The organism is Microbacterium sp. SSM24 (assembly GCF_025989145.1).
Classification (GTDB): domain Bacteria; phylum Actinomycetota; class Actinomycetes; order Actinomycetales; family Microbacteriaceae; genus Microbacterium.
Genome location: NZ_JAPDNQ010000001.1, coordinates 170,479 through 228,149 on the forward strand (window position 1 = coordinate 170,479; position 57,671 = coordinate 228,149).

Annotated in this window: 49 protein-coding genes and 1 tRNA gene (2 of these 50 only partly in view); 24 read left to right on the forward strand and 26 right to left on the reverse strand. The window is 71.9% G+C overall.

From position 1 onward, the window contains the following. The 6 genes from OL358_RS00775 to OL358_RS00800 all read right to left on the reverse strand — a co-directional run. Nucleotides 1–614, reverse strand: partial view of an ABC transporter ATP-binding protein gene (locus tag OL358_RS00775; RefSeq protein WP_264708029.1) — the 5' portion only. 388 nt of this gene lie to the left of the window's left edge; only the first 614 of its 1,002 coding nucleotides appear in the window; it begins with the start codon at nt 612–614; its stop codon lies beyond the left edge, outside the window. Continuing rightward, the gene (locus tag OL358_RS00780; protein WP_264708030.1) at nt 614–3,337 is read right to left on the reverse strand and encodes an FtsX-like permease family protein; all 2,724 of its coding nucleotides are present in this window, start codon (nt 3,335–3,337) and stop codon (nt 614–616) included. Before OL358_RS00780 ends, OL358_RS00775 begins: the two co-directional genes overlap by 1 nt. Continuing rightward, the gene (locus OL358_RS00785) at nt 3,334–6,015 is read right to left on the reverse strand and encodes an FtsX-like permease family protein (protein WP_264708031.1); all 2,682 of its coding nucleotides are present in this window, start codon (nt 6,013–6,015) and stop codon (nt 3,334–3,336) included. The genes OL358_RS00780 and OL358_RS00785 overlap by 4 nt, the downstream gene beginning before the upstream one ends. 120 nt (nt 6,016–6,135) lie before the next feature. Then, the gene (locus OL358_RS00790) at nt 6,136–6,915 is read right to left on the reverse strand and encodes an LLM class flavin-dependent oxidoreductase (RefSeq protein WP_264708032.1); all 780 of its coding nucleotides are present in this window, start codon (nt 6,913–6,915) and stop codon (nt 6,136–6,138) included. Continuing rightward, the gene (locus tag OL358_RS00795; protein WP_264708033.1) at nt 6,912–7,781 is read right to left on the reverse strand and encodes an LLM class flavin-dependent oxidoreductase; all 870 of its coding nucleotides are present in this window, start codon (nt 7,779–7,781) and stop codon (nt 6,912–6,914) included. The genes OL358_RS00790 and OL358_RS00795 overlap by 4 nt, the downstream gene beginning before the upstream one ends. A gap of 327 nt (nt 7,782–8,108) precedes the next feature. Then, a complete protein-coding gene (locus tag OL358_RS00800) occupies nt 8,109–10,679 on the reverse strand; it encodes an ATP-dependent Clp protease ATP-binding subunit (protein WP_264708034.1) in 2,571 nt (856 codons plus the stop codon). A gap of 216 nt (nt 10,680–10,895) precedes the next feature. On the opposite strand from OL358_RS00800, the gene OL358_RS00805 reads away from it, so the two are divergent. The 4 genes from OL358_RS00805 to OL358_RS00820 are packed head-to-tail and all read left to right on the forward strand — an operon-like array spanning nt 10,896 to nt 17,234. Next, on the forward strand, nt 10,896–11,732 hold the full coding sequence (locus tag OL358_RS00805; RefSeq protein WP_264708035.1) for a class I SAM-dependent methyltransferase: 837 nt from the start codon (nt 10,896–10,898) through the stop codon (nt 11,730–11,732). Between the two features lie 32 nt (nt 11,733–11,764). Next, on the forward strand, nt 11,765–11,962 hold the full coding sequence (locus OL358_RS00810; protein WP_264708036.1) for a hypothetical protein: 198 nt from the start codon (nt 11,765–11,767) through the stop codon (nt 11,960–11,962). A gap of 14 nt (nt 11,963–11,976) precedes the next feature. Continuing rightward, a complete protein-coding gene (locus tag OL358_RS00815; protein ID WP_264708037.1) occupies nt 11,977–14,262 on the forward strand; it encodes an ATP-binding protein in 2,286 nt (761 codons plus the stop codon). Nucleotides 14,263–14,321: 59 nt separating this feature from the next. Beyond that, nucleotides 14,322–17,234, forward strand: coding sequence for an aminotransferase (locus OL358_RS00820; RefSeq protein ID WP_264708038.1), 2,913 nt, complete (start codon nt 14,322–14,324; stop codon nt 17,232–17,234). A 21-nt stretch (nt 17,235–17,255) separates the two neighbouring features. Here the strand turns inward: OL358_RS00820 and OL358_RS00825 are convergent, their stop codons facing one another. Beyond that, nucleotides 17,256–17,720 carry a DUF3817 domain-containing protein gene (locus OL358_RS00825; protein ID WP_264708039.1) on the reverse strand — a complete coding sequence of 155 codons (465 nt, stop codon included), beginning with the start codon at nt 17,718–17,720 and terminating at the stop codon, nt 17,256–17,258. Between the two features lie 47 nt (nt 17,721–17,767). Here OL358_RS00825 and OL358_RS00830 point away from each other — a divergent pair, with 47 nt between their 5' ends. Next, nucleotides 17,768–18,877, forward strand: coding sequence for a class I SAM-dependent methyltransferase (locus OL358_RS00830; protein ID WP_264708040.1), 1,110 nt, complete (start codon nt 17,768–17,770; stop codon nt 18,875–18,877). A 17-nt stretch (nt 18,878–18,894) separates the two neighbouring features. On the opposite strand, the gene OL358_RS00835 is transcribed toward OL358_RS00830, so the two are convergent. Together OL358_RS00835 and OL358_RS00840 are read right to left on the reverse strand one after the other, a co-directional pair. Further along, nucleotides 18,895–19,524: a hypothetical protein gene (locus tag OL358_RS00835; RefSeq protein WP_264708041.1), complete on the reverse strand. Its 630-nt coding sequence runs from the start codon at nt 19,522–19,524 to the stop codon at nt 18,895–18,897. Between the two features lie 133 nt (nt 19,525–19,657). Further along, nucleotides 19,658–20,038: a hypothetical protein gene (locus OL358_RS00840; protein ID WP_264710202.1), complete on the reverse strand. Its 381-nt coding sequence runs from the start codon at nt 20,036–20,038 to the stop codon at nt 19,658–19,660. Between the two features lie 66 nt (nt 20,039–20,104). Here OL358_RS00840 and OL358_RS00845 point away from each other — a divergent pair, with 66 nt between their 5' ends. After that, nucleotides 20,105–20,830, forward strand: coding sequence for a potassium channel family protein (locus OL358_RS00845; RefSeq protein ID WP_264708042.1), 726 nt, complete (start codon nt 20,105–20,107; stop codon nt 20,828–20,830). 63 nt (nt 20,831–20,893) lie between these two features. Here OL358_RS00845 and nrdF read toward each other — a convergent pair whose 3' ends face one another. Genes nrdF through nrdH form a run of 4 tightly spaced genes read right to left on the reverse strand, consistent with a single transcriptional unit; the run spans nt 20,894 to nt 24,776 of the window. Next, on the reverse strand, nt 20,894–21,868 hold the full coding sequence (nrdF, locus tag OL358_RS00850) for a class 1b ribonucleoside-diphosphate reductase subunit beta (protein ID WP_264708043.1): 975 nt from the start codon (nt 21,866–21,868) through the stop codon (nt 20,894–20,896). 42 nt (nt 21,869–21,910) lie between these two features. After that, on the reverse strand, nt 21,911–24,067 hold the full coding sequence (gene nrdE / locus OL358_RS00855) for a class 1b ribonucleoside-diphosphate reductase subunit alpha (protein WP_264708044.1): 2,157 nt from the start codon (nt 24,065–24,067) through the stop codon (nt 21,911–21,913). Further along, nucleotides 24,049–24,483: a class Ib ribonucleoside-diphosphate reductase assembly flavoprotein NrdI gene (nrdI, locus tag OL358_RS00860; RefSeq protein ID WP_264708045.1), complete on the reverse strand. Its 435-nt coding sequence runs from the start codon at nt 24,481–24,483 to the stop codon at nt 24,049–24,051. Before nrdI ends, nrdE begins: the two co-directional genes overlap by 19 nt. A gap of 59 nt (nt 24,484–24,542) precedes the next feature. Beyond that, entirely contained in the window at nt 24,543–24,776 is a 234-nt protein-coding gene (gene nrdH, locus OL358_RS00865; protein ID WP_056118519.1) for a glutaredoxin-like protein NrdH, read from the reverse strand. Nucleotides 24,777–25,176: 400 nt separating this feature from the next. Here nrdH and OL358_RS00870 point away from each other — a divergent pair, with 400 nt between their 5' ends. Together OL358_RS00870 and OL358_RS00875 are read left to right on the forward strand one after the other, a co-directional pair. Further along, entirely contained in the window at nt 25,177–26,382 is a 1,206-nt protein-coding gene (locus OL358_RS00870; RefSeq protein ID WP_264708046.1) for an MFS transporter, read from the forward strand. Nucleotides 26,383–26,449: 67 nt separating this feature from the next. Continuing rightward, the gene (locus tag OL358_RS00875; RefSeq protein WP_264708047.1) at nt 26,450–27,340 is read left to right on the forward strand and encodes an intradiol ring-cleavage dioxygenase; all 891 of its coding nucleotides are present in this window, start codon (nt 26,450–26,452) and stop codon (nt 27,338–27,340) included. Nucleotides 27,341–27,492: 152 nt separating this feature from the next. Here OL358_RS00875 and OL358_RS00880 read toward each other — a convergent pair whose 3' ends face one another. After that, nucleotides 27,493–27,897, reverse strand: a complete 405-nt coding sequence (locus OL358_RS00880) for a pilus assembly protein CpaE (RefSeq protein WP_264708048.1) — start codon at nt 27,895–27,897, stop codon at nt 27,493–27,495. Between the two features lie 89 nt (nt 27,898–27,986). On the opposite strand from OL358_RS00880, the gene OL358_RS00885 reads away from it, so the two are divergent. The 6 genes from OL358_RS00885 (at nt 27,987) to OL358_RS00910 (ending at nt 33,135) form a co-directional block, all read left to right on the forward strand. Beyond that, on the forward strand, nt 27,987–28,745 hold the full coding sequence (locus tag OL358_RS00885; RefSeq protein ID WP_413631325.1) for an alpha/beta fold hydrolase: 759 nt from the start codon (nt 27,987–27,989) through the stop codon (nt 28,743–28,745). Continuing rightward, complete coding sequence (locus OL358_RS00890; RefSeq protein WP_264708049.1) at nt 28,742–29,914, forward strand: acyl-CoA dehydrogenase family protein; 1,173 nt, start codon at nt 28,742–28,744, stop codon at nt 29,912–29,914. Before OL358_RS00885 ends, OL358_RS00890 begins: the two co-directional genes overlap by 4 nt. A 57-nt stretch (nt 29,915–29,971) precedes the next feature. After that, complete coding sequence (locus tag OL358_RS00895) at nt 29,972–31,243, forward strand: DUF445 domain-containing protein (protein ID WP_264708050.1); 1,272 nt, start codon at nt 29,972–29,974, stop codon at nt 31,241–31,243. Nucleotides 31,244–31,317: 74 nt separating this feature from the next. Next, nucleotides 31,318–31,659, forward strand: a complete 342-nt coding sequence (locus OL358_RS00900) for a gamma-glutamylcyclotransferase family protein (protein ID WP_264708051.1) — start codon at nt 31,318–31,320, stop codon at nt 31,657–31,659. A gap of 115 nt (nt 31,660–31,774) precedes the next feature. Beyond that, nucleotides 31,775–32,668: an agmatinase family protein gene (locus OL358_RS00905; protein WP_264708052.1), complete on the forward strand. Its 894-nt coding sequence runs from the start codon at nt 31,775–31,777 to the stop codon at nt 32,666–32,668. Then, nucleotides 32,665–33,135, forward strand: coding sequence for a SixA phosphatase family protein (locus OL358_RS00910; RefSeq protein WP_264708053.1), 471 nt, complete (start codon nt 32,665–32,667; stop codon nt 33,133–33,135). The genes OL358_RS00905 and OL358_RS00910 overlap by 4 nt, the downstream gene beginning before the upstream one ends. 81 nt (nt 33,136–33,216) lie before the next feature. Here the strand turns inward: OL358_RS00910 and hutI are convergent, their stop codons facing one another. From hutI to hutH, 3 genes are all read right to left on the reverse strand, one after another. Further along, nucleotides 33,217–34,401, reverse strand: coding sequence for an imidazolonepropionase (hutI, locus tag OL358_RS00915; protein WP_264708054.1), 1,185 nt, complete (start codon nt 34,399–34,401; stop codon nt 33,217–33,219). A gap of 118 nt (nt 34,402–34,519) precedes the next feature. Next, nucleotides 34,520–36,196 carry a urocanate hydratase gene (hutU, locus tag OL358_RS00920; protein ID WP_264708055.1) on the reverse strand — a complete coding sequence of 559 codons (1,677 nt, stop codon included), beginning with the start codon at nt 36,194–36,196 and terminating at the stop codon, nt 34,520–34,522. A 2-nt stretch (nt 36,197–36,198) separates the two neighbouring features. Continuing rightward, nucleotides 36,199–37,761: a histidine ammonia-lyase gene (gene hutH, locus OL358_RS00925; protein ID WP_264708056.1), complete on the reverse strand. Its 1,563-nt coding sequence runs from the start codon at nt 37,759–37,761 to the stop codon at nt 36,199–36,201. A 61-nt stretch (nt 37,762–37,822) separates the two neighbouring features. Between hutH and OL358_RS00930 the strand changes: the two genes are divergently transcribed. Beyond that, on the forward strand, nt 37,823–38,653 hold the full coding sequence (locus tag OL358_RS00930; protein WP_264708057.1) for an IclR family transcriptional regulator: 831 nt from the start codon (nt 37,823–37,825) through the stop codon (nt 38,651–38,653). A gap of 113 nt (nt 38,654–38,766) precedes the next feature. Here OL358_RS00930 and OL358_RS00935 read toward each other — a convergent pair whose 3' ends face one another. Both OL358_RS00935 and OL358_RS00940 read right to left on the reverse strand, forming a co-directional pair. Continuing rightward, nucleotides 38,767–39,243, reverse strand: a complete 477-nt coding sequence (locus OL358_RS00935; RefSeq protein WP_264708058.1) for a YbaK/EbsC family protein — start codon at nt 39,241–39,243, stop codon at nt 38,767–38,769. Nucleotides 39,244–39,357: 114 nt separating this feature from the next. Then, entirely contained in the window at nt 39,358–40,158 is an 801-nt protein-coding gene (locus OL358_RS00940) for a methyltransferase domain-containing protein (RefSeq protein WP_264708059.1), read from the reverse strand. A 245-nt stretch (nt 40,159–40,403) separates the two neighbouring features. Here OL358_RS00940 and OL358_RS00945 point away from each other — a divergent pair, with 245 nt between their 5' ends. Both OL358_RS00945 and OL358_RS00950 read left to right on the forward strand, forming a co-directional pair. Then, nucleotides 40,404–41,480, forward strand: coding sequence for a Glu/Leu/Phe/Val dehydrogenase family protein (locus OL358_RS00945; RefSeq protein ID WP_264708060.1), 1,077 nt, complete (start codon nt 40,404–40,406; stop codon nt 41,478–41,480). Nucleotides 41,481–41,613: 133 nt separating this feature from the next. Further along, complete coding sequence (locus tag OL358_RS00950) at nt 41,614–42,411, forward strand: ZIP family metal transporter (RefSeq protein ID WP_264708061.1); 798 nt, start codon at nt 41,614–41,616, stop codon at nt 42,409–42,411. Nucleotides 42,412–42,415: 4 nt separating this feature from the next. Here the strand turns inward: OL358_RS00950 and OL358_RS00955 are convergent, their stop codons facing one another. The 4 genes from OL358_RS00955 to OL358_RS00970 form a co-directional block, all read right to left on the reverse strand. Beyond that, on the reverse strand, nt 42,416–43,732 hold the full coding sequence (locus OL358_RS00955; protein ID WP_264708062.1) for an HNH endonuclease signature motif containing protein: 1,317 nt from the start codon (nt 43,730–43,732) through the stop codon (nt 42,416–42,418). A 119-nt stretch (nt 43,733–43,851) separates the two neighbouring features. Next, entirely contained in the window at nt 43,852–45,882 is a 2,031-nt protein-coding gene (locus OL358_RS00960) for a glycosyl hydrolase family 28-related protein (RefSeq protein WP_264708063.1), read from the reverse strand. Between the two features lie 155 nt (nt 45,883–46,037). Further along, nucleotides 46,038–46,871, reverse strand: a complete 834-nt coding sequence (locus OL358_RS00965) for a MerR family transcriptional regulator (protein WP_264708064.1) — start codon at nt 46,869–46,871, stop codon at nt 46,038–46,040. A 70-nt stretch (nt 46,872–46,941) separates the two neighbouring features. Then, nucleotides 46,942–48,189 (reverse strand): glutamyl-tRNA reductase, encoded by a 1,248-nt coding sequence (locus OL358_RS00970; RefSeq protein ID WP_264708065.1) that lies wholly within the window; start codon nt 48,187–48,189, stop codon nt 46,942–46,944. Between the two features lie 59 nt (nt 48,190–48,248). On the opposite strand from OL358_RS00970, the gene hemE reads away from it, so the two are divergent. The 6 genes from hemE to hemL are packed head-to-tail and all read left to right on the forward strand — an operon-like array spanning nt 48,249 to nt 54,492. Then, nucleotides 48,249–49,307 (forward strand): uroporphyrinogen decarboxylase, encoded by a 1,059-nt coding sequence (hemE, locus tag OL358_RS00975; protein ID WP_264708066.1) that lies wholly within the window; start codon nt 48,249–48,251, stop codon nt 49,305–49,307. Then, entirely contained in the window at nt 49,300–50,514 is a 1,215-nt protein-coding gene (locus OL358_RS00980; RefSeq protein ID WP_264708067.1) for a protoporphyrinogen/coproporphyrinogen oxidase, read from the forward strand. Before hemE ends, OL358_RS00980 begins: the two co-directional genes overlap by 8 nt. A 57-nt stretch (nt 50,515–50,571) precedes the next feature. Further along, nucleotides 50,572–51,261, forward strand: a complete 690-nt coding sequence (hemQ, locus tag OL358_RS00985) for a hydrogen peroxide-dependent heme synthase (protein WP_264708068.1) — start codon at nt 50,572–50,574, stop codon at nt 51,259–51,261. Continuing rightward, nucleotides 51,258–52,172, forward strand: coding sequence for a hydroxymethylbilane synthase (gene hemC, locus OL358_RS00990; RefSeq protein WP_264708069.1), 915 nt, complete (start codon nt 51,258–51,260; stop codon nt 52,170–52,172). The genes hemQ and hemC overlap by 4 nt, the downstream gene beginning before the upstream one ends. Then, nucleotides 52,169–53,173, forward strand: a complete 1,005-nt coding sequence (gene hemB, locus OL358_RS00995; RefSeq protein ID WP_413631326.1) for a porphobilinogen synthase — start codon at nt 52,169–52,171, stop codon at nt 53,171–53,173. The genes hemC and hemB overlap by 4 nt, the downstream gene beginning before the upstream one ends. Further along, nucleotides 53,161–54,492 (forward strand): glutamate-1-semialdehyde 2,1-aminomutase, encoded by a 1,332-nt coding sequence (gene hemL / locus OL358_RS01000; protein WP_264708070.1) that lies wholly within the window; start codon nt 53,161–53,163, stop codon nt 54,490–54,492. Before hemB ends, hemL begins: the two co-directional genes overlap by 13 nt. Before the next feature lie 90 nt (nt 54,493–54,582). Here hemL and OL358_RS01005 read toward each other — a convergent pair. Further along, nucleotides 54,583–54,655, reverse strand: a tRNA-Ala gene (locus OL358_RS01005). A gap of 89 nt (nt 54,656–54,744) precedes the next feature. Between OL358_RS01005 and OL358_RS01010 the strand changes: the two genes are divergently transcribed. Then, nucleotides 54,745–55,947, forward strand: coding sequence for an amidohydrolase family protein (locus OL358_RS01010; protein ID WP_264708071.1), 1,203 nt, complete (start codon nt 54,745–54,747; stop codon nt 55,945–55,947). Between the two features lie 35 nt (nt 55,948–55,982). On the opposite strand, the gene OL358_RS01015 is transcribed toward OL358_RS01010, so the two are convergent. Further along, nucleotides 55,983–56,987, reverse strand: a complete 1,005-nt coding sequence (locus tag OL358_RS01015) for a large exoprotein (RefSeq protein ID WP_264708072.1) — start codon at nt 56,985–56,987, stop codon at nt 55,983–55,985. Between the two features lie 56 nt (nt 56,988–57,043). Then, nucleotides 57,044–57,671 carry the 3' portion of a GNAT family N-acetyltransferase gene (locus tag OL358_RS01020; protein WP_264708073.1) on the reverse strand. It continues 2 nt past the right edge of the window, so 628 of the gene's 630 nt are visible here — the last part of the coding sequence; its start codon straddles the right edge of the window (only 1 of its three bases is visible, at nt 57,671); its stop codon occupies nt 57,044–57,046.

Consider the following 57,671-nt stretch of genomic DNA (forward strand, 5'->3'; position numbering starts at 1 on the left):
TCGTGGGTCACGATGAGCGCGGTCGTCCCGAGCTCGCGGTTGACCGTCTCGAAGGTGGCGAGCACCTCCGCCGACGCGTGCTCGTCGAGGTCTCCGGTCGGCTCGTCGGCGAGCAGCACGCGCGGGTCGTTCGCGAGGGCCACGGCGATCGCGACCCGCTGCTGCTGACCGCCCGACAGCTCGGCGGGACGCCGGTCCGCGACATCCGAGACACCCGCGAGCTCGAGCAGCTCGCCCGCGCGCGCCGCGTTGCGGCGGTCACCGCCGATCGCCCGCGCGAGCTGCACGTTCTCACGGGCGGAGAGGTACGGGAGCAGGTTGCGCGCGGTCTGCTGCCACACGAACCCCACCACCTCGCGGCGGTACGTGACCCGGTCGCGGGCGGACAGCGAGGGAAGGTCGCGTCCGGCGACGCGCGCCGACCCGGCGGTCGGCGCGTCGAGGGCCGACAGGATCGACAGCAGGGTCGACTTGCCGGAGCCGGAAGCGCCGACCAGTGCGACCAGCTCGCCCTGATCGATCACCAGGTCGAGGCCCTGCAGGGCCTGCACCTCGATGTCGGCCACGGCGAAGATCCGCACGAGTCCTTCGCAGACGATGTCGGGTTCGGTCATCAGTCCTCCTCTGTCCGGAGCACGGTCGCCATCGACGTCGTGCGCGCGCTGACCACGCCGCCGACGACGGCGAGGGCCAGGGCCACGACGACCACGGCGATCAGGGTCCCGCTGAGCACGGGGTCGACGGCGACGCTCGGCTGACCGCCTCCGCCGGTGAAGGGGCGCAGGTCGATCGAGGTCACCACGAGAAGGGGAAGCACCGCACCGAGCACGACACCGCCGACGAGCGCGGTGATGCCGAGCGGCACGAACTCCCAGGCCACGACTCCGCGGGCGCGGGCACGGTCGAGGCCCATGCTGCGCAGGAGCGCGATCACGCGGGAGCGCGCGTCCCGGGACACCCCCGCGACCAGCAGGAGCGCGACGACCGACAGTCCGACGGCGATGCCGAGCGCTGCGAGGAGCACGAAGCGCAGCGCCGAGACCGCCGGCGATGCCTGGATCTCCGCGGTGGACTCCGCCAGGATGCGCACCGAATGGGCGCTGCCGACGATCTCGCCGAGCCGATCGGCGATCGCCGCGGCATCCGCACCGTCGGCCACGTCGACGAAGACGGTGCGCGGGAAGAAGCCGAAGCCGGTGATCGCCGCGTAGTCGGTCTGGTTCATGAGCAGGAACTTCTCGGATCCCTGCACGCCGAGCACGCGCTCGAGGGTGCCCACGACGTCGACCGGATCGGTCACGACGGTCGCCTGCCCTTCGCCCAGGCTCTCGGCGAGGACGGTCGACGCGACCACCTGCACGGGGGTCGACTCCGGCGTGATGAGGCCCGGAGGCAGCGCACCGACCATGCCGCGCTGCACCGCGGCGAGGCGCTCCACCTCGCTCACGATGACCTGCACGCTGTCGCGCCCGCCGGGTCCGGCGATCGTGACGTAGTCGCCGCGGAGCAGCCCGACGGCGTCGTCCACGCCGTCGACCGCGCGCATCTGGTCGATCATGTCCGCGTCGAAGTACGGGCCGGACAGACGGATGTCGCCTCCGACGTCGCGCTGCGCCGCCACGACCGCTCCGCGATCGACGGTCGCCAGGACCAGCGACGAGAAGACGGCGATCGCGACGGCGACGAGCATCGCGAGCACGGCCGTGGTGCCTGCGGACGAGTCGCGGAGGTTGCGGGCGGCGCCGACGAGACCGACCACGCCGCGCCCACGACGCGCCACGCGCAGTGCGGCGGCGATGGGGATCGGATGCAGCCGCACGACGATGAGAGCGACGGCGACCGTCGCCAGCAGGGGCGCCGCGACGACGAGCGGATCGATGCCCTCGGTGGCGGGGCCGATCCCCCGCACGAAGAGCTGCACCACCGCGACCACGGCGAGCAGGATCACGACGGCTTCGACGATCCGCACGGTCTTGCTGCGCGCGGGCGCGTCGAGGTCGGCGCGCGACCGCTCCAGCAGGGCGGGCCGCAGGGTGAAGGCGAGCGCGAGCCCGGGAACGACGCCGACGGCGACCGCCAGGATCGTGGGTACGGGACCGGCGTCGTTGGGCGTGACGACGACCGCGACGGCGGCGGCGACGGCGGCTGCGGGGATGCCGAGGATCAGGCCTTCCCCGAGCAGCAGGCGTCGCAAGCGTGCGAGCGGTGCGCCACGGGCCGACATGAGCGACAGATCGGCGCGCCGGCGGCGGATCATCAGCGCCGCCGCGAGCACGACGAGGGCCACGCTCACCGCGAGGGGTCCGACCGCCGCGACCGCGAGGATCGCGCTGGCCGAGTTCGCCCGTGCGAGGGCGGTCGAGAGCACGGCGACGATCTCGCTCTCGAAGCGCACACGCAGCTGCCCGGTCTCCTCGACCGGCACGCTCGTCGAGGTCGCCGCTCGCAGCGCGGCCAGGAGCGCGACGGGCTCCTCGCCGAGGGCCGCGCCGCCGTCGACCGGGTACCAGAGGGTCATCTCCGGGTCGTCGAGCTCGCCGAGGGCGACCCGTGTGAGCGGGTCGACCCACGCGACCGAGGTCGCCTGCGGTCGTCGGTTGCCGTCGTCGAACACCGTCGCGGTCAGCGACGTCGGAAGGTGCGCCCACCGATCGTCCTCGGGGTCGACCGCCTCGACCGTGCCGACGAGCTCGAGCATGGGAGAACCCTCCGCCCACCCGCTCGTGGTGGGTGCGCCGGGGTCCGCCGGCGTGCCGCGCAGCTCCCCCACCGACCACTGCATGGTCTCGGCCGCGGCGACGCTCAGCACGACGGGCAGCGGTCCCTCGCCGTCCCACGGCTGAGCCCACTCCCCTTCGACGAGCTGGAGGTGCTGCTGCGCCGTCGGGTCGGCGAGCAGCTGCACGAGGCCGTAGGGGGCATCGGCGGGAAGGCTCTCGGGGACGACCAGCGTCGGCTGCCCATAGGCGGCGAACTGGGCGTCGCCCACGAGCGGCTCGAGCGCGGGCTCGAGGTCGTCCCGGTTGTCGGCGAGCAGCTGGCCGAGCGCACCGAACACCTCGCCCGCCCCGTCGTCCCAGTCCTCGGCGACGGAGGGGTCGGATGCCGGGCCGAAGCCGGGCAGTCCGATGAGGCTCGCCGACAGGTCGCGCGAGATCGCCGGCATGTCGGCGATCTGGTGCGACACCTCTGCGCGCACGACGCCGACGAGCGCGCGCGGCGCGGCGGCGATGACGAACGCCGCGAAGGCGACGAGCGCGACGATCACGATCGCCGCGCTGCGCGGAGTCGCGAAGCGCCGGCGTGTGAGCGCGAAGAGGCCCGGAGTCCTGGTCACTCGTCCTCCCTGAGGAGCGGGGCGAGCTGCACCGGTGTGCGGACGCTCGCGACGATCAGGCAGAAGACGGCGACGGTCGCGGCGATCGCGAGGGCGAGGACGCCGGGCTGAACCCGCAGGTCGATCGGATACGCCTCGGGGACGCTGCCGTACGCGGCGCGCACGAGCGGGGCGACGATGAGCCATGCGGTGACGGCACCAGCGGCGATGCCCCCGATCACGCCGATCGCGACGGCGAAGAGGTCCTCCTGGGCGCGCAGCCTCGAGGCGCGGCGCCTGCCAAGCCCCATCACGGCGAACAGCGCCAGCTCGCGCGAGTCGTCGCGCGAGCGCGTGCGGCGCAGCATGAGCACGACGAGCGCCAGCACGACCGCCCCGACGGCGGCGAGGACGAACGCGGATGCCGTTCCCGCCGCGTTCTCCGCGGACCGCGGATCCGCGACCGTCGTCACCGTCTGCGGGAACGCCTCCGCGACCGCGGCCGTCACCGCACCCGGGTCGTCCGTCGACATCCACACCTGCGTGGGCACGATCTCGAACGGACTCGCCATCGACAGCGTTCCGAGGTCGACCAGCATCCCCTGACCCGTCGCGGTGCCCGGCAGCACCGGCACGACGTCCACGATCTCGAACTCGGCCTCGATGTCGGGCTTGATCAGTTCGAGGGCGATCGTGTCGCCGACCTCGAGGCTCATCGACGCCGCGAGGTCGGTCGTGATGACGGCGGGGACCGCGGCGGGGACGATCGGGGCGACCGCGCGCGTGAACGGCTCGCCGGCGGCCGACTCGGGCGTGAAGGCGAGCCCCGAATCGGTCGCCTCCACCGCGCCCGGTGTGCCGGCAGCCGGCCGGAATCCGGACAGGTCGACGGGTGCTCCGCCGCTCGTGACATCCGTGATCTCGCCCCCGCCGGGCACATAGCCGAGCGGGTGGTAGCCGACGGCGAGCGCGGCGAGCGTCCAGTCGTCGTCCGCGGGCAGGTCGAACGTCACCGTCTCGACGGGGGCGGCCTGCACCTCGACGTACGCGTTCCCGTTGTCGTCCTCGCTCTCGCGGACGTCCGCGTTGGTGAACTCGAACGTCTCGACGGCACCGGATGCCGCGATCACGGTCACCCGCACCTGGAGCGCGGGCGATCCCTGCTCGGTCAGTTCGCCGTTGAACTCCAGCGGCGGCGCGGGCGGGGCCAGCAGGGTGAGCGTGAGCGCATCACCCTCGAGCACGGCGTCGGACGGGGGGAGCGCGAGAGCCTCGCTCATGGCTGCGGGATCGATCGCGCCGTCGGAGTCGAGCATGACCTCGGGCAGCTGCGCGGCCTCGACCGCGAGGATCGGGATGCGCACATCGGCTCCCTGCGCGCTCAGCGATCGCGCGAGCATCGCGGCATCCGGCGATCCTGCTGCCGCGACATCCGCCGCCGCGACGTCCTCCGGGATCGTGCCGACCTTGACATCCGCACCGACGCGGAGCGCCTCGGGAGCGTCGCCCAGCGCCGTCAGACTGGACTGGTACGCGCCGGCCACGGTGATCGTGCCGATCGCGAAGGCGACCACCGTGATCGACAGTGCGTGGCGGCCCGGTCGGCGCGAGGCGAGGCGCAGCGGCGTCACGGGAGCCACGCGGCGCGAGCGCGAGAAGGCCGCGGCGATCCCCCGCGCGATGGGGGTCGCCAGCGCGACAGCGACGATCGCGGCGAGCCCGAGGGCGAGCGCCGGCGCCAGGGCCACGAGCGGATCGAGGGCGGCCGCACCATCGCCGCGCTCGACGATCGGCGTGCCCGCCTGGACGAACTGCCAGACGGCCAGCCCGGTGACGACCGCGAGCAGCACGATCGCGCCGATATCGGCGACCGCGCGGGCGCGCGCCGATCCGCGATCGGACCCACGGGCGGTTGCGATCGCGACGACGACTCCCGCCACCACGGCGATCCCGAGCACGGCGAACCCGCCGATCAGGATGCCAGGCGCAGCCGCCGTCGCGAGGGCCACCGCGATCGCTCCGGCCGTGGCGCCCACGACGGCGCCGACGAGGGCGACCGCGATCGCCTCGACGGCGGCGAGTCCGACGACGTCGCGACGACGCGCGCCGCGGGCGCGCAGCAGTCGGCTCTCGGCATCGCGCGCACGCACCGGCTCGAGCGCCACCGCGCCCACGACCACGGCGGTGAGCAGTCCCAGAAGTCCGAGCGCGACGGTCGTCGGTCCGCGCCGCGTCTCGATGCCGTCGCGCACCGCTTCGAGCGTGCTCCCCAGGCCGCCGGACTCCTGTGGGCGGTCTCCCGTCTCCGCTTCGACGGCGTCGCGCAGTCCCGCGAGGCCGTCGGTGAGGGTCAGCGCCTGGTCGGCGGTGATCGCGTCGAGATCCGGCGCGAGCACGACGTCGCCGTCCTCGACGGTGACCGTCAGCGCACCGCCGGCGCCCAGGCCCGCCAGCGCCGCGGCGGCGGCGTCGGCCGTGGCATCCGACGACGACGACGCGTCGACGGTCAGCACGATCCGCGCGCGGTCGCCCGTGACGGCGGCCAGCGCTCCACGCACCTCGCGGGTCTCGACCGCGGAGACCAGGCCCGCGACGCCCACGACGAGGAGGGCTGCGAGCGCCGAGACGATCGCCAGAGTCACGAGCGGCGCGGTCGCGGCGCGTGCCCGGGCCAGGGCGAAGCGGAGTCCTCCGATCACGCGGCCAGCCTTTGCACTCTGGCACTCTAACTCAGGCGTTGCGGGACTCCGTCGCGCGTGTGGACTTCCTGTCCCACCCCGCCGCGTCGTGCCGCCCTTCTGCGTGATCCTCCGTCTCTGTCAGCCTCCGTTCGCCGCTCTCGGAGCCGTCGCGGCGACGAACCGCTCGTAGGACTCCGGTGTCTCCTCGGCGACGATCGCCCGCAGCACGACCTCGTCCACGGCGCGCAGGTAGCCGGCGATCCGGTCCGCGTCGTCGTCCGGTCCGATCGTGGTCTCGGCCGCCGCGATGCCGGCACGTGCGAAGTTCGCCGCGTACGCCGGGTAGCCCGCGTACCGCGCCGTCTCCACCGCCAACCGCTGCGAGCCGGCCGCGTCGACGGCCGTGCGGACGTAGAGGGCGACGTGCGTGCCCGGTGCGACGGCCCGCGCCTCCTGCGCCTGCGCTGCCGCGAGTTCGGGCGGGAGCCAGCTGAGCAGAAGCCCGTCGGATGCCGCGGCCCCCGCATGCCGCATCTTCGGGCCGAGAGCGCCGACCACGACGCGCGCCGACGTTGCCGCACGCAGTGCCGCCGCGGCATCCGTCACCCGCGCGAGAGCACCCGCCGACCCCGCACCAGATCCGATGCCGAGCACGAGCCGATCCGGCGGGAGCCCGAGGGCATCGACGCGGGCGAGGATCTCGCCGGGCGCGCGGCGATCGACCGGGAGCACGCCCGTGGCGAGCACCAGCCGCTCCGTCGTGCGCGCGGCGCCGACGAGCACCTCGAGGGCGTCGTGGCCGGGGACATCGTTGACCCACAGGGCGTGGAATCCCGCGGCCTCGACGGCCGGGGCGAGTCGCTCGGCCAGGTCGGCGCCGATCGCGGCGGCGACGCCGATCGACAGCCCGGCGGTCACGCGCGACCGATCAGACGCGCCACTTCGGCAGCGGAGGCATAGAACTCCGCGAGGTCGACCCGCGACGCCGGCAGCAGCACGGCGTCGTCGATCCCGGCGTCGAAGTACGCGCCGAGCGCCGCGGCGACCGCGGCGGGGTCGCCCCACACCGCGCGCTCGTGGGGATCGGGCTTGTCGCCGACGTCGGCGATCGCCCGGGCCTCGGCATCCGCTCCGAACGCCGCAACGACGTACGAGACGATGTCGTGCTCGCCCGCGCGCCCGGCATCGGCGCGCGCGCCGCGGATCGCGTCGACCGCGACCCGCACCTCAGCGGGGGTGTGCCCGCTGTCGAGCACGGTGCCGTCGGCGACCTCGCCGCTCAGGCGCAGTGTCTTGGGTCCCTCCGCGGCCGCGTAGACGAGCGGCGCGACGGCCGGCGGCGCATCCAGCCGCACCGCGTCGAGGGTGACGTAGCGGCCTGCTGCGTCGGCCTGCTCCCCGGCCAGGAGGGTCCGCAGCGCCGGCACGTACTCGCCCATCAGAGTGAGCGGCGACGCGACGCGCGCGCCCACCTGCCCCATCCACGGCAGCACTCCGTGGCCCACGCCCGGCAGCAGTCGACCGGGGAAGAGCCGCTCGATCGTCGCGATCTCCATCGCCGTCGCCGCGACGTTGCGCAGCGGCATCGGTGCGATCCCGATGCCGATGCGCAGCGCGTCGGTCCACGCCAGCGCTGCCGTCGCGGCGGCGAACGCCGACGTGCGGAAGCAGTCCTCCCAGATCCACAGTTCGGGAAGCCCTTCGCGCTCCGCGGCGAGCACCGCATCGCGGAATTCGTCGGGCGTGTGCGTGTACGGGTTGAAGATCGCGCCGATGCGTGCCATGCCTCCACTCTGGCAGGCACGGCCGACACACGCCCAGCACCGGCATCCGCGCCTTCGACAGGTCAACCGGGGTTCCACAGGTCAACCGCGGTTCCACAGGTCAACCGGGGTTCCACAGGTCAACCGCGGTTCGACAGGTCAACCGGGGCTCGACAGGTCAACCGGGGTTCCACAGGTCAACCGGGGTTCCACAGGACCAGTTCGGCCGCACCGGTCCTGCGCGACCCCGGTTGACCTGCCGAGACGCGGGCGAGCCGGCGCCCGGCAACCCCCCGTTACTGCGGGAGGCGCCGAGCCCCGGGGCGGCCCGTCGTCGAGGGTCTCAGGTCACGCGGCGACCGAGACCGCGCGCGGCGAGCCCGCCGCCACGGTCAGGCCGTCGGAAGCGGCATCCACTGTCACCGTTCCGCCACCTTCGAGAGCGCCGGTCACGAACAGGTCGGCGACGCGGTCGTCGACCTCGCGCTGGATCAGCCGGCGGAGCGGTCGGGCACCGTACTCCGGTTCGTACCCGTTGTCGGCGAGCCAGTCGATCGCGGAGTCCGTCACCACGAGGGCGACCTCGCGCTTGGCGAGCCGCGCCTCGGACGCGCCGAGCAGCAGGCTCACGATCAGGCGCAGCTGCGGCTTCTCGAGCTTGCGGAAGAGCACGATCTCGTCGATGCGGTTGAGGAACTCGGGGCGCATCGCCTCGCGGAGCTTCGCGAACACGCGGTCGCGCAGATCCTTCTCGGAGCCGTACCCCGTCGTGCCGCCGCCGTCGGCGAGGAAGCCGATCGCACCACCTCGAGAGGCGAGGAACTCCGAGCCGAGGTTCGACGTCATCACGACGACGGTGTTGCGGAAGTCCACCGTGCGTCCCTGACCATCGGTGAGCCGGCCGTCGTCCAGCACCTGCAGCAGCAGGTTGAAGACGTCGGGGTGGGCCTTCTCGATCTCGTCGAACAGCACGATCGAGTACGGGTTGCGGCGCACGCGCTCGGTGAGCTGGCCGGCCTCGTCGTAGCCGACGTATCCGGGGGGCGCTCCGACGAGACGCGACACGGTGTGACGCTCGCCGAACTCGCTCATGTCGAACCGGATCACGGCGCCCTCGTCGTCGAAGAGGGACGCGGCGAGCGCCTTGGCCAGCTCGGTCTTGCCGACTCCGGTGGGGCCGAGGAACAGGAACGAGCCCACGGGACGACGCGGGTCGCCCATACCGGTGCGGTTGCGGCGCACGGCTTTCGCGACCGCCGTCACCGCGTCGTCCTGGCCGATCACCCGGTCGTGCAGCTCATCATCCAGCTGCGCGAGACGCTCCCGCTCGGTCTCGGTGAGTCGGTTCACCGGGATGCCGGTGGCGCGGCTGATCACGGCGGCGATCTCGGGCTCCCCCACGATCGCGTCGCCGCGCACCGCAGCACCCGAGGACGTCACGTCGTCGAGACGCGCCTGCACCGCGGCGAGCTGGTCGCGCAGGCGCGAAGCCTCCTCGTAGTGCTCGGCCGTCACCGCGGCGTTCTTGTCGGCCTCGAGCGTCGCGAGCTGCGCGATGAGGTCGCTCACATCGACCTTCGCGCCCAGGCGCAGCCGCAGCCGGGCGCCCGCCTGGTCGATCAGGTCGATCGCCTTGTCGGGCAGCACGCGCTCGGACAGGTACCGGTCGCTGAGCTCGACCGCGGCGCGGATCGCCTCGTCGGTGTAGACGATGCCGTGGTGCTCCTCGTACGCGGGCTTGAGTCCGTGAAGGATCCGCACGGCGTCCTCGACGCCGGGCTCGCCCACGCGCACCGGCTGGAACCGGCGCTCCAGCGCCGGGTCCTTCTCGATGACGCGGTACTCCTTGAGTGTGGTCGCGCCGACGAGGTGCAGGTCGCCGCGCGCGAGGCGCGGCTTCAGGATGTTGCCGGCGTCCATGCCGCCGTCTCCGGCGCCGCCGGCGCCGACCACCGTGTGCACCTCGTCGATGAAGATGACGAGCTCGTCCTTGCGGGCGGAGATCTCGTCCATCGTCTTGGTGAGGCGCTCCTCGAAGTCGCCGCGGTAGCGGGTGCCCGCGAGCATCGCCGGAAGGTCCAGCGCGATGACCCGCTTGCCGCGCAGCTGCTCCGGAACGCCGCCGTCGACGATCGCCTGGGCGAGGCCCTCGACGATCGCGGTCTTGCCGACGCCGGCCTCGCCGACGAGCACCGGGTTGTTCTTGGTGCGGCGGCTGAGGATCTCGATCGTCTGCTCGATCTCGTCGGCGCGGCCGATCACGGGGTCGAGGTCGCCGCCCGCGGCGCGTGCCGTCAGGTCGGTGCCGTACGTGTCGAGCATGGGGGTGGCGGATGCCGCGGCATCCGTCCCCTCCGCCGTCTCGGGAACCGCGCTCGGCGTGACCGTCTCGCGCAGGCCCTGCGTGAGTGCTTCCGCCGTGACGCCGGCGCGCGCCAGCACCTGGCCGGCGGGGGTGTCCTGCGCGAGCACGAGGGCGAAGAAGAGGTGCTCCGGATCGACGTAGGTGGAACCCGACGACCGAGCGACCTGGAAGGCGTGGAACAGCGCACGCTGCACCGAGGACGTGATGACCGCGGCGTCCACGTCGGCGGGGGCGGATGCTGCGGGCAGGCGTTCCTCGGTGGCGCGCAGGATCGCGCGCGGGTCCGCGCCGATGTGCTCGACCGCGTCGCGCGCGGGGGCCTCCTCGACGAGGACGCGCAGCACGTGGAGGGCGTCCAGCTCGTGCTGTCCGCGCTCGAGCGCGAACCGGCCGGCGCGCTGCAGCAGCTCCTGCGTGCGCGCGCCGAGGAAGCGGCTCAGGTCGATCGACCGCTGTGCGCGCGTGCGCTCGCCCGCGAGGTACCGCGCCAGGAACTCGTCGAACGAGCTCCCGCTGTCGTCGGCACCGGCGGAGGGGGTGAAGTCTTCGGGCATTCTGGTTCTCTCCTGAGAAGTTGAGTCGAGCGGTGGCAAGTTTAGGAACTTGAGCACAGACGTATCAATTTCAACGATGACGGTCGAGGTGTATTCCCAGCCAGCCCGCGCCCTCTCAAGACGACGTGCCGGATCTCCGTGTGCTGCACGGATGTGCCCCGCCTCGGGACGCAGAACCCTGGAGGGAGTCCGAACACGACACGAATGGAGTAGGACATGACAGATCTGCAGACCACCACCATCGACGAGGCAGACAAGGCTCTCAAGGCGAAGCACCGCGCGATGTGGGCGTCCGGGGACTACCCGACGCTCGCGCACGACCTCATCTGGTCGCTCGGGCCCCGCGTCGTCGAGGCCGTCGATGTGCGACCGGGAGACCGGGTGATCGACATCGCCGCCGGCAGCGGCAACGCCGCGATCCCCGCCGCACTGCGCGGCGCGGACGTCGTCGCGACCGACCTCACGCCGGAGCTCTTCGGCGAAGGGCACCGCCGGGCCGAGGAAGCCGGTGCGGAGCTCGAGTGGCGTCCTGCCGACGCCGAGGCGCTCCCGTTCGACGCCGACGAGTTCGACGTCGCGATCTCGACCGTCGGCGTGATGTTCGCGCCGCACCACGAGCGCAGCGCCGACGAGATCGTCCGCGTGGTGCGCCCGGGTGGGCGCATCGGCCTCATCAGCTGGACGCCGCGGGGCTTCATCGGGCAGCTGTTCGCGGCGCTCAAGCCGTTCAACGCGCCACTGCCCGCCGGCGCCCAGCCCGCCCCGCTGTGGGGTGACGAGGACCACGTGCGCGCGCTCTTCGGCGACCGCGTCACCGACGTGAAGGCCGTGCGCGAGACCGTGAGGTTCGCCCCGTTCTCGTCGGGCGAGGAGTTCCGCGCGTACTTCGCCTCGCACTACGGGCCCACCATCGCGGTCTACAACCGCAACGCCGACGACCCGGCAGCGGTCGCGGCGATCGACGAAGCCCTCCGAGGCCTCGGCGACCGCGCCATCGCGGAGACCGGAGCCATCGACTCGGAGTTCCTGCTGTTCACGGCGACGGTCCGCTGACCGCCGCCGCAACCCGGAAGGAGGCGGACACCATGTCCGCATACGATCTGTTCGCCCTGCACCTGATGGAGCGGGAGACCCTGCACGTCGACCTCGAAAGACGTCGTCGCGTGCTCGAGCACGTCTCCCGCTCGCGGAAGGCGGAGCCGGATGCCGCGCCCGCCGCATCCGCGTCGGCGACGTCGCAGCGAGGCAGCGTACGGCGCCGCCTCCTTCCCGGGGGTGCGTGAGTACACTGGGCGGCGTGCTGGGGCCCGCACTCACACCGCGCGAACGCGCGGTGCTCGCCGCGGTGGAGCGGCGCCTGACCAACCCCGAGATCGCCTCGGAGTTGTTCATCTCCGTGCGCACGGTCGAGAGTCACATCGCGAGCCTGCGCCGCAAGCTCGGCGCCGACACCCGTGGCGACCTCATCGCCGCCGCGCGCGAGCTGCGCGAGACGTCGGTGCGGGTGCCCGCGAACCCGCTCCGGGGTCGCGGGCGCGACCTCGCCGAGCTCGCCGCACTCCTGGACGCGCACCGCTGGGTCACGATCGTCGGGCCGGGCGGTGTCGGGAAGACCCGCCTCGCCCTCGAATTCGCCCGCACGGATGCCCAGCGCACGCCGCTCGTGGTCGAACTCGAGCATGCCGGACCGGGCGACATCCTCGCCCGACTGTCCCGTGCGCTCGACCTCGAGGGCGGCCCAGGACGCGATCTCATCGGCGCGGTCGCCGTCGCCCTGTCCGCCCAGGACTACGTCCTCGTCCTGGACAACGCCGACCGGGTCGGCCCCGCGACGGCCGATGCGGTCGCCGGCCTGCGCGCGCGAGCACCGGGCCTGCGCGTCATCGTGACCTCGCGCACGGCACTCGGCGGCGTCGACGAGAGCGTGCACGTGCTGCGCCCTCTCGCGGCGAACGGCGTGGACTCCCCCGCTGCCGCGCTGCTCGCCGATCGCCTCGCCGCGACCGGGCACGCGCTCGACGCCCAGGAGCAGCAGATCGCAGAGCGCATCGGCGAGCGACTGGACGGCCTTCCGCTCGCGCTCGAGCTCGCGGCATCCGTCGCCCGGCATCTGCCGCTGGGCGAACTCGACCGGCGCCTCAGCGTCGATCTGGCCAGTCTCGACCGTGCTGTTCCCGAGGGGCGTCATCGCACGCTCGAGACCGCGTTCGACTGGACGTGGGACCTCCTCACCGACGAGGAGCAGGACGTGCTGCGGCGCCTCGGCGCGCTCCCCCGCACGTTCGATTTCGACCTGGCCGTCGCGGTGTCGCATCCGGGCGCCGAGAAGACGGTGCTGCGGCTCCTCGACCACTCCCTCATCGTGCCGGTGGGCGGCGAGCCGATCCGCTTCCGCCTGCTGGCGGTGCTCCGTGAGTTCGTCCACGCGCGCACCGATCCGGCCCTCATCCGCCGGGTGCTCGAGCGTCACGCCGAGGTCACCGAGGAGACGGCGGGCGCCTTCGCCGCGCGTGCACGGGTCGACGCGAGCCCGGAGGCGATGATGATGTCGGCGCTGCTGTGCCCCGAGGTCAATGCCGCCCTGCGCTGGTCGCTGGCCGCGCGCCATCCGGCCGCCGTCGCGCTTGCGGGAACGCTCGCGATCGGGGTCGAGCAGTACGGATCGGATGTCGACAGCGTGACCGGACTCGCGACGGCGGCCGACGACGAATGGCTGCGTGCCGAGGCCACGCCCCAGCAGCTGCTGTCGATCGGCACCGCCATCGCGTTCTACGACGTCGACCGCTCCGGCGTGCTGGCGGAGTACGCGCTGGCAGCGGCTCGCGACGACGACGGCCGGCGGGCCGCGCATCAGCTCGCCGGCTTCACCGCGGCGTATCAGGGAGACCGCGACGCAGCGCTCGCGCACCTCGACGAAGCAGAGCGCCTCGCGCTCGCCCTCGGTCTGGATTGGGAGCTGGGCGCCGTGCGGCAGTCGCGCGGCGTCGCTCTCCGAGGGACCTCTCCGGAGGAGCTCGCCGCGGCCATCGCGTCGTTCGAGTCCGCGATGCGCGCGTACGCGCGTGCCGGCGATCTCACCCACGTCAACAACGTCCGGTACATGATGGCGGCGGCGGCGGCCGACAGCCCGCTCCAGGCCGACCACGATCGGGCCGCGGGGTGGGCGGCCGAGTGCCGCGCCTACGCCGAGGCCACGCTCAACGACCACGAGATCGCGCATGCTCGCCTCGTGCAGGCGACGCTCGGGCTCGAGATCGCCGGGGAGCTCGGCGAGCTGCTCGATGCGTTCCGCCACCACGGCGACCTGCGCTGCGTCAACCGCACGCTGCTCCTGTGCGCGGACCGCACCACCGACCCGCGCGAACGTCTGCGGTGCCTCGCCTCGGCGCTCGACATCGCGCAGGCTGCGGGTGACGTGCCGCGTCAGCTCGCGGCGCTGCAGCGGTCCGTCGTCGCGCAGTACGACGTGGGCGACCGGTCCGGGGCGCTCGCCGCGCTCGACCGCATCGCCCAGCTCGGCGGTGTGGACGCAGCCGACGAGGCCTGTCCGCCGGAACTGCGCGCGGAGTTCGCGCGCTCGTGACCCGGGTCCCTGACCTTCCGGCCGGTACTCTCGATGCACACTCCCGACAGGACCTCGCCATGCCCCAGCTCCCCGCCGACGACGACGCCGGCGCACCCGCGTCCGCCGTTCAGCCGCCGCCGCCCGACATCGACGAGGCGGCGGCAGCGGGGATCGCCCGCGAGCACTGGGGCATCGTCGCCACCGCGCACGCGCTCGGGAGCCACCAGGACCGCAACTTCCTGCTCACACCCGAGGACGGACCGCGCCTGCTCCTGAAGGTCGCCAACCCGAGCGTGTCCGCGGCCGAGCTGGAGGCGCAGTCCGCTGCCGCTGTCCTGCTGTCGGAGCGAGCCGGATGCCGCGCCCCGCGTGCGCGCGCCTTCCCCGACGGCACGACCGCACTTCGCCTCGAGATCGACGGGGTGGCGATGTACGCGCGGGTGCTGGAGTTCCTGGACGGCACCACCCCCTCGGGCCACCTGTCGCGCCCCGTGGTCGAGGAGCTGGGCGGCCTCGCCGCGCGCGCCGCGCTCGCATTGTCCGCCCTCGAGGCTCCCGCGGCCGAGCGGGTGCACCAGTGGGATCTCCGTCACGCCCGCGCGGTCCTCGACGTCCTCCTCCCGTTCGTGGCCGACGACGCGCTGCGGGGGCGACTGGCGGAGGCCGCAGCATCCGCGTGGTCCGCCGTCGAGCAGGTCGCGGCCGAGCTGCCGATGCAGTTCATCCACGGCGACCTCACCGACGACAACGTCGTGACGGACGACCCGCTCACCCGCATCCCCGACGGGGTCATCGACCTCGGCGACCTCAACCGCACCTGGACCGTCGGCGAGCTCGCGATCACCGTGTCGTCGCTGCTGCACCACGACGGCGTCGATCTGCCCGCGGCGATGCGCGCCGTGACCGCCTACGACCGCGTGCGCGCCCTCTCGGATCCCGAGTCGGCAGCCCTGTGGCCGCTGGTCGTCGTGCGCGCCGCCACGCTCGTCGCGAGCGCCCACCACGTGCTGGCGACCGATCCCGGCAACGACTACGCGGCCGGGAACCTCGACCACGAGCTCGCGATCCTGGATGCCGCCACGGGCGTGCCGCTCGAGGTGGCCGGGGCGCTGGTCGCCGCCGCGACCGGCCGCGTCGCCGCAGAGCTCGCGCTCCCGCCCGGACACGACCTCCTCCCCGGACTCACGCCCGACGACGTCGCCGTCGCCGATCTCTCGCCGACGAGCCCCGCTCTGCACGAGGGGCGATGGCTCGAGGAGTCCGCCGAAGCAGACGTGATGAGCGGATGCCTCGGCTCGGCGCGCGTCGCCGTCGCCCGCTTCGGCGAGACACGGCTGACCCGCTCCCGGTTGCGCGACCCCGACGAGCCGCACAACGTCGCGCTCGGAGTCGAGCTGCGCATGGCCGGCCCGCAGCCCGTCGCCGCGCCGTGGGCGGGCACGCTCGACACGACCGCGGACGGCATCCGTCTGCGAGCGGGCGGCATCGACCTCGTCCTCGGCGGCATCCGCAGCGCGCTCCGGGACGGCACCGCCGTCGAGGCGGGCGAGCTCGTCGGCGAGGCGGACGGGGCACTGTGGGTGCAGGTCGAGAGGGCCGGCGTCGACGGGCCGCGGTTCGCGCCGCGCAGCCTCGCCGCGGCCTGGCGCTGCGTCGTCGCGGATGCCGGCCAGCTGGTGCCGGGGCATCCGCAGCCCCTCGAGGATCACCGCGCCGCGCAGCTGCTCGCCCGGCGCGACGCGGTCTTCGCGGACGTCCAGGAGCACTACTTCGCCGATCCGCCGGTGATGGTGCGCGGCTGGCGCGAGCACCTCGTGGACGCGGATGGGCGCGTGTACCTCGACACGCTCAACAACGTGACCTCGATCGGACACGCGCACCCGCGACTGGTGGCGGCGGTCGCCGGCCAGTGGAGCCTTCTCAACACCAACTCGCGCTTCCACTACGCCTCGGTGGTCGAGTTCTCGGAGCGCCTCGCGGCGCTCCTTCCCGACCCGCTCGACACGGTGTTCCTCGTGAACAGCGGCTCCGAGGCCGTCGACCTCGCCCTGCGACTCGGCCAGGCGTGGTCGGGGCGCACCGATGTGCTCTCGCTGCAGGAGGCCTACCACGGGTGGACCTACCTGAGCGATGCCGTCTCGACGTCGGTCGCCGACAATCCCGCGGCTCTCGAGACCCGGCCCGCGTGGGTGCACACCGTGCCCGCTCCCCATCCTGGGCGAGGCGCTCACCGCACCGACCCGGGCCGCTACGCCGCGGACGCGGTCGCCGAGATCGACCGTCTGGCGGCCGCGGGCTCGCCCGTCGGCGCTGTCATCGCCGAGACGCTCTTCGGCAACGGCGGCGGCGTCGCGCTCCCCGACGGGTACCTGGCCGCCGTCTACGACGCGGTCCGCGCCCGCGGCGGACTCGCGATCGCCGACGAGGTGCAGGTCGGCTACGGGCGCCTGGGCGAATGGTTCTGGGGCTTCGAGCAGCAGGGCGTCGTGCCCGACGTGGTCGCCGTCGCGAAGGCGATGGGGAACGGGCATCCGCTCGGCGCCGTCATCACGACCCGTGAGATCGCCGAGCGCTACCGGGCGGGTGGCTACTTCTTCTCGTCGGCGGGCGGGAGTCCGGTGTCGAGCATCGTGGGGCTGACCGTGCTCGACGTGATCCGCGACGAACGCCTGCAGGAGAACGCCCGCGACGTCGGCGGCTACCTGAAGGAACGTCTCGAGGCGCTCGGCGAGCGGCATCCGCTCATCGGCACCGTGCACGGGTCGGGCTTCTACCTCGGCCCGGAGCTCGTGCGCGACCCCGTCACGTGGGAGCCCGCGACCGAGGAGACCGCGGCGATCTGCACGCGCCTGCGCGACCTCGGCGTGATCGCGCAGCCCACGGGCGACCACCAGAACATCCTGAAGATCAAGCCGCCGATGTGCTTCACGCGTGCCAGTGCCGACGCGCTCGTCGATGCCCTCGACCGGGTGCTGACGACCGGCTGGTGAGCGGGGATCGCGCTCGCGTACTCAGTCGCGGCCGCCCGGAGGGCCGACCAGGAGCAGCGCGACATACAGCGCGACGACAGCCACCGCGATGAGCACGGCGAGCAGCCACGCCCGGTTCAGGAACCAGCGCATCAGGCGGTCGTGCCACGCGGCGTCCCGCGGGTCTTCGGTCGCCTGCAGGCGCCACGCCCCGGCGAGGCGGCCGGAGCGGTGCAGCCACAGCTCGGTGGGAATCGTCGCGTACGGGATCACCGCGCTCGCGATCGCCACGATCGTCGGCCACGCTCCCCAGCGCTGATTCTTCGCAACGAGCACCGCCGTCGCGCCGTACGACAGGAACATGAAACCGTGGATTCCGCCGCCCACCGTGACCGCGACGGCGAGGTCGGTGGTCGCCCGCACGATGAGGCCCGCGATGAGCAGGGTCCACGAGATCGCCTCCGCGACAGCCAGGACTCGGAACAGATTCAAGGGCGCGCGGAACACAGCTCTCCTTCGGGTGGGGATGCCTCCAGCCTAGGTAACCTCGGACGGTGGACTACTCCCCCGCCGCGCTGCGCCGCTGGCCCGACCTCGAGGGGCCGGACCTTCCGGCGTCGGATGCCGCAGACCGGCTGATCCTCGACGAGTCGGCCGACGCGCGGTCCGGGGCTCGGGACGGCGCGATCTCGGTGGTCGGCGATGGCTACGGCGCGCTCGCTCTCGGCGCTGCCGCCGACGGTGCGACCCGGATCCGCGTGCACCAGGACGCCCTCACCGGCGAGCGCGCGCTCGCGGCGAACGCCGAGCGGGCCGGTCTCGAGGACAGCGTCGCCTCGCTGGCGCTGTCGGGCGAGCTCGTGCGCGGCGCGACCGTCGTGCTTCTGCGGCTCCCCCGTTCGCTCGACGCCCTGCGTGACATCGCAGGGCTCATCGCGGCGCACGCCGCGCCCGACGTCGTCGTCTTCGCCGGCGGTCGCCTCAAGCACATGACCGTCGCGATGAACGACGTGCTGCGCGAGCACTTCGACCGGGTCGACGTCACCCACGCGCGACAGAAGTCCCGCGTGCTCGTCACCCGTGGACCACGCGACGGCCACGACCCCGTGCCGCGTCGCGAGACCCACGACTCGCTGATCGTGTGCGCATTCGGCGGGGCGTTCGCGGGCACGTCGATCGACATCGGCACGCGCTTCCTTCTCGCGCACCTTCCCGAGCCTCCCGCAGGGGCGGACGCCGCCATCGACCTCGCGGGCGGCACCGGCGTCGTCGCGACGACGCTGGCGCTGCGGCATCCGGAGCTGCGTGTGCTCGCATGCGACCAGTCCGCGGCCGCCGTAGCCTCCGCACGCGCCACGGCGGAGGCGAACGGGGTCGCCGATCGCGTCGAGGTCGTGCGCGACGACGTGCTCGGGTCGCGCCCCGACGGGTCGGCCGGCTTCATCGCCCTCAATCCCCCGTTCCACGTGGGGGCCGCCGTCAGCGAGGGCGTCGCCCCGCGGATGTTCGCCGAAGCCGCGCGCGTGCTGCGGCCGGGCGGCGAACTGTGGACGGTGTGGAACTCGGGCTTGCAGTACCGACCGGCCCTCGAGCGGCTCGTGGGGTCGACGCGTCAGGTCGCGCGAAACGCGAAGTTCACGGTGACGGTGTCGACCCGGCGCTGATCTCCGGAGAGCCCGGGTCACTCCTCGGGGGCGGTCCCGGCGACCGGCGGCGCGAACGCGACCCAGGCGTCGTCGGCGCATTGGTAGAACATCGGGGTCGACGTGTCGATGTAGATCTCGTCGCCCTGGCAGGTGTCCTGCGCCGGCTCGCCGGTGCCGAGCGAGACCTGCGTGCCGGGATCACCCTGCTCACCCTGCTCACCCTGCTCACCCTGTTCGCCCGAGGAACCCGTCGCGCCGGTGGATCCGGTCGCTCCGGTGAGGTTCTCCGCAGCGGACTCGCGAATGTTGCCGACCAGCGTCCACACGCCGTCTTCGAACAGGTACACATCGGCGGTCGCGACGTCGATGTAGACGTCGCCGTCGTAGCCCTTGCCCGCCTCGGGGACGCCCGATCCGGCGCGGACGGCGGATCCTGCGGGGAGGATCTCCTCCAGCGCCGCCTCATAGTCCTCGACCGTCGCGGTCTGCTCGACCGTCGGAGTCGGCGCGGGGGCCGACGTCGTGTCGACCGAGCGCGCGAGCCACGACCCGAGGAACGCGGCGAAGAACGCGAGGACGACGATCGCGAGTCCGAACCAGATCAGCGTCCCGCGTGAGACGGACGCGGGCGCGGCAGGGGGCTCGGGGGATGCGGACATGGGCACGACTCCATTCGACCGCTCCCCAGAACGCCTTGGGGGTGTGGCGCAGAGCGGCGTGACGCTCACTGTAGAGAGCCGGGCCGCGGGTGGCCTCACCCGTGACGGATGATCCCGCCACCGGCGGGGAGGTGCCTGATCAGCGGCCGCCGCGCGTCGACCACACGGCCCAGGCCACCAGCACAGGCTGGAAGAACAGGCGCACGAGTCGCTTGCGGTCACTGTCGAGGCCGAATCCGTCCCGGCGCTTGGCGTACTGCTCGATGTTCCCCGGGAACACCGCGACGAAGAACGCGGCGAGGATCGCGCCGACGCGTCCGCGCGACTGCGGGAGGGCGACGAGCGCTGCGCCGAGCATGACCTCGACGATGCCGGATGCCACCACCACCGCATCCTCGTCCATGACCTTGGTGGCGAGGTTGGGAACCTGCGCCCGGAACTCCTGGCGCGCCCAGAACAGGTGGCTGACGCCGGCGAAGATCATCGCGGCCGCGAGCGTCCACCGGGCGAGGGTTCTCATCATGGCCCTACGCTCGCAGACCGCACCGGCTCGTGCAGCCACTTGACACGCCCTACGATCACGCCCATGGACTACGACCGCTGGCAGCGCGTCACCGAATGGCCGCTCATCATCGCTTCCGCCGTGTTCCTCATCGCGTACGCCTGGCAGGTGATCGCCGACCTCACGGGGCCGGCGAACGCGCTCGCCGAGACGCTCATGTGGATCACGTGGGGACTGTTCCTCGCCGACTACGTCTCGAACCTGATCCTGATCGGGCGCGAGAAGCGGTGGCGATGGTTCTACACGCACTGGTTCGACCTGTGCGTGGTCGTGCTGCCCATGCTGCGTCCGCTGCGCATCCTGCGGCTCGTGACGCTGCTGAGCGTGCTGCAGCGCACCGCGGGCACGGCGATCCGCGGCAAGATCTCGATCTACGTCGCCAGCGCCTCCGCACTGCTGATCTTCGTCGCGGCGCTCGCGGTGCTCGACGCCGAGCGCGGCCAGCCGGGGTCGAACATCGAGACGTTCGGGAACGCGCTGTGGTGGGCGTTCGTCACCGTGACGACGGTCGGCTACGGCGACTACACGCCGGTGACCGAGCTCGGACGCTTCATCGCCGTCGGTCTCATGATCGGCGGTATCGCCCTGCTCGGTGTCGTGACGGCGACCCTCGCCTCGTGGATCGTCGAGCGCGTGGCCGAGCGCGACGCCGAGCAGGAGGCCGCCACCGTCGGCCACATCCGGTCCCTCGAGACACAGCTCGCCGACATGCGCGGCATGCTGTCGGAGGCCCTGGGCCGGGAGCGCTGACGCGGAACGACGAAGGGGACGGATGCCACGGCATCCGTCCCCTCGCGGTTCACGTGGTCCGCGTCAGAAGTCCCAGTCCTCGTCTTCGGTGGCCTCGGCCTTGCCGATGACGTACGACGAGCCCGAACCCGAGAAGAAGTCGTGGTTCTCGTCGGCGTTGGGCGACAGGGCCGAGAGGATCGCCGGGTTCACGTCGGTCACGGTCGCCGGGAACATCGCCTCATAGCCGAGGTTCATGAGCGCCTTGTTCGCGTTGTAGTGCAGGAACTTCTTGACGTCCTCCGTCAGGCCGACGCTGTCGTAGAGGTCCTGCGTGTACTGCACCTCGTTGTCGTAGAGCTCGTACAGCAGCGAGAACGTGTAGTCCTTGATGTCGTTGCGGGTGGCCTCGTCGACCTTCTCGAGTCCGCGCTGGAACTTGTAGCCGATGTAGTAGCCGTGCACGGCCTCGTCGCGGATGATGAGGCGGATGAGGTCCGCCGTGTTGGTGAGCTTGGCGCGGCTCGACCAGTGCATCGGCAGGTAGAACCCCGAGTAGAAGAGGAAGCTCTCGAGCAGGGTCGAAGCGACCTTGCGCTTGAGCGGCTCGTCGCCGCGGTAGTACTCCATGACGATCTGAGCCTTCTTCTGAAGGTTCGGGTTCTCGACCGACCAGCGGAACGCCTCGTCGATCTCCTTCGTCGAGCACAGCGTCGAGAAGATCGACGAGTACGACTTCGCGTGCACCGACTCCATGAACGCAATGTTCGTGTAGACGGCCTCCTCGTGCGGGGTGATCGCATCGGGGATCAGCGACACGGCGCCGACGGTGCCCTGGATGGTGTCGAGCAGGGTCAGGCCGGTGAACACCCGCATCGTCAGCGTCTGCTCTTCGGGCGTCAGCGTGTTCCACGACTGGATGTCGTTGGACAGCGGCACCTTCTCGGGCAGCCAGAAGTTGTTCACGAGGCGGTTCCACACCTCGAGGTCCTTGTCGTCCTGGATGCGGTTCCAGTTGATGGCCTGGACGTGATCCAGGAGCTGGAGCTTCTCGCTCATCATTCCTCTTTCAGAAACCCGTTCGAAACCCGGATCAGCGTGTCACAGCGTGCACGAGACGCACTCGGACATGTCCGTGCCCTCGAGCGCCATCTGCCGCAGACGGATGTAGTAGATCGTCTTGATGCCCTTGCGCCAGGCGTAGATCTGAGCCTTGTTGATGTCGCGCGTGGTCGCGGTGTCCTTGAAGAACAGCGTGAGCGACAGGCCCTGGTCGACGTGCTGGGTCGCGGCGGCGTACGTGTCGATGACCTTCTCGTAGCCGATCTCGTAGGCGTCCTGGTAGTACTCCAGGTTCTCGTTCGTCATGAACGCCGCCGGGTAGTAGACGCGGCCGAGCTTGCCTTCCTTGCGGATCTCGATCTTCGCCGCGATCGGGTGGATCGACGACGTCGAGTTGTTGATGTACGAGATGGAGCCGGTCGGCGGCACCGCCTGCAGGTTCTGGTTGTAGATGCCGTGCTGCTGGATCGACGCCTTCAGCGCGCGCCAGTCGTCCTGTGTGGGGATGTGGTGGCCCGCGAACATCGACTCGACCTTCTCGGTCGCCGGCACCCAGGCCTCGTCGATGTACTTGTCGAAGAACTCCCCCGACGCGTACTTCGAGTCCTCGAAGCCGTCGAAGGCCTCGCCGCGCTCGATGGCGATCTTGTTCGACGCCGTGAGGGCGTGGAACAGCACGGAGTAGAAGTAGATGTTCGTGAAGTCGACACCCTCTTCCGAGCCGTAGTGGACGTGCTCACGGGCGAGGTAGCCGTGCAGGTTCATCTGCCCGAGGCCGATCGCGTGCGAGCGGTCGTTCCCGTCCTCGATGGAGCGCACCGAGGCGATGTGACTCTGGTCGCTGACGGCGGACAGTGCACGGATGCTGGTGTCCACCGTCTTCGCGAGGTCGCCGCCGTCCATCGCGAGCGCGATGTTGAGCGAGCCCAGGTTGCAGGAGATGTCCTTGCCGATCTGGGCGTACGAGAGGTCCTCGTTGTAGGTGGTCGGAGTGTTGACCTGGAGGATCTCGGAGCACAGGTTGGACATGTTGATCCGGCCCTTGATCGGGTTGGCCTTGTTCACCGTGTCTTCGAACATGATGTACGGATAGCCCGACTCGAACTGGATCTCGGCGAGGGTCTGGAAGAACTCGCGCGCGTTGATCTTCGTCTTCTTGATGCGCGGGTCGTCGACCATCTCGCGGTACTTCTCGGTGACCGAGATGTCGCCGAACGGGACGCCGTAGACCTTCTCGACGTCGTAGGGCGAGAAGAGGTACATGTCCTCGCCGTTCTTCGCGAGCTCGAACGTGATGTCGGGCACGACGACGCCGAGCGAGAGCGTCTTGATGCGGATCTTCTCGTCGGCGTTCTCACGCTTGGTGTCGAGGAACCGCATGATGTCGGGGTGGTGCGCGCTGAGGTACACCGCGCCGGCGCCCTGACGCGCGCCGAGCTGGTTGGCGTAGCTGAAGCTGTCTTCGAGCAGCTTCATGACGGGGATGATGCCCGAGGACTGGTTCTCGATCTGCTTGATCGGAGCACCCGACTCGCGGATGTTCGAGAGCAGCAGGGCGACGCCGCCGCCGCGCTTGGAGAGCTGCAGCGAGGAGTTGATGCCGCGCGAGATCGACTCCATGTTGTCTTCGATGCGCAGCAGGAAGCACGAGACGAGCTCGCCGCGCTGCGCCTTGCCCGCGTTGAGGAACGTCGGCGTCGCGGGCTGGAACCGGCCGGAGATGATCTCGTCGACGAGGTTGAGGGCGAGCTTCTCGTCGCCGTCGGCGAGACCGAGCGCCGTCATCACCACGCGGTCCTCGAAGCGCTCGAGGTAGCGCTTGCCGTCGAACGTCTTCAGCGTGTAGCTCGTGTAGTACTTGAACGCGCCGAGGAAGGTCTCGAAGCGGAACTTCTTGCCGTACGCGAAGTCGTTGAGCTTCTGGATGAACTCGAACGAGTACCGCGCCAGGACCTCGGGCTCGTAGTACTCCTTCTCGACGAGGTAGTCGAGGCGCTCCTTGAGCGAGTGGAAGAACACCGTGTTCTGGTTGACGTGCTGCAGGAAGTACTCCCGCGCCGCACGCTTGTCGGCGTCGAACTGGATGTTCCCGTCGGCGTCGTAGAGGTTGAGCATCGCGTTGAGGGCGTGGTAGTCCATGCCCTCGAAGCGCACCTCGGCCTTGAAGTCCTTCTCTGTCACTGCAGTGTCTGCCATCGTTCCAATCCCTCGCTCACGCGTTCCACGTCTTCAGGCGTGCCGAAAACCTCTAGCCGGTACAAGTGCGGCACATGACACTTGCGGCTGATGATGTCGCCGGCGATGCAGTAGTGCTCGCCGAAGTTGGTGTTTCCCGCGGAGATCACTCCGCGAATCAGGCGCCGGTTGCGCTCGTCGTTGAGGAACCGGATCACCTGCTTGGGTACGGCGCCCTGTTCCTCGCCGCGGCCCTGGCCTCCGCCGTAGGTCGGTGTCACGAGGATGAAGGGCTCGTCGATCTGGAGCGGCGGATCCGTCGAGTGCAGCGGAATCCGCGCCGCGCGTGCGCCCAGCTTCTCGATGAAGCGTGCCGTGTTGCCCGAGACGCTCGAGAAGTAGACCAGCAGAGGGGCCTCGGTGGCCACCAGGCTCATCGCCGCCTCCTCACGAGTCACACACATCTAGGCGGTGGTTGAGCGCCGCCGAAACCCGATCAGGCCAGACGCGACGCGAGCTCGTCGATCTTGTCGGGACGGAAGCCCGACCAGTGGTCCTCATCGGTGATGACGACCGGCGCCGAGAGGTAGCCCAGCGCCTTGACCTGCTCGAGGGCCGAAGGGTCCTCGGAAAGGTCGTGGATCTCGTATTCGATGCCCTTCGAGTCCAGCGCTCGATAGGTCGCCGTGCACTGTACGCACGCGGGCTTCGTGTAGACGGTGATCGCCATTTTGATCCTGTCTCTCCCCTCACATCTGCTTGATTCTCCGGCAGGCCCCCGCCGGGAGACCAACACTACATGTGGGTACCGACATCCGGTAGCACCACAAGGGCTAGTAGTTACATCAGTGTGATTTTCCACCGCTCTCCCCATGTACAACACAGGTTCTCCACCGTTTCATCCACAGGCGGGCACCTGTTCCCGAACCTGGAAAAAGCCTGAATCACAGGGATTTCGGCGGCCTCGATCGAGGCTGTCCACAGGTCGGACGTTACGCCGGGGTTCCGACATCCGATCTGCCTGTGGATGATGCGTTCCGGCGTGTCGCGGCGTGTCGCCCCACGACCCGGGCGTGTCGCCCCGCCGCCGCCCGCGGCGTCGCGTCCGACGCGCGCGCTAACGTTGATCCGTGGCGGGCTACCGGGATCTTCTTCGCACTCCGGGAGTCGGGCGCATCATCGCCGCCCAGCTCACCGCGCGGTTCCCGAACGGCATGACCAGCCTCGCGATCCTGCTGCACATCGAGTACGTCACGGGCTCGTACGGTTCGGCGGGGCTCGTGCTCGCGGCCGCGTCGATCGGCCAGGCCATCGCCGGACCCGTCACCAGCCGCTGGATGGGCCGCTGGGGCATGCGCCCCGTGATCACGACCACCCTGATCCTGTGCGCGCTCTCGATCACGGCGATGGCGCTGCTCACCCTGCCGGTCCCCGGCTACATGGCGCTCGGATTCGTCAGCGGGCTCACGACGCCGCCGATCCAGTCCGCCGCGCGCACGATCTACCCGAAGCTCGTCACGGCGAAGCAGCTCACGCCGCTGTTCTCGCTCGACGCGTCGCTGCAGGAGATCATCTGGATCATCGCGCCGGTCGTCATCACGCTCGTCGCGACCCAGGTCGGCACGGTTCCCGCTCTGCTGCTCATCGTCGTCATCCTCCTGGCCGGCGGGGCGTGGTTCGTCCTCTCCCCCGAGGTCGGGCGGGTGCGCATCCCGCGCAGCCGCCGCAGCATCGGCAAGGTGCTGACCAAGGCACCAGTGCTCCTCGCGACCGTCGTCGGCTTCCTGCTGATCGGCGCGTGCGCGGCGGTCGAGGCGGGTGTCGTGGCGACGTTCGACCACGGCGGACTCGAGGCGGGACTGGTGCTCGCCCTGTTCTCGGTGGGAAGCCTCGCCGGCGGCCTGTCGTTCGGCCACATCCCGATCGGCCCGTGGGCGATGGCGCGGCGCCTCGCGATCGTGACCGTGGGCCTGGCCCTCACGATCGTGTCGCTCAACGTGTTCTGGCTCGGCGGCACGCTCGTGCTCGCGGGCATCGGCATCGCCCCCGCCCTCGCGGTGCTGTTCGCGATGACGTCGGCGAGCGTGAAGTTCAGCGACACGGCCGAGGCGTTCGGCTGGGTGGGCACGGGCCAGCTCATCGGCGCGGCCGCCGGTTCGGCCATCGCCGGCTTCCTCATCGACGACATCGGTCCGACGGGCGCCTACCTCGCGGCGACCGCCTTCGCCGTGGCCGGGCTCCTCGTCGCGATCGCCTTCGTGCGCGGGTTCCCCGACCTGCGCGGGCGCGACGCCAGCCCCATCCCCGACACCGAGCCGGTTCAGACGATCACCTGACCGAGCCGTATCCGGGCCATAGTGCTCGCATAGCGAGCGCATAGGCGCACGGAGTTGTCTCGTACCCATGAGAGACGACGACAACCGCTGGACCGACGCGAACGGCCGGATCATCGACGAGGACCACCGCGGCCTCGTGTACGACATCCGCACCCTCATCGACCGCCGCCGGGCGCTCGGCATCTTCGGCGGCGTCGCCCTCACGAGCCTTCTCGCCGCGTGCGGCGCGAAGAGCGAAGCGGATGCCTCGGCCACCCCGTCGCCTTCTGCATCCGCGACGGCGAGCGCGACCCCGACTCCGACGGCGAGCGCGACGGCCGAGGCATCCGCCCCCCTCGACGAGGTGCCCGACGAGACCGGCGGTCCCTATCCCGGCGACGGATCCAACGGGGTCAATGTGCTCGACGACTCCGGCATCGTGCGCAGCGACATCCGCGCGAGCTTCGGGTCTTCGACGACCGTCGCGCAGGGTGTGCCGCTCACGATCGCGCTGACGGTGCGGGATTCCTCCACCGGCGCCGCCCTCGCGGGTCGCGGCGTCTACCTCTGGCACTGCGACCGTGAGGGGCGCTACTCGCTGTACAGCCAGGGCGTCGAGACCGAGAACTACCTGCGCGGCGTGCAGCAGACCGACGCGAACGGAACGGTGCGCTTCACCTCGATCTATCCGGCCTGCTACTCCGGCCGCTGGCCGCACATCCATTTCGAGGTGTACGAGGACGTCGCGACGGCGGTCGCCTCCGGCCCGATCGTGAAGACGTCGCAGATCGCGCTGCCCGACGAGACGAACGCCGTGGTCTACGCGACCAGCGGCTACGAGCAGAGCGTGCGCAACGCGGCCCAGATCTCCCTGCAGAGCGACAACGTGTTCGGCGACGACGGCGGAATCCACCAGATCGCCACGATGTCGGGGTCGGCGTCCTCGGGTTACACCGCCTCGCTCACGATCGGAGTGTGATCCGGCGAGTCGGCGGCGTCCTCAACAGGAGATCCGGCGAAATGCAGGACGGTTCCCGCGGGGACCGTCCTGCATTTCGCCAGATCTCCTGTTCTGAGGGTCATTGTGCAGGCCGCGCCCGGCGGCGCCGGGATCGCCGACGTCGTGCCCGGTCAGGCGAGCCGGCGCAGCTGCTCGAGCAGCGCGAGCGCGTACGCGTCGGCCGGCGCCGGATGCTCGAACACCCGGGCCTCGCCGGCGAGCTCGATCTCGACCTCGAAGGCATCGGGCAGGCGCCGCAGTGCGCGGAAGGAGCGCCCGAGCATCTCGCGCAGCTGGCTCTCGTGCGGCAGCCACAGCGCGTCCTCGAGCGCGACGGAGTCCAGCGCCCACTCCGTGGTGCCGTTGAATGCGAGGATGCGGCCCGTCGGGTACTCCCGCGGCTCGATCGTCATCTCGCTCACCGTGAACACATCGGCCTCGAACTCGGGCTCGTCCAGCTGGAAGCGGTCGCCCGACCGCGGGCGCCACACCAGTCCGGCGTCGCGCAGCGACAGTGCCAGCTCGGTCGAGATCATGGAGACCATTCTCCCCGCGCTGCCGAGGCCGGGGGCCGGTCCCGGGCTTGACGAGATTGCGAGGGCGCGGCATCCGTAGCATGGCGGGTATGCCTGCTGCTGTGACGCTTCCCCGACTCTCGTGGGGCTCCCCCGACGCCGACCGCCGCGCCCTGCTCGTCCACGGGCTGGGTTCGAACGGGCCGCTGATGTGGCGCTACGGCGTCGCACTCGCCGATGCGGGCTGGCGTGCCGACGCGGTCGACCTGCGCGGGCACGGCACGGCTCCCCGCACGCTCGACTACACGCTCGCCGCGTACGGCGCCGACCTCGCGGCCTCCCATCCTCGCGACGGCGGGTCGTGGGATCTCGTCATCGGCCACTCGCTCGGCGGCGCTGCGGCGACGCTGGCGGCGGCATCCGATCCCTCCTGGACTCGGCGCCTCATCCTCATCGACCCCGCCCTCTCGCTCACCGACCACGACCGCGACGTCGTGCGCGCGAGCCAGGAGGAGTCCTTCGCCGACCCCTCCGTGCGGGCGGTGCGCGCGAGCCACCCCCACTGGCACGAGCAGGACGTCGAGCTCAAGGCGCTCTCCGCCCAGCAGGCGAGTCGCTGGGCGGTCGAGCAGACGAGCACGCAGAACCCGGTGTGGGATGTGACGGATGCCGCGGCCGCCCTCTCCGTGCCGACCCACGTGATCGCGTCCGACCCGGAGGTGTACAGCATCTTCGCCGGCAAGCCCGCCGAGGCGGTCGTCCACGCGAACCCGCGGATCACCATGTCGGTCGTGTCCGGAGCGGGCCACTCGCCGCACCGCGACAAGCCCGACGCGACGATCGGGGCGCTGCGGGCGGTCCTCGCATGACCGCGTTCGATCCGGCGGCGTTCCTGCCGGACGACCTCCTCGCCCGCATCCGCACCCGGGCACCGATCCACGACCGCGACAACACGTTCCCCGACGCCGACCTCGCCGAGCTGCGCGACGCGGGCTACCTCTCGATCCTCGTGCCGAGCGAGCTGGGCGGGGCGGGGCTCGGGCTGGCCGAGGCATCCGTGCTGCAGCAGCGGCTCGCGGGAGCCGCACCTGCGACCGCCCTGGCCGTGAACATGCACCTGGTGTGGACGGGCGTCGCCAAGGTCCTCGCCGATCGCGGCATCGACGAGCTGCGGTTCGTGCAGGAGGGCGCCGCCGCGGGCGAGGTCTTCGCGTTCGGCATCAGCGAGGCGGGCAACGACCTCGTGCTGTTCGGCAGCGGGACGGATGCCGCGCCCCGCGACGACGGCGGCTACGCGTTCACCGGCACGAAGATCTTCACCTCGCTCGCGCCGGTGTGGACGCAGCTCGGGCTGCACGGCCTGGACACGACGTCGCCGGACGCGCCGAAGATGGTCTACGCCTTCGTGCCGCGGTCGGAGGAGGCCGCCGGTCGTGTCGTCACGCGCGACGACTGGGACACGCTCGGGATGCGCGGCACGCAGTCGCGCACGACCGAGCTGCACGGCGCCGTCGCACCCGCGGATCGGATCGCGCGGCGGATCGACCCCGGACCGAACCCCGATCCGCTGGTGTTCGGCATCTTCAGCGCGTTCGAGATCCTCCTCGCCTCGGTCTACACCGGCATCGCCCGACGGGCACTCGACGTGGCCGTCGAGTCCGCCCGCTCTCGCACCTCGAAGAGCACGGGCCGGGCGCACAGCCAGGACCCCGACATCCGCCGGCGCATCGCCGGGATGGCGCTCGCCTACGACGCGCTCCCGCCGCAGCTCGCCGCACTCGCCGGCGACGTCGACGGACTCGCCGACCACGGCGCACGGTGGTTCTCGCTGCTCGCCGGACTCAAGCACCGGGCCGTCGTCGCCGCGAAGTCGGTGGTCGACGATGCCGTCCTCGTCGCGGGCGGGTCGTCCTACTTCGCCGCGCACGAGCTCGGCCGCCTGTACCGCGACGTGCTCGCCGGGCTCTTCCACCCGAGCGACCCGGAGTCGGCGCACGCGACCGTCGCCACCGCGTGGCTGGGACCCCTGGAGGGCTGAGCCCCGCGGCCGCAAGCCCCATCCGCGCGTGAGGCGCCCCGTGCGAGGATGGCGGGCATGTCGCCCACCCCCACGGCCCTGCTGAGCCCCGCCGACCAGGAGCGGCGCCGCGGCCTTCGACTCATGAAAGGCGTCGCACTCGGCGCCCTCGTGGCCATGGCGGTCGTGTTCGTCATCTCGTTCGCGTTCCAGGCGCAGGTTCCCGCCCTCGCCTACGTGCGCGCGGCGGCGGAGGGCGGCATGGTCGGCGCGCTCGCCGACTGGTTCGCGGTGACGGCGCTGTTCCGGCATCCGCTCGGGATCCCCATCCCGCACACGGCGATCATCCCCAACCGCAAGGACGAGATCGGACGCACGCTGGGCGAGTTCGTCGAGACGGAGTTCCTGCGCAGCGACGTCGTGCGCACCAAGCTCGAGGCGACGGCGATCTCTGCGCGGCTCGGCGAGTGGCTGAGCGACCCCGTCCACGCGGAGCGGGTCGCCGCCGAGGCATCCGTCATGGCATCGGGCGTGCTGGAGGCGCTCAGCGACGACGACGTCCAGGGCATCATCGAGGATCTCGCCCGCGAGCACCTCATCGCACCGGAGTGGGGGCCGCCGCTCGGCGCGTGGCTGGGTCGCATCGTGGAGTCGGGCGCCCACCACGGCGCGGTCGACATGGCCGTCGACACGATCGGGGCGTGGCTCGAAGCCAATCGGGTCGCGTTCACGGGGCTCGTCTCGAAGCGGCTGCCGTCGTGGCTGCCGTCGGTGGCGCATCGCCTCGTCGACGACACCGTCTACAACGAGGCCGTCAAGTTCGTCGCCGCCGTCCGCGCCGATCCCGACCACCAGGCGCGCCAGGCCATCGACGGATACCTCGACCGCCTCGCCGAGAACCTGCAGCACGACCCGGCGACGATCGGCCGACTCGAGGACGCGAAGTCGACCGTGTTCGACAGCCCGCGCATCCGCGAACTCGCCGCCGAGGCGTGGAACACCGCGAAAGCCGGGCTGCTCACCTCGCTCGCCGACCCCGACAGCGCGCTGCGTCGGCGGGCCGCGACGGCGCTCGCCGAGATCGGCGAGCGGCTGACGACGGATGCCTCCCTCCAGCGTCGCGTGGACTCCTGGGTGACCGATGCCGCCGTCTTCCTCGTGGACCGGTACCGCCACGACATCGCATCGATCATCACCGACACCGTCGAGCGCTGGGATCCGAAGGAGACGACCGAGAAGATCGAGCTGATGGTGGGACGCGACCTTCAGTACATCCGGCTCAACGGCACGGTTGTCGGTGCACTGGCGGGCCTCGCGATCTTCTCTATCGCGCACGCGTTCCTCGGGTGAGATCTCGGCGCCCTGCGTGACGTCACGCGTCGTGGCGACTGCCCGGGGAGCACGCCCGGCGCTAGCCTGATGCCGTGGCCGCCGACCAGCTCCTCTTCAGCTACGGGACGCTCCAGAATCCCGATGTCCAACTCGACACGTTCGGGCGCCTCCTCGTCGCCGAGGACGACGTCCTCCCCGGCTACACCGTCGACTACGCCGAGATCGAGGACACCCGCGTCGTCGATCTGTCCGGCCTGTCGGTGCACCCGATCGTGCGCGCGACGGGAAGTGCGCTCGACAAGGTCGTCGGCAAAGCGCTGTGGGTTACGGAGGACGAACTCGACGCGTCCGACGAGTACGAGGTCGCACTCTACCGACGGGTCCAGGTCAGGCTCGCCAGCGACCGGGACGCCTGGGTCTACGTGTCGGTCTGAGCTCGGCGGCGGGCGGCAGCATCCCGTCAGAGTGTCCGAATTGCGCACGCTGACGCCACGACCCGCGTGACTGCGCACCGCCTCTGGAGCCCCGGTGCGGAGTAGCGTCGGAGGCGTGACGCTCTTCCACGATCCCCTCTGGCCGCGGGCCGGCGGGTGGCCCGCTCCCGACGCCGCATCCGGCGGCTGGGATGCCGTCCTGCTCGGCGTTCCCGCCTGGCGCACGTCGCTGTCGCCGACGGGCGCGCACGCGACTCCGGCAGCCGTGCGTGAAGCGCTGCGACGATTCAGTCCCACGCTCCTCGGACCGCCGCCGCTGGATCTGACCGAGAGCCTGCGCATCGCCGATGCGGGCGATATCGCGTCACCCGATGGGCCCGAGGGCGAGGCATCCGTCCGCGCCGCGGTGGCTGAACTGACGGCGGATGCCGCGCTCGTCGTCGCGCTCGGCGGCGACAACTCGGTGACCTACCCGGTGGCGCAGGGCGCCGGCGCGACCGGCGTCATCACCCTGGACGCGCACTTCGATCTGCGCGACGGCGTCTCGAACGGCTCGCCGGTGCGGCGGCTCGTCGAGGACGGCCTCGATCCTCGCCGCATCGTGCAGCTCGGCATCGCCGACTTCGCGAACTCCGTCGCGTACGCGCAGCGCGCCGCCGACCTCGGGATCACCGTGGTGGGCCTCGACGATGTGCGGCGCCGCGGCGCGGCCGACGTCGTGGCCGAGGCGCTCGAGATCGCGGGTGCCGACGGCGGCCGCATCCACCTCGACATCGACGTGGACGTGTGCGATCGCTCGGTGGCGCCGGGGTGCCCGGCGTCGGTGCCAGGTGGGCTCGCCGCGTGGGAGCTCCGCGCGATCGTGCGGGCTGCGGCATCCGATGCGCGCGTGCGCACCGCCGACATCGTCGAAGTCGACGCCACGGCCGACGCCCCGGACGGGCGCACCGTGCGGCTTGCGGCGCTGTGCGTGCTGGAGCTGCTGGCCGGGAAGGCGACCGGCGCATGATCCGGCTGGCGCTCGTGCGGCATGCGAAGTCGGACTGGGACGACCCGCTCCTGGACGACCACGACCGTCCGCTGAACGAACGGGGCCGCGCCGATGCCCCGCGCATGGCGCAGCGGTATGCCGAGTCGGCGTTCCGCCCCGACGTGATCCTGTCGAGCACCGCGCTGCGCGCCCGCACGACGGCGCAGGCGTTCGCCTCGGCGACCGGGGTGGCCATGACAGTGCAGGAGCAGCTCTACGGCGCGCCGGCCGGCCTGCTGCTCTCAGTGGCGGCGGCGTCCGGGGTCGACTCGGTGATGATCGTCGCGCACGACCCCGGCATGAGCGTGCTCGCCGGACGGCTGTCCGATGACGGAATCGCTCACATGCCGACCTGCGCCGTGGCGACCTTCACCTGGGACGCCGACGACTGGGACGTCGCGACCGCGCTCGACCCCTCCGACTGGACCTTCGACGCACCCCGCTGAGCCAGCGGGCCGGTCGACGCCGACACCTGCGCCGACACCTGCGCCGACGCCGACAGGCCCCTAGGAGCCGACGCTCACCCTCTAGGAGAGCCTCTCGCCGTCCTTCCACACGCCCGCGATCATGGGCACACCCGGCCGATAGGCGAGATGCACGCGTGTCGGCGCGTCGAGCAGCACCAGATCGGCCCGCATCCCGGGCGCGACCGCTCCGACGTCGTCGCGGCGCAGGGCGCGCGCGCCGCCGGCGGTCGCCGCCCACACGGCCTCGGCGGGCGTCATGCCCATCTCGCGCACGGCGAGCGCGATCATGAGCGGCATCGAGCTCGTGAAGCTCGACCCCGGGTTGCAGTCGCTCGCGAGTGCCACCGTGACACCGGCGTCGATCAGCCGGCGCGCATCGGGGTAGGGCTGCCGCGTCGAGAACTCCACGCCGGGCAGCAGCGTCGCCACCGTGTCGGAGCCCGCCAGCGCCGCGACATCCGCGTCGTCCAGATAGGTGCAGTGATCGACGGATGCCGCGCCCGCCGCCACGGCGAGACCCACGCCCTCACCGTGCCCGAGCTGGTTGCCGTGCACGCGCGGCAGCAAGCCGTGTGCGGATCCGGCCGCCAGGATCCGGCGCGACTCCTCCGCCGTGAAGGCGCCGCGTTCGCAGAAGACGTCGACCCAGCGCGCGTGCGGCCGAACCGCCTCGAGCATCGGACCGACGACGAGCTCCACGTACTCCTCGCGCCGGTCGGCGTATTCCGCCGGCACGACGTGCGCGCCCAGGAATGTGACCTCGGGTGTGACCTCGGCGGCGAGCCGTGCGAGTCGCGCCTCGTCCTCGACCGTGAGCCCGTAGCCGGTCTTGATCTCGAAGGTCGTGGTTCCCTGGCCGTGGAGCTCTGCCGTGAATCCGGTCAGGCGCGCGCGCAGTTCGTCGTCGGTCGCTGCCCTGGTCGCGGCGACCGTGCGGCGTATGCCGCCTGCGGCATAGGGCACGCCGGCCATGCGCGCCTCGAACTCGTCGGCACGGTCTCCGCCGAACACCAGGTGGGTGTGGCTGTCGACGAACCCGGGGATCACGGCGCGCCCACCCGCGTCGACGACGACGGCGCCGGTCCGCGTGGCGGCTGCGGCCGCGGCATCCGTCATCGCTCCCGTCCACGCGATGCGCGAGCCCTCGACGAGCACCGCGGCGTCGCGGAGCACACCGGTCGGGTCGCCCTCGCGCTCGACGTTGGTGGTGAGCTCGCCGATGTTCGTGATGAGCGTCGCGGTCACAGCATCCGTCCTTTCATGTCCCGATTCTCCGCCTGCATGTCCCACTTCCCGTCGTTTCGCGGCCCCCGATGCGACAGAGATCGGGACACGGCTCGACCGGCCGGGCACAGCTGTGGGGTCAGGCGTCCAGCATCGGCACGTTCAGGCCGCGCTCGCGCGCGACCTCCTTCGCACGGTCGTATCCGGCGTCGACATGACGCATGACGCCGGTGCCCGGGTCGTTCGTGAGCACGCGGGCGAGCTTCTCGGCCGCGAGCGGCGTGCCGTCGGCGACGGTGACCTGCCCGGCGTGGATCGACCGGCCGATGCCGACTCCTCCGCCGTGGTGGATCGACACCCACGCCGCGCCCGACGCCGTGTTGAGCAGCGCGTTGAGCAGCGGCCAGTCGGCGATCGCGTCCGACCCGTCGGCCATCGCCTCGGTCTCGCGGTACGGCGAGGCGACCGAGCCCGAGTCGAGGTGATCGCGGCCGATCACGATCGGACCGGACAGCTCGCCCGACGCGACCATCTCGTTGAACTTCAGGCCGGCGAGGTGGCGCTCCTGGTATCCGAGCCAGCAGATGCGGGCCGGAAGCCCTTCGAAGTGCACGGCGTCGCTCGCCTTGTCGAGCCACCGCACGAGCCCCGCATTGTCGGGGAAGAGCGCCTTGACGGCCTCGTCGGTCTTGCGGATGTCGTCGGGGTCGCCCGACAGCGCCACCCAGCGGAACGGTCCGCGGCCCTCCGCGAACTGCGGCCGGATGTACGCGGGAACGAAGCCGGGGAACGCGAATGCGCGGTCGAAGCCGCCCAGCTGCGCCTCGGCGCGGATCGAGTTGCCGTAGTCGAAGACCTCGGCTCCGGCATCCTGGAATCCCACCATCGCCGCCACGTGCTTGGCCATGCTGCCGCGCGCGCGTGCCGTGAAGCCCTCGGGATCGTCGGATGCCGCCGCCTTCCAGTCCTCGAAGGCGATGCCCACCGGCAGGTAGGCCAGGGGGTCGTGCGCGCTGGTCTGGTCGGTCACGATGTCGATCTCGAGATCGCCCGCACGGTGGCGAAGCAGGAGGTCCCCGAACACTTCGGCGGCGTTGCCGACCACGCCGACCGACAGCGCCTGACCCGCGGCCTTCGCCGCGGACACGCGGGAGACGGCAGCCTCGAGGTCGGTCGTGTACTCGTCCAGGTAGCCGTGCTCGACCCTGCGGGCGAGGCGGGACTCGTCGACGTCGACGATGAGCACGGCGCCGCCGTTGAGCGTGACCGCGAGCGGTTGCGCGCCGCCCATGCCGCCGGCGCCGCCGGTGAGGGTGAGGGTGCCCGACAGGTCGTCCTTGCCGAGGCTCCGCGCCACGGCGGCGAAGGTCTCGTACGTGCCCTGCAGAATGCCCTGCGTGCCGATGTAGATCCACGAGCCGGCGGTCATCTGGCCGAACATCGTGAGGCCGAGTTCTTCGAGCCTGCGGAACTCCGGCCACGTCGCCCAGTCGCCCACGAGGTTGGAGTTGGCGATGAGCACGCGCGGCGCCCATTCGTGGGTGCGGAATACGCCGACCGGCTTGCCCGACTGCACCAGGAGCGTCTCGTCGGGTTCGAGCTCGTCGAGCGTGCGCACGATCGCGTCGTAGGCCTCCCAGCTGCGGGCCGCGCGGCCGGTGCCGCCGTAGACCACGAGGTCCTCGGGGTGCTCGGCCACCTCCGGGTCGAGGTTGTTCATGAGCATGCGCTTGGCGGCTTCCGCGCCCCAGCTCTTCGCGGTGCGCTCGGGGCCGCGCGGGGCGCGCACGGTGCGGGCGGTCTCGGTGGCAGTCATGGTCACTCCTTCGTGGTGTTGTCGTAGGCGGCCCGTGCGACGGCGCCGGACGCGACGAGCGCGGTCACGGCCTCCATGTCGGGCGAGAGGAAGCGGTCGCGACCGGGTCCGTCGACGACCGTGCGCACGAGATCGCGCACGGCGCCGGTGGCCGCGCCGGGCTGCAGCGGCGCGCGCAGGTCGAGCGCTCGCGCGCCGGTGAGCACCTCGATCGCGAGCACGCGGGCGAGGCCGTCGATGCCGCGGCGCAGCTTGCGGGCGGCGGCCCATCCCATCGACACGTGGTCCTCCTGCATGGCGCTGGAGGGGATGGAGTCGACGGATGCCGGCACCGCGAGGCGCTTGAGCTCCGACACGATCCCGGCGGCGGCGTACTGGGCGATCATGAGCCCGGAGTCGACGCCGACCTCGTGTGCGAGGAACGGCGGCAGTCCGTGGCTGCGCGCGGGGTCGAGTGCGCGGTCGGTGCGGCGCTCCGAGATCGACGCGACGTCGGCGACGGCGATCGCGAGGAAGTCGAGCACGTACGCGACCGGAGCTCCGTGGAAGTTTCCGTTCGATTCGACGCGGCCGTCGTCGGTGATCACCGGATTGTCGACGGCGGCGGCGAGTTCGCGCGACGCGATGAGGCGCGCGTGGTCGGCGGTGTCCCGCGCAGCGCCGTGCACCTGCGGCGAGCACCGCAGCGAGTACGCGTCCTGCACGCGCGTGCAGACGGCCGGGTCACGGTGGGATGCCACGATGGGCGATCCGGCGAGCACCGCCCGCAGGTTCGCGGCCGAGACGGCCTGCCCGAGCTGGGGGCGCAGCGCTTGCAGGTCCGCCGCGAAGACGGCATCCGTCCCCAGCTGGGACTCGACCGACATCGCCGCGGCGACATCGGCGGTGTCGAGCAGCACCGACAGATCGTGGAGGGCGAGCAACAGCATCCCGAGCATGCCGTCGGTGCCGTTGATGAGGGCGAGGCCCTCCTTCTCTCGCAGCACGAGGGGGACGACGGATGCCGCGCCCAGCGCATCGGCGGCGTCGACCTCGACTCCCGCGGCATCGCGCACGCGTCCTTCGCCCATCGCGGCGAGCGCGACATGCGAGAGCGGCGCGAGGTCGCCGGAGCAGCCGAGCGACCCGTACTCGCGCACGATCGGGGTGATGCCGGCGTTGAGCATCGCGGCGTAGGTCTCCACGACGACGGGGCGCACACCGGTGTGACCGGTCGCGAGGGTCTGGAGGCGCAGCAGCTGCAGGGCGCGCACGACCTCGCGCTCGACCTCGGGTCCGGTGCCGGCCGCGTGGCTGCGGATGAGGCTCTCCTGCAGCTGAAGGCGTCGGTCGGGGACGATGAAGGTGGTGGCGAGGGCTCCGAAGCCCGTCGAGATGCCGTAGTGCGGGTCGGGGTCGTCGGCGAGACCTTCGACGAGGGTGCGGGCTGCGGCGACGCGAGCGAGGGCGTCGGAGGCGATCTCGACGCGGGCGTCGTGGCGGGCGACGGCGACGACGTCCTCCGGGCGCAGGGGTGCGGCGCCGACGGTGACGACGCCGGGACGGGAGTCGGTGACGGTGGTCATGCGTCGATTCCACACCCCGCGGATGGCGGGCGACAGCGGGGCGTGGCATCCTGTGTCTGGTATGCCAGACACATCGCCGTCCGAACGACCGGCGCCGCCCGCCACCGGCCGGACGTCGCCGACCCAGCCGCCCCCCGAACGACCACAGGTACCCGCCGCCGACCAGACGCTGCGGATCCTGTCGTTCCTCGCGCGCCAGCGCGGCCCGGTCGCCGCGAGCACGATCGCGACGACGCTCGGGATCCCCCGGTCGAGCGTGTACCACCTGCTCGACGCGCTCGCGGCGCACGGGTTCGTGATCCACTTCCCCGGCGAGCGCCGCTGGGGGCTCGGAACGGCCGCGTTCGAGCTCGCCGGCGGGTACTCCCGGCAGCAGCCGCTGGCACGCCTCGGGCGGCCGCTCGTGGCGGCACTGGCCGACCGCGCCGGCGAGAGCGCGCACCTCGCGGTCATGACCGGCCGCGACGTGCTCTACATCGTCGAGGAACGCGCGCCGCGCCGGCCCGCCCTCGTGACCGATGTGGGAGTGCGGCTGCCCGCGCACCTCACGGCGACGGGTCGCGCGATGCTGGCGGCACTCCCCCGCGAGCAGGTGCGGGCGCTGTATCCGGATGCCTCGGCCTTCGCCGATCGCACGGGCCGGGGTCCGTCGCGTCCGGGCGAGCTGCGGGACGTGCTGCGCGAGGTGAGATCTCGCGGCCACGCGGTCGAGGACGGGGAGGTGACCCTCGGTCTCCGCTCGGTCGGGCTCGCCGTGCGCGACCATGCCGGATGGCCCGCCGCCGCACTGGCCCTCACCTGGCCCGTCGAGGCGGAGCGCAACCCCGGTGACCTGGCGGCGCTCCTGGCCGACGCCGCCCGCGAACTCGAACGCCGCATCGGCCGCCCCTGACCCCCGACCCGCCCTGTCCTGATCCGTCCCGCCCTGTCCCGATCCGTTTGTGCGGGCGAATGCGCGTATGACGCTCGTGCGACGCGGCCATTCGCCCGCACAAACGGAGCCGGTCAGTCGACCTTCGTGACGGTGCCGCCGGTGAGGGCGACGAGCTCGTCGTAGGTCAGGGGGAAGACCGTGTGCGGAGTTCCGCCGGCGGCCCAGATCTCGGGGTAGCCGGCGAGGTCCTCGTCGATCACGGTGGTGAGTGCGGTCGGATGCCCCGTCGGGGCCACCCCTCCGATGGCTTGGCCCGTCGCCTCCCGTACCTGCTCGGGGGTGGCCCGGCGGATGCTCGTGCGCCCGAGGCGCTCGGCAAGCGCGGCGGTGTCGACGCGGTGCGCGCCGCTCGTCATGACGAGGAGGGGCTCGTCATCGGACCAGAACACGAGGCTGTTGGCGATCGCGCCCACCTCGACCCCGAGGGCGGCGGCGGCGAGCACTGCTGTGGACGCAGCATCGGGGAGCACCACGATGTCGCCGGTGATGCCGGCGGCGCGGAGCGAGTCGTGGACGAGGATGCTGCGTGCGGGGAGCTGGGCGGTCACGTGTTCAGCCTAGGGGCGTCGCTCAGCGCTCCCGAGCCCTCCCGAGCGCGAGCGCCGCGGCGGTCGCACTCTCAGCCTTTCGACGAGTCCCTGCGGTGGATCGCCGAGTGCCGCTCACCCCCGGGCGAGGATCTCGGCGTGCGGCATGAGGAACCAGCCGTCGTCCGAGGCGGCCCATTCCCGCCACCCCTGGGCGATGCGCTCCAGTCCCGCCTGATCGGTGATGCCGTGCTCGACGGCATGCTGCGCGAAGGTCGAGTGCAGGGCGCGCTCCGCCCACGAGCCGCCCCACCATTCGCGGGCTTCGGGAGATTCGAAGAGCCACAGCGACGCCGCTGAGGTGATGTCGGCGAAGCCGGCCTCGCGCGCCCAGGCTTTGAGCCGACGACCCGCCGCGGGCTCGCCGGAGACGGCACGGTGCACCCGCAGGTAGACCTCGTGCCATTCGTCGAGCCCCGGCACGAGCGGGTACCAGATGACGCCGGCGTAGTCGACGTCGCGGGCGGCCACGAGGCCGTCGGGCTCGAGCACGCGCCGGAACTCGCGCAGCGCGTCGACGGGGCGCGAGAGGTGCTGCAGGACCTGGTGCGCATGGACGATGTCGTACGAACCCGCCGGCGCCTCGAGCGCGTAGGCGTCGCCGACGGCGAAGGAGACGTTGACCACCCCGCGCTCCGCGGCGAGCGCGGCGGCCTTCGCGACGACGTCGGGGGCGGCATCCAGCCCCGTGACCGTGCCCGGTGCGACGCGCTGCGCCAGGTCGATCGTGATCGTGCCGGGCCCGGACCCGACGTCGAGGACGCGCAGCCCCTGCTTCAGCGACGGAATGAGGTAGGCGGCCGAGTTCGCGACGGTGCGCTTCTCGTGGGAGCGCAGGACGCTTTCGTGGTGACCGTGGGTGTACTGCTCGGGCATGGTCCGACAGTAATCCCGCGTGCGGATGCTCGGTGGTTGATGACGTTCGATGCCACCGGGCTCGCACCGGGGTGTCAGCGTGCACACGTCCTGCGCCCGTCGGTGGGAGTTGGCTGCGCACATTGCGCGGTACCGGGTGATGCGGTTGAACACTTCGTCACGCAGTGGTGCAATAGAGACGGATGCCGCAAAGCCGCGGCGTTCGCAGCGCACTGCCCACAAGGCCCGCCGAAGGAAGAACCGCGATGACGCACACCCTGCCCCTGCCCGATTTCACGCACGAGCGCGTGGAGGTGATCACCGGCCGGCGGAGTGGTCTCATCATCGTCGCCGCCCTGCATTCCTCTGTGCTCGGTTCCGCGCTGGGCGGTGCACGGCTGTGGACGTACCCGCACTGGAGCGACGCCCTGGGTGACGCCCTGCGCCTGTCTGCCGCCATGACGCTGAAGAACGCGGCCGCGGGACTGGACGCGGGCGGAGGCAAGTCGGTGATCGCGCTGCCCGAGGGCACCGTGCTCGACGCGGAGCGTCGCCGGGCCGCCTTCCTCGACCTGGGTGACGCGGTCGAGTCGTTGCACGGGCTGTACCGCACCGCGGAGGACGTGGGTTCGACGACCGAGGACATGCTCGTCGTGAGCGAGCGCACGGAGCACGTCGTGGGCCTTCCCGACGCCGTGGGCGGCTCGGGCGAACCCGCCGGCCCCACGAGCCTCGGCGTGTACGAGTCGCTGCGCGCGACGCTCGAGCGCGTGACCGGCTCGGCCGACCTGTCGGGTCGCCGCGTCACCGTGTCGGGTCTCGGTCAGGTCGGGAGCCGCCTGGCCGTGCGCCTGGCTGCTGAGGGTGCGCTGCTCACCGTGACCGATGTGAATCCGGCCAAGCGGGATCTCGCGCTCGAGCTCGGCGCCGACTGGGCGATGCCCGGCGAGGAGCACCTGGTGCCCGCCGACGTGTTCGTTCCCGCCGGTATCGGCGGCCTGCTGACCGAGGACGTCATCGACGGCCTGAACGCGAAGGCCGTGTGCGGGCCGGCGAACAATCCCCTTGCGGCTCGTGCGGGCGCCGACCGGCTGGCCGCGCGCGGCATCCTGTACGCCCCCGACTTCGTCGTCAACGCGGGCGGGGTCATCTACCTCGATCTCGAGGCGAAGAAGCTCGGCTCTCGCCCGGAGATCATGGACCGCGTCGGGCGCATCGGAGACACTCTGCGCACGATCTTCGACGAGGCCGAGGCGCGGGGCGTCACTCCGCTCGAGGCCGCGGAGGGTCTTGCCGCCGAGCGTCTCGCCGCCGGCGACCGCGGGCACGCGCTGGCTCACTGACGCACGGACGTCGGATCCGGACGTACGGGCTTCGGGATCCGCTGACCTGACGCCTGATCTGACGTGTCGACCACGGATGCCCCGGCCCGCGTGGCCGGGGCATCCGTCGTTCGTTCCGGGTTAGGTTGACGCCATGGCGAATGTGTGGCTCGCCGCGCTGAGCGGGCTGATCGGCGGCGGCGCGCTCCTGCTCGGAGCGGTCGTGGCATGGTTCATCGACATCCCGCAGCGCGTCGTGGCGGGAATCATGGCGCTCGGTTCGGGCGTGCTCATCTCGACGCTGGCCTTCGAGCTCGTCGAGGAGGCGGCGGACGTCGGCGGTCTCGTCCCGACGGCGGTCGGGTTCCTGGCGGGCGCGATCATCTACATCGTCGCGGACTGGCTGGTGTCGCGCCCGAAGCCGCCGACGGGGACCTCGGGCTCGGCGTCGGCGTCAGCGGGCCCGGCGGTCGAGTCCTCCGCGAACATCGTCGCCAGGAGGTCGGGCGCGAAGCTCGCCGGCGGCACCGGCGCGGCGATCGCGATCGGCGCCCTCATCGACGGCATCCCCGAATCCATCGTGATGGGGCTGTCGGTGCTGCAGGGCGGCATCAGCATCCCGATCGTCGCGGCCATCGCGATCAGCAACATCCCCGAAGGACTCGGCTCCACCGCGGCCCTCAAGCGCAGCGGATCGAGCGGTCGCTCGATCGCCCTCCTGTGGTCGGGCATCGCCCTCGTCACCGTCATCGCGGCCGTGCTCGGCTTCGTCGCGTTCCAGTCCGCGCCACCGCAGCTCATCGCCCTCATCACGACGATCGCCGCCGGCGGCCTGCTCGCGATGGTGTGCAACACGATGATCCCCGAAGCGTTCGAGGAGCAGCGCGCTCTCACCGGCCTCTACGCGACCATCGGATTCCTCGCGGCCTTCCTGCTGCACGAGCTCGCCTGAAGGTTCAGACCGGCGGCGCAGCCCCGGCAGTCGCGTCGGCCACCTCGCTCGCCCGAAAGACCGGCACCCGCCGCTCCGGCTCCACCACGTATCTTCGTCCGGTGGGTGAGATCCACTCCAACGATCCACCGCTCCCGTCGAGCTGGCGCACGATCCACCGGCCGTGATGCTTCACGCGGTGATGCCCCTTGCACAGCGGACACAGGTTCCACAGGGCGGTCGCACCGCCATGCTCCCACGCGACCGAATGGTCGATCTCGCAGCGGGACGCCGGCACCCCGCACCCCGGCGCCATGCAGCGATCCGCGCGCCATCGGACGAGTTTCCGCAGCTCCGGCGGCGGGCGGTACCTGTCGCGGCCGACGGAGAGCACCACGCCCGTCTCGGGATGGGTGAGAACCCTCATCCATCCCTCCGACCGGCCGCACAACTCCCGTGCACGCGCGTGCGGGATCGGCCCGACGCCCTCGACACTCGCGGGCTCGGAGCCCGGCACGAAGCCCTCCCCGAGCAGCGCGAGCGCCGGAACGGTCACGACGACCGATGCCCGCACTCCTCGCGCCGCCTCGGGCAGGGCTGTCGTGTCGCCTTCGATGAGCAGATCGCCGAGAACGTCGGCGCGAACCTGGTCGAGCGTGCGGCGCTCCCCGTCGGCCGCCGTGATCGCCTTTGCCATCGCCGTCACGCGCGAGTGGATCGCGTGCGCCTCGACCGCCGGGAGGTAGGCCATCAACCACGCCATGCCGTCGTCGCCGCGCTCGACGTGGACACGCCGACGAGACAGCGCCGCGTCATGTCGCTCGGCGAGCGTCTGAGCCCGCACGGTCTCGATCAGCCGGGCCAGCGAGCGACGGAACGTACCGGAAGCCTCGACCTCGGCCAGGGCCACCGCCCGCGGCACCACCGCGTCGTGGAACTCCGCCTCGACGCCGACCATCGCGTCGGCGAAGATCTCGGCGTGGCGCTCGGTCGTGCGCGCTCGGCTCAGCGAGTCGAGCATGCGCGGAAATCGTCGCACCAGGGCCTCAGCGCGTTCGATCAGGGCACCCGCCGCGTGCTCCGTCATCTGCAGCGCCGCCGCGAGCTCGAGCCGGATGCCGCGCTCGACGACGTCAGTCAGTGCGACGCCACCACGCGCCGCGTCGTCGAGTGCCTCGCGATGCATCGCATGCACGCGCTCGAATCGCTCGGCCGCGAAGACCGCCATCATCGTGGCCGCTTCGAGCACGAGATCGACCGCGTCGGGCACCGGCGGCAGGAACTCGTCGCCCCAGGCCTCGACGACGTCTTCGTCGTCGCCGTATCTCGGATCGAATGCCATACCCAGACTCTAGAACATATGTACGATACTCGGATCGAGTTATCCACAGTCCCCGCGGGCCGGAGCGGATGCCGCGCCCCGGCCGGGCGCGGCATCCGCTCCTCGCTTCTCCTGCGACGTCAGGGCTGCACCCACGGCGAGGGCGCCGGAGGGACCACGACCGGCGGCCGGTCGTCGCAGGTGATCGTGTTCGGCAGCTCCCACGCGGCCATCCAGGGTCCGGTGGTGCCGCCGCCGTCGTTGCCTCCCAGGTCGGCGACGGAGAACTCCGAGCCCGACGGGGTGAACCCGAACGAGCCGCAGTTGTTGATGCCCACGGCTCCCACGTTGCGCGCGTCGACGTTCTGGAATGAGGCGCCGCCCTTCACCCGCGCACTGAGCACCGACGTGCCGGTGCCGTCGATGCGGACGTCCTGGAACGCGATGTCGGTCATCGAGTACAGGTCCTTCACCCCCCACTCCGACACGAGCAGGATCGCGTTGTACGTGCTGTCGAGGTAGTGGTCGCCGCTCACCCGCACGCCCGCGATCGATCCTTCGAGGGCATAGATCCAGAGCGAACCCAGGCCGATGTTCCAGTTGAGCTCACGCGTGCCCGCGCGAGCGGTCGTGTTGTCGCGGAAGGTCAACGTGCCCGCGAACGGGTGCGCTCCGAACCGCGACCCGGCGTGGAGTGCGCTGCCCTCGCGGATGGTGTCGGCGACGAGATTGCCCGACACCGTGATGTCGGCGCCGCCGTAGATGGCGATGCCGTTGGCGAGTGTCGGCGTCTGCACGGTGTTGCGGTCGAACACGTTCCGCGCGTTCGTCGGGGTCGTGCCGTTCTTGGCCTCGGCCCACATCGCCAGCCCGTCGTCGCCGGTGTTCCGCACGAAATTGTGCCGCGCGACCGAGTCCGTCACGCCCAGGTGGAAGTTCAGGGCGTCGGCGATCTGGTCGACGATGATGTTGCGCTCGACCACCACGTTCGACATCGGGCCGTCGAACCACATGCCGACCTTGGTGTGCTGGATGTGCAGGTCGGAGAACGACGAGTCGTGGAATGCGCCGCCGATCGCGTTGACCTGGTCGGTGTCGATGCGTTCGCGCACGTCGCCCTCGATCGCGAAACCCGAGAGGTGCACGTCGCGGCTTCCGCCGTCTGCGGCATCCTTCCCGTAGAACCCGACGCCGGTGTGGGTCGAGCCGTCGAGCGCCGGCTCGGCCAGCGCGACCGACGAGCCCTTGAGCGTGGTGTACCAGTGCCCGGCGCCGCGGATCGTGACGTCGTCGACGATGATGTGCCGGTCGATGCGGAATGTGCCCGGCGGCACGTAGACCTCGAGCCCCTTCTTCTGCGCGAAGGCGATCGCCTTGTCGAACGCCTTCGCCGAGTCGCGGCGGCCGGTCGGGTCGGCCCCGAAGACGAGCACGTTCGCCGCGATGATCTTCACGTACGGCTTGCCCACGAGCTCGCTGTCGAGGAGGTCGATGACGGTCCACGGAACGGATGCCGGCGCCGTGAGGCGGATCCGCTCCCCCGCCTTGTACGTCTTGCCCAGCAGCAGGCGCTCCTCGTCGTAGAACTTCATCGGACGGAACGGCGTCGCCGGCTCGAACGCCGGCGATGTCGCCGCGGGCACGCAGGCGCACTCGGTCACCCACCAGTCCGGATGCAGCAGCCCGGCGCCGGGGTCGTTCGAGAACGGGTACTGGTTGTAGAGGTACGCGTACTGCGAGGTGAGCGACAGCTGCTTCTTCTGCGTGCCGGCCGTGACGCCGAGCTTCGCCGTGAGCCCGCCGCCCTTCGCGGCATCCGGGATGCTGTACCGCACGGTGATCGCGTTCGCCGCCGCGGGGAGCGTGAACTCGACGTACTGACCGGGCAGCAGCTTCACCGCCTTGCGGCCCGACGCCTCCGCCTCGATCGTGTAGGCCTCCCTGCCGGCGCCGATGACCGTGCCGTCGGTGACGGCGTTCTCGGCCTCCTGCTCGAGGAATGCGACGTCGGCGCCGCGGCCCGCCGTCAGCTCGGGGGCCAGGGCGGCTCGCGTCACGACAGGCGCGGGAGCGGGGCGAGGCGGGGCGGCCGCCGCGGGCGGCGCCACGGCGGCGCAGAGGGCGAGGGATGCCGCGGCCACCGCCGCGACGAGAGTGCTGGATCGTGTCATCGTCGACTCGCTTCATCCGGGGGGCACGGGCGTCCTCGCCCGCTCGGCGCCAATCTAGAGCCGCGCATCTCCGCAAATCAAGATTTCTCGGCAGATTGTCGCGTTCTTGCGCAAACTCGTCATTATCGCGCAAGACTTACGCTCCCCCTGCGGCCTCAGCCCTTCTCGACGGGCGCGATCAGCTCGGTCACCCACTCGGACTGCGGCCGGTCGTCCGGAGCGTGGACGTAGACCTCGCGCGTCGGGCCGACGATGCGGTACCCGTCCTCGGCGATCTGCTCCATGAGCGCCATCCACGACACGCCGATGCTCGGCATGTCGCCGCGATGCTCGAGCACGGCGACCGTCGCGACAGCGGGGAGCGACACGACGTCGTATCCGTCGGCCGCCAGCGCCGGCGTGTCGGCGGTGAACGACACGTGCACGGCCAGCTCCTCCGAGTCGGGCACGGCCTCGTACCAGAACACCCCGGGCTCCAGCGGGGTGCGGCCGGCGCCTTCGATGGCGCCGATCAGCTTCCCCAGCAACGGGTCGATCATCGGCCCGACGTTCTCGGGACCCATTCCCGGCGCCCTCCCCTCCACGGCGTAGACCGTCACGGCCTCCAGCGACCGGTATTCGACATCCGACATCGTTCCTTCTCCTTCCAGACGACGAAGACGCTCGGCGATCCGCTCGATGCGGCCGCGGTCTGCCTCGATCGAGGCTTCGAGCTGCGTGCGGCGGCGCACGAGCACGTCGCGCAGCGCCGCAGGCTCGTCCTCCGCCGAGATCACGGTTCCGATCTCATCCAGCCCGCAGCCGATCTCACGCAGCTCGACGATCCGGACGAGCGTTCCGAGCTGAGCGGGCGAATAGTGCCGGTAGCCGGTGCGATCGTCGACGCGCGCCGGCTCCAGAAGCCCGATCGCGTCGTAGTGGCGCAGCATCCGCACGCTCACGCGCCCGAGGGCCGCGAACTCTCCGATGGTGTACATGGTGGAGACCACGATCGACCCTCACACAGGGAGAGGGTCAAGCGGAAGCCCGGACGACACTCCGGACGCCGTCAGCCCAGCCTCAGGCCGAGGCGGACCAGGGATCGGCGAGCGCGTCGCCGTCGTCGTCGACCGTGAGCCCGTGCAGCGTCTCGAGCGCGGCGTGCACGTCGTCGAGGCGCCCTTCGACGGCGAGTTCGCGGATGCGCACGGACGGACGGTGCAGCAGCACGCCCGCGAGGTGGCGCAGCGCCGCTTCGGTCTCGTCCCCGGCGCCGCGCGCCCGCGCGCGGGCGATCTCGGCCTCGACGATCTCGAGCACATCGCTGCGAAGCGCCGTGATGGCGGGGCCGGCGACACGGTCGGCCGCGAACTCGGTCGCCGCGTCGCCGACGATCGCGCGGGCGTCGGAGTGCGCGCTGAACTCCTCGAGCGGGGCGTGCAGGCGGATGGTCTCGAGGTCGAGCAGCTCGACGGCGTCGACGCGTCCGACCTCGGGATCGACGTTGCGCGGCAGGCCGAGATCGATCACCAGCACGCGATGACCCGGCGTGAACGCGTCGGCGTGGACGACCGCGTCGGCGGTGCAGGTGATCACGACGTCGGCCTCGGCGGCCGCCGCGGCGAAGTCCTCGACGGGAACGAGCCCGTGCTGGGCGGCGAAGGCGCTCGCGCGGCCGGACGGCGAGAACACGCGGAGGTCGCGCGCTCCGCGGGCGCGCACGGCTTCGACGGTGCGGGCGGCGTAGCGCCCGGTGCCGACGACGACCACGCGGGCAGCCGCCCAGTCCGCGACGCGCGAGGAGGCGAGTTCGAGCGCGAAGCGCACGAGCGAGCGGTGGGTCCCGCGCAGTCCGGTGCGGTTCCGGATGCCTCGGCTGGTGTGGGTCGCCTTCTGGAAGAGCCGTTCGAGCTCGCCGCTCGTCATGCCGTCGGCGCGCGCGGCGTCGAGCGCGCGGCGCACCTGGCCGGAGATCTCGTCCTCGCCGACGACCACCGACTCGAGTCCGCTGGTCACTGCGAAGAGGTGGGCGGCGGCATCCGCTCCCTGATGCACCGCGACCGACGAGCGCAGCAGGTCGACGGGCACATCGGACGCCTCGGCCATCGCCTCGACGACGGACTCGACGGCGACCGCCTCACCGCCGGTGAGCGGCTCGTCGATGTCGAGATAGGCCTCGAAGCGGTTGCAGGTCGCGAGCACGACGGCCCCGGCGACGAACAGCTCGTCGTCGACGAGCGCGCGCGTGGCGGCCGGTGCCCCCTGGGAGAGTCGCTCCAAGACGTCGAGACTCGCGTTCCGATGGTTCGCGGTGAGACAGAGGAGCACCCCTCCATGTTAAGGCACCCCCGGAGAACCCGTCGAAACGGGCGCATAGGCTGTAACGCGTGCCGCTGGATGCCTCTCACCCGACCCTCGCCGACGGCTACGTCGCGCCGCCGCTCATCCGCGCCTACCGCGGCGAGCGCCCCGAGACGACGCCGGTGTGGTTCATGCGCCAGGCGGGCCGGTCCCTCCCGGAGTACCGCGAGCTGCGCGTCGGCACCGACATGCTCGACGCCTGCCTGACCCCCGAGCTGGCGAGCGAGATCACGCTGCAGCCGGTGCGGCGCCACGGCGTGGATGCAGGCATCTTCTTCAGCGACATCGTGATCCCGGTGAAGCTCGCCGGGGTCGACGTGCGCATCGTCGCGGGCCGCGGGCCTGTGCTCGCGGAGCCGGTGAGAACGCCGGCGGATGTCGCGGCCCTCCCCGCTCTCGACCCGACGGCGCTCGACCCCGTGCGCGAAGCGGTGCGGCTCACGGTCGCCCAGCTCGGCGCGACGCCCCTCATCGGTTTCGCGGGCGCGCCGTACACGCTCGCGTCCTACCTGGTCGAGGGCGGTCCGTCGAAGGAGCAGCTGAAGACCCGCGCGCTCATGCACTCCGATCCCGGCACGTGGTCGGCGCTGCTCACGTGGTGCGCCGACATCACCGGTGTGTTCCTCGAGGCGCAGCTCGAGGCCGGCGCGTCGGCCGGGCAGCTGTTCGACTCGTGGGCAGGCTCGCTGAGCCTCGCCGACTACACCGCTCACGTCGCGCCGCACTCCTCGCGTGCTCTCGAGCCCGCACGGGCGCTCGGCGTGCCGCTCGTGCACTTCGGCGTCGGCACCGGCGAGCTCCTCGCCGCGATGCACGGCGTCGGCGTCGACGTCATGGGCGTCGACTGGCGCCTGCCGCTCGACGAGGCCTCGCGCCGCCTGGGCGGGACCGTGCCGCTGCAGGGGAACATCGATCCCGCCCTGCTCGCTGCGCCGTGGCCGGTGCTCGAAGCCCACGTGCGCGGCGTGCTCGACCGCGGCCGGGCTGCACCCGCGCACGTCGTGAACCTGGGTCACGGGGTTCCGCCCGACGCGGACCCGACCGTGCTCACGCGGATCGTGGAGTTCGTCCACGCACATGGCTGACGTCACCGTCGTCGGCGGCGGCGTCGCGGGGCTCGTCGTCGCCCGGCGGCTGGCGCGCGCGGGGACCGACGTCGAGGTCGTGGAGGCATCCGACCGCCTCGGCGGACCGGTCGCCCGGCACGTGGTCGCAGGCATCGCGCTGGATGCCGGAGCCGAAAGCTTCGCTGTGCGCGGCGGCACGGTCGCAGCCCTGCTGGAGGAGCTCGGCCTCGGACCCGACATCGTCGAGCCGCGGCCGGGCCCCGCATGGCTGCAGCCCGCGCGCGGACTCGCGGTGCCGCTCCCCGTGACGGCGCTGCTCGGCATCCCGGCCGATCCAGTCGCGGACGACGTCGTGCGCGTCATCGGACGCTCCGCCGCGGCCGAGGCCGTGCGGCTCGACGCGCTGCCCCTCGCGCCCGGATCGGACGCGCTGTCGCTCGGCGCGCTCGTGCGCGCGCGGCTCGGCGATGCGGTGCTGGAACGGCTCGTCGCCCCCGTCGTGCACGGGGTGCACTCGCAGCATCCGGACGAACTCCCCCTCTCGCGCGCGCATCCTGCCCTGCCCGCGGAGCTCGTGGCTGCCGGATCGCTGACGGGCGCGGTGTCGCGGCTGCGGGCGGCTGCTCCCCCGGGATCGGCGGTCGCCGGCATCCGCGGCGGCATGAACCGGCTGATCCCCGCGCTGGCCGCCGACCTCGAGGCGCACGGCGGCACCGTCCGCCTCGGCACGCGCATCGTCGACGTCGGAGCCCTGCCGGGGCGCGTGGTCGTGGCGGCGCCCGGGGTGGCATCCGCTCCCGCGCCGGGCAGGCGGATCGACCTCGTCACGCTGGTCGTCGAACAGGACGAGCTGGATGCCGCGCCCCGCGGCAGCGGCCTGCTCGTCGCCGCCGGAACCCCCGTCGCCGCGCGCGCCCTCACCCACGCCACGGCGAAGTGGGAGTGGCTGCGAGCGGCGGCCGCCGGACGCCACGTCGTGCGCCTGTCGTACGACACCCCACCCGCCGACCCCGTCGGCACGGCACGCGCCGACGCCGAGGCGCTGCTGGGAGTGCCTCTGCCGGTCGTGGTCGCCGCCGCGCACGTCGTCTGGACCCGCCCCGCCGCGGTGCCCGCCGGGCCGCCATCGAACGCACTCGTCGTCGGCGAGACGGTCGCCGGCTCGGGCCTGGCCGGCATCATCGCCCACGCCGAGCGCACGGCCGCCGCCCTCCTCGCCCGCTGACCCGCCCCCGACGGTCGCGCGGCCACCCGCCCCGGGAGAGGGTGGAACAATGGAGGCATGAGCGAAACCTCGGCTGTTCCCCCGTCCGAGAACGAGGCGCTCGGCTACACGTTGTGGGCCGTCTTCCGGCGCGGAGGTGCGAGCCCCGCTCCCGCGGGCGATCTGGAGGGCGCGGTCGCCGAGGTCGAGGCGTCCGGTGTCACGGTCCGCGGCTGGTACGACGTGTCGGGCCTGCGCGCCGACGCCGACCTCATGGTGTGGCTGCACGGCACGGACGTGGCTCCCGAGAGGCTGCAGGCTGCGCTGCGCGCGCTCCGCCGCGCCGAGCCGCTCGCCTCGCTCGTGCCGGTGTGGAACGCGATGGGCGTGCACCGCGACGCCGAGTTCACGGCCAACCACCTGCCGGCCTTCATGCGGGGCAAGGACCCCGAGGCATGGCTCACGGTCTACCCGTTCGTGCGGTCGTACGAGTGGTACATCCTCCCCGACGACGAGCGCCGTCAGATGCTCGCCGACCACGGCCGCAAGGGCGCCGAGTACCGCCAGGTGCTCGCCAACACGGTCGCTTCGTTCGCGCTCGGCGACTACGAATGGATCCTCGCGCTCGAGGCTCCCGAGCTGGTCGACCTCGTCGACCTCATGCGTCACCTGCGCCAGACCGAGGCGCGACGCCACGTCCGCGAGGAGGTCCCGTTCTACACGGGCCGCCGCATCGGCCTCGACGAGATCGCGGAGGTGCTGTCGTGACGGCGCTGCGGATCGGCACCAGGGGCAGCGCCCTCGCGCTGACGCAGACCGGGATGGTCGCGAGCGACCTGTCCGACGCGACCGGGGTCAAGACCGAGCTGGTCACCATCACGACCGACGGCGACCGCACGAACGAGCCGCTCTCGCGCGCGGGTGGCATGGGCCTGTTCACCGGCGCCCTGCGCGATGCGCTGCTCGAGGACCGCTGCGACCTCGTCGTGCACTCCCTCAAGGATCTGCCCACCGCGCCCCACGATCGCCTCGTCGTGGCGGCGATCCCGGTTCGCGAGGATCCGCGCGACGCCCTGTGCGCGCGCGACGGCTTGACGCTCGAGACCCTCCCCGAGGGCGCCCGCGTCGGCACGGGTTCACCGCGGCGCATGGCGCAGCTGCGGGCGAAGCGGCCGGATCTCGAGGTCGTCGACATCCGCGGCAACGTCGACACCCGGCTCGGGCGCGTCGCCCCCGGCGACCTCGACGCCGTCGTGCTCGCCGCGGCCGGCCTGCGCCGCCTCGGCCGCACCGACGTCATCACCGAGTACCTCGACGCCGACCGCTGGCCGACGGCTCCCGGTCAGGGCGCCCTCGCGATCGAGGTGCGCACCGGCGACGAGGACCTCGTGCGCGCACTCGACCACGCCGAGACCCGCGCCGCGGTGGAAGCCGAGCGGGGAGTGCTCGCCCGGCTCGAGGCCGGATGCTCCGCGCCGGTCGGCGCGCGTGCGGTCGTCGACGCGGGGCTCCTGTTCCTCTCGGCGAGCGTGTACAGCCTCGACGGCCAGACCGTCCTCACCGCGTCGCACGCCGCCGCGTGGCCCGACGACGGCGACCCGTCGCAGGACATCGCCGCGCGGGCGGCCCGTGAACTGCTCGACGCCGGAGCAGCCGACCTCACCGGAGCCCGCCCATGACCGCCCCCGGCGCTCGCGGCGCTCGCGACGCCGGCCCCGTCCTGCGCCCCCGCCGCCTGCGCGCCACGCCCGCGATGCGACGCCTCGTCGCCGAGACCCGCCAGCATGCGGCCGACCTCGTGCTGCCGATGTTCGTGCGCGAGGGCGCGAGCGAACCGGTGCCGATCTCGTCCATGCCCGGTGTGGTGCAGCACACCACCGAGAGCCTGAAGAAGGCGGTGGCGGATGCCGCGGCCGCCGGCATCGGCGGAATCATGCTCTTCGGCGTGCCCGAACACAAAGACGCGATCGGTTCCGGCGCGACCGATCCCGACGGCATCCTCAACGTCGCCACGCGCCTCGCCGTGGCCGAGGCGGGAGACGCGCTCGTCGTGCAGACCGACCTGTGCCTCGACGAGTTCACCGACCACGGCCACTGCGGGGTGCTCGACGCGAACGGCGGCGTCGACAACGACGCGTCCCTCGAGCGGTACCGCGAGATGGGTGTCGCGCAGGCCGAGGCCGGCTCGCAGCTCCTCGGCCTGAGCGGGATGATGGACGGCCAGGTCGCCGCCGTGCGCGACGCGCTCGACACCGCCGGACACGCGAACGTGCCGCTGCTCGGCTACGCCGCGAAGTACGCGTCGGCGTTCTACGGTCCGTTCCGGGAGGCCGTGCAGTCCTCGCTCGAGGGCGACCGTCGTTCGTACCAGCTCGACCCGGCGAATCGCCTGGAGGGGGCCCGCGAGATCGATCTCGACGTCGCCGAGGGCGCCGACATCGTCATGGTGAAACCGGCGATGAGCTATCTCGACGTGCTGGCGGATGCCGCGGCATCCAGCCCCGTTCCCGTCTGGGCGTATCAGGTCTCCGGCGAGTACGCGATGATCGAGGCCGCCGCCGCGAACGGCTGGATCGATCGCCGCCGAGCGATCGAGGAGTCGGTGCTCGGCATCCGTCGCGCCGGAGCCGATGCGGTGCTGACCTATTGGGCCGTGGAACTGGCGGGATGGATCAGGTGACCGGGGTGTCGACGAACGAGGTCGAATTCGAGCGCGCCCGCGGCGCGATGCCGGGCGGGGTGAACTCGCCCGTGCGCGCGTTCGGGTCGGTCGGGACCACACCGCGCTTCTTCGTGTCGGCTTCCGGGCCGCGAGTGACCGACGTCGAGGGGCGCGAGTACGTCGACCTCGTCGGCTCATGGGGTCCGGCGATCCTCGGGCACGCGCATCCGGCCGTCGTGAAGGCGGTGCAGGATGCCGCGTCCCACGGTCTCGGCTTCGGTGCGAGCACTCCGGGCGAGACAGAGCTCGCCGAGGTGATCGCGGCGCGCGTGACCTGTGACGGCGCGCGCCCCATCGAGCGGGTGCGCCTGGTGTCGACGGGCACCGAGGCGACCATGACGGCGATCCGCCTGGCCCGCGGCGCGACCGGACGCGACCTCATCGTGAAGTTCGCCGGTCACTACCACGGGCACTCGGACGGTCTCCTCGCCGAGGCGGGCTCCGGGGTCGCGACGCTCGCCATGCCTGGATCGGCCGGCGTCCCCGCTCCGATCGCGGCGCAGACGCTCGTCGTGCCCTACAACGACCTCGACGCGCTGCGCGAGGTGTTCGCCGCGCGCGGCGCCGACATCGCGGCGATCATCGTCGAGGCAGCACCCGCCAACATGGGCATCGTCCCGCCGGCGCACGGCTTCAACGCCGCGATCGCCGACCTCGCGCACGCGCACGGCGCGCTGCTGATCCTCGACGAGGTGCTCACGGGGTTCCGCGTCGGCCCGGCCGGGTGGTACGGGATCGACCCTGTGCCGTTCTCTCCCGACCTCATCACGTTCGGCAAGGTCGTCGGCGGCGGTCTGCCCCTCGCCGCGATCGGCGGACCGGCGGCGCTCATGGAACTCCTCGCCCCGCTCGGCCCCGTGTACCAGGCGGGCACGCTGAGCGGCAATCCGCTCGCCGTCGCCGCCGGCCGCGCCACCCTCGATCACCTCGATGCCGCCGCGTACGCCCGGATCGACGCCGCCGCTGCGCGGATCGCGGATGCCGCGGCATCCGCTCTCTCGGACGCCGGCGTCGCCCACGTCGTCCAGCGCTCCGGGAATCTCTTCTCGATCCAGTTCACCGCCGTCGCACCGACCGACTACGACACGGTGAAGGCGCAGGAGGCGTTCCGCTACCCGCCGTTCTTCCGGGCGATGCTCGATCAGGGCGTCTCGTTGCCGCCGTCCGTGTTCGAGGCGTGGTTCGTCTCGGCGGCGCACGACGACGCCGCCGTGGCACAGATCGTCGACGCGCTCCCCGCCGCCGCCCGCGCCGCCGCCGAGGCGACGCCCGGCTGACCTTCCCGGCTTCGTCTGTACGCGGGCCACGCGGGCGGCGACCCGGTACGTGAAAAGGGCCCACCCTGGCGGGTGAGCCCTTCACGTGTGTGGACCTGAGGGGAATCGAACCCCTGACCTCCTCGATGCGAACGAGGCGCGCTACCAACTGCGCTACAGGCCCGTGAACCTCCGTTAGATTAGCACGCTCGGACCGACCCCCCGCGCGGCCCCGCACTCCGAGGCGAGCGCCGTCCGGGAGAAGATGGAGGCATGCCTGCCGCCGCTCTCCCCCGCGTCTCCGCCGTCCGCCGCATCCGCCTCGGAACGGGCGACCCGGCGGAGCTGAGCGACATCCTCATCGACGGCGACGGAGCGATCACGGCCGTCGTCCCAGCCTCCGACGCCCCGATCGGGGCGGACGACGTCGACGGTCGCGGACTGCTCGCCCTCCCCGGTCTGGTGAACACGCACGCGCACGTCGACAAGTCGTGGATCGGGCACCCGTGGCAGTCGTACGGCGGCGACGGCGGCACCGACGGGCGCATCCGGCACGAGCGTGCGCGCCGCGACGAGCTCGGCATCCCGGGCCTCGACATCACGCGTCGCGTGCTCGCCGAGTTCGTGCGGTTCGGCACGACGGCGATCCGCACGCACGTCGACGTGGATCTCGGCATCGGGCTTCGCGGCATCGAGGTCGTGCGCGAAGCCGTCGCGGAGTACGACGGCGCGCTCACGGCCGAGATCGTCGCGTTCCCGCAGGACGGCGTGCTGCGTCGCCCCGGCGTGCTCGACCTGCTGCGGCAGGCCGCCGCGGCCGGCGCCGAGCACATCGGCGGTCTCGATCCCGCGAGCATCGACCGTGACCCCGTCGGACAGCTCGACGCGATCTTCGCCGTCGCCGACGAGACCCGCGCCGGCATCGACATCCACCTCCACGACCCGTCCGAGCTGGGCGTCTTCCAGTTCGACCTCATCCTCGACCGCACCGAGGCGCTCGGCCTCGCCGGACGCGTGAACATCGCCCATGGCTTCGCGCTCGCCCAGGTGGAGGCATCCCGTCGCCGCGACCTGCTTCAGCGGATGGCGACCCTCGATGTGACGATGACCACCGTCGCGCCGCTGCGCCTGCCGCAGCTGCCGCTGCACGAGCTCGACGCGGCCGGCGTGCGGTTCGGATTCGGCACGGACGGCATCCGCGACCTGTGGAGCCCCTACGGGACGGGCGACCTGCTCGGCATCGCGTGGCAGTACGCCCGTTCGTCCAGCCTCGTCCGCGACGAGGATCTGCGCCGCGTCGTCGAGCTCGCAACGACCGACGGCGGACCGTTCGCGGGGTCCGGCCGCGTGACGCTGACGCCGGGTGACCGCGCCGACCTCGTGCTGCTCGACGCCGAGAACCCGATGGACGCCCTCGTGCGCACGCCCCCGCGGGACCTCGTGCTCGGCGGCGGCCGCATCCTGCATCGCGGCTGAGCCGCGGCATCCGACCTCGGGGAGCGAGTCGGGAACTACTCGCCGACGGCGCGCCGGGCGAGCAGACCGCGGACGTGCGCCTCGATCTCGGCGTCGTCGACGTAACCCATGCGCGCGAAGTCGGCACCCGCACCACCGGCGCGGGCGACCCTCGCGGTGTCGATCGACGGCGGACGCTGCGCATCGGCGCGCTCCCGCATCGCCACCTCGACCGCGGCCTGTCGCAGCGATTCGCGCGCTGCCTCGGCCTCGAGCACCGCCGCGGCACGGGATCCGGCCGAAGCGGTGAGCGGACGCGGCAGCTCGCGCGGCGCCCATTCGCGCGACGCCTGCTCGAGCTCGACGTCCTGCACGCGAACGGCAGGGCGCGCAACGGGCTCGGCCACGAGGACGGCGGCGCGCGAAGCGACGCGAGACAGGCGGGAGAGGACGACAGCGGATGCCGCAGCCACGGCCACGCCCGTCCACAGCCACACCTGCGCACCGGTGGTCACGACGAGAACGGCGCCCCATCCGGCGAGCGCGAGCCCGGCGACGCCGACCAGCGTCGCGACGAGACGGAACCCGCGGCGCGCCCGTGCCCGCCGCGCGGACGGCAGCGAACGCGCCGCCGCGATCTCGGCTCGCGCCGCGGCCTGGGCCGCAGCGACCTCGGCCCGTGCGGAAGCCTCGGCGGCCGCCCGCTCGCCGCGCGCACGCTGGAGCTCCACCTTCGCCTGCGCCTCGCTCGTCACCCGATCGGTGCGGGCGCGCTCGAGATCGACCTTCGCGTGCTCGAGAGCGGCCGACTCGCGTTCGGCCAGTGCTTGGCGTGCGAGGCGCTGCTGCGCCATCGCGGTGCGGGCGTTGAGCTCGAGTCGCACCTCGTCGGGAGTCTCGCTCGTCTCGGCGAGAACGCGCAGGGCCTGATTCAGACGCACGGCGTTGCGCTCGGCCGCATCGTACTGACGCCGGCTGTACCAGGAGGGCAGCAGGTAGACCAGCCACAGGAGCACGGCGACGAGCATGATGACGCCCCCGCCCAGCACTTGCCCGTCCATGTCGACAAAGGTATGCGCAGCGGATGCCGATGACCGGCATCCGATCGCGTGTCGCTCTACGCGTGCAGGCGATCCGCGGGCGGAACAGTCGCGGCATCCTGCGGCGCGTGCCCGTCCACCCACCGGCGCAGCACGCCCTCGGGGACCTCTTCGCGCACCAGGGCGAAGGAATAGTGGTCGCGCCAATCGCCGTCGATGTGGATGTAGCGGCGGCGCAGGCCCTCGTAGCGGAAGCCGAGCTTCTCGACCACGCGGAGACTCGCGACGTTCTCGGGGCGGATGCAGATCTCCATCCGGTGCAGGCGCAGCTCGGTGAAGCACACGTCGGTCGCGAGGGCGACGGCTGCGGGAGTGATGCCGCGGCCGGCGAACCGCTTGCTCACCCAGTACCCGATGGTGGCCGATGCGAGCGAGCCGCGCGCGATGCCCCACACGTTGAGCTGGCCGGCGAGGTTGCCGTCATGCTCCATGACGAACGGCACGCCGGCGCCGTCACGGTACTGCTGGAGCAGGCGCCGCACGCCCAGGCGCATGTCGAACGACACCGGGCCGTCGGGGCTGGTGGCCTCCCACGGGCGCAGCCAGTCGCGGTTGGACATCAGCTCGTTCTGGAGCGCGCGCGCGTCGCGCTGGCGCACCAGGCGAATCGACACCGGTCCGTGCCGGCGGGGAGCCGTCAGATCC

What these genes read in the sequence shown, in the direction of transcription:
- OL358_RS00795 (WP_264708033.1), bottom strand. Translation starts at nt 7,781, where the DNA reads ATGGCACGCATCGGCGCGATCTTCAACCCGTACACGCACACGCCCGAC.
- OL358_RS00800 (WP_264708034.1), bottom strand. Translation starts at nt 10,679, where the DNA reads ATGCCCGAAGACTTCACCCCCTCCGCCGGTGCCGACGACAGCGGGAGC.
- OL358_RS00805 (WP_264708035.1), top strand. Translation starts at nt 10,896, where the DNA reads ATGACAGATCTGCAGACCACCACCATCGACGAGGCAGACAAGGCTCTC.
- OL358_RS00810 (WP_264708036.1), top strand. Translation starts at nt 11,765, where the DNA reads ATGTCCGCATACGATCTGTTCGCCCTGCACCTGATGGAGCGGGAGACC.
- OL358_RS00820 (WP_264708038.1), top strand. Translation starts at nt 14,322, where the DNA reads ATGCCCCAGCTCCCCGCCGACGACGACGCCGGCGCACCCGCGTCCGCC.
- OL358_RS00840 (WP_264710202.1), bottom strand. Translation starts at nt 20,038, where the DNA reads ATGAGAACCCTCGCCCGGTGGACGCTCGCGGCCGCGATGATCTTCGCC.
- OL358_RS00845 (WP_264708042.1), top strand. Translation starts at nt 20,105, where the DNA reads ATGGACTACGACCGCTGGCAGCGCGTCACCGAATGGCCGCTCATCATC.
- nrdF (WP_264708043.1), bottom strand. Translation starts at nt 21,868, where the DNA reads ATGAGCGAGAAGCTCCAGCTCCTGGATCACGTCCAGGCCATCAACTGG.
- nrdE (WP_264708044.1), bottom strand. Translation starts at nt 24,067, where the DNA reads ATGGCAGACACTGCAGTGACAGAGAAGGACTTCAAGGCCGAGGTGCGC.
- nrdI (WP_264708045.1), bottom strand. Translation starts at nt 24,483, where the DNA reads ATGAGCCTGGTGGCCACCGAGGCCCCTCTGCTGGTCTACTTCTCGAGC.
- nrdH (WP_056118519.1), bottom strand. Translation starts at nt 24,776, where the DNA reads ATGGCGATCACCGTCTACACGAAGCCCGCGTGCGTACAGTGCACGGCG.
- OL358_RS00875 (WP_264708047.1), top strand. Translation starts at nt 26,450, where the DNA reads ATGAGAGACGACGACAACCGCTGGACCGACGCGAACGGCCGGATCATC.
- OL358_RS00880 (WP_264708048.1), bottom strand. Translation starts at nt 27,897, where the DNA reads ATGATCTCGACCGAGCTGGCACTGTCGCTGCGCGACGCCGGACTGGTG.
- OL358_RS00885 (WP_413631325.1), top strand. Translation starts at nt 27,987, where the DNA reads ATGCCTGCTGCTGTGACGCTTCCCCGACTCTCGTGGGGCTCCCCCGAC.
- OL358_RS00890 (WP_264708049.1), top strand. Translation starts at nt 28,742, where the DNA reads ATGACCGCGTTCGATCCGGCGGCGTTCCTGCCGGACGACCTCCTCGCC.
- OL358_RS00895 (WP_264708050.1), top strand. Translation starts at nt 29,972, where the DNA reads ATGTCGCCCACCCCCACGGCCCTGCTGAGCCCCGCCGACCAGGAGCGG.
- OL358_RS00910 (WP_264708053.1), top strand. Translation starts at nt 32,665, where the DNA reads ATGATCCGGCTGGCGCTCGTGCGGCATGCGAAGTCGGACTGGGACGAC.
- hutU (WP_264708055.1), bottom strand. Translation starts at nt 36,196, where the DNA reads ATGACTGCCACCGAGACCGCCCGCACCGTGCGCGCCCCGCGCGGCCCC.
- hutH (WP_264708056.1), bottom strand. Translation starts at nt 37,761, where the DNA reads ATGACCACCGTCACCGACTCCCGTCCCGGCGTCGTCACCGTCGGCGCC.
- OL358_RS00930 (WP_264708057.1), top strand. Translation starts at nt 37,823, where the DNA reads ATGCCAGACACATCGCCGTCCGAACGACCGGCGCCGCCCGCCACCGGC.
- OL358_RS00940 (WP_264708059.1), bottom strand. Translation starts at nt 40,158, where the DNA reads ATGCCCGAGCAGTACACCCACGGTCACCACGAAAGCGTCCTGCGCTCC.
- OL358_RS00945 (WP_264708060.1), top strand. Translation starts at nt 40,404, where the DNA reads ATGACGCACACCCTGCCCCTGCCCGATTTCACGCACGAGCGCGTGGAG.
- OL358_RS00950 (WP_264708061.1), top strand. Translation starts at nt 41,614, where the DNA reads ATGGCGAATGTGTGGCTCGCCGCGCTGAGCGGGCTGATCGGCGGCGGC.
- OL358_RS00955 (WP_264708062.1), bottom strand. Translation starts at nt 43,732, where the DNA reads ATGGCATTCGATCCGAGATACGGCGACGACGAAGACGTCGTCGAGGCC.
- OL358_RS00960 (WP_264708063.1), bottom strand. Translation starts at nt 45,882, where the DNA reads ATGACACGATCCAGCACTCTCGTCGCGGCGGTGGCCGCGGCATCCCTC.
- OL358_RS00980 (WP_264708067.1), top strand. Translation starts at nt 49,300, where the DNA reads ATGGCTGACGTCACCGTCGTCGGCGGCGGCGTCGCGGGGCTCGTCGTC.
- hemQ (WP_264708068.1), top strand. Translation starts at nt 50,572, where the DNA reads ATGAGCGAAACCTCGGCTGTTCCCCCGTCCGAGAACGAGGCGCTCGGC.
- hemB (WP_413631326.1), top strand. Translation starts at nt 52,169, where the DNA reads ATGACCGCCCCCGGCGCTCGCGGCGCTCGCGACGCCGGCCCCGTCCTG.
- hemL (WP_264708070.1), top strand. Translation starts at nt 53,161, where the DNA reads ATGGATCAGGTGACCGGGGTGTCGACGAACGAGGTCGAATTCGAGCGC.
- OL358_RS01010 (WP_264708071.1), top strand. Translation starts at nt 54,745, where the DNA reads ATGCCTGCCGCCGCTCTCCCCCGCGTCTCCGCCGTCCGCCGCATCCGC.
- OL358_RS01015 (WP_264708072.1), bottom strand. Translation starts at nt 56,987, where the DNA reads ATGGACGGGCAAGTGCTGGGCGGGGGCGTCATCATGCTCGTCGCCGTG.